At 58.6% G+C, this 51596-nt stretch carries 46 protein-coding genes; 24 read left to right on the forward strand and 22 right to left on the reverse strand.

Translation table 11 applies throughout. The features are described from left to right. Nucleotides 1-103: 103 nt before the first annotated feature. Entirely contained in the window at nucleotides 104-2527 is a 2424-nt protein-coding gene (locus AUC61_RS24430) for a glucose/quinate/shikimate family membrane-bound PQQ-dependent dehydrogenase (protein WP_243248813.1), read from the reverse strand. Between the two features lie 65 nt (nucleotides 2528-2592). Between AUC61_RS24430 and AUC61_RS24435 the strand changes: the two genes are divergently transcribed. After that, a complete protein-coding gene (locus AUC61_RS24435; RefSeq protein ID WP_243248815.1) occupies nucleotides 2593-2853 on the forward strand; it encodes a hypothetical protein in 261 nt (86 codons plus the stop codon). 86 nt (nucleotides 2854-2939) lie between these two features. Next, entirely contained in the window at nucleotides 2940-3953 is a 1014-nt protein-coding gene (locus AUC61_RS24440; RefSeq protein WP_122664239.1) for a GlxA family transcriptional regulator, read from the forward strand. A 122-nt stretch (nucleotides 3954-4075) separates the two neighbouring features. Here the strand turns inward: AUC61_RS24440 and AUC61_RS24445 are convergent, their stop codons facing one another. Continuing rightward, nucleotides 4076-5404, reverse strand: coding sequence for an NTP/NDP exchange transporter (locus AUC61_RS24445; protein ID WP_243248817.1), 1329 nt, complete (start codon nucleotides 5402-5404; stop codon nucleotides 4076-4078). 24 nt (nucleotides 5405-5428) lie between these two features. Continuing rightward, nucleotides 5429-6355 carry an aldo/keto reductase gene (locus tag AUC61_RS24450; protein WP_243248819.1) on the reverse strand — a complete coding sequence of 309 codons (927 nt, stop codon included), beginning with the start codon at nucleotides 6353-6355 and terminating at the stop codon, nucleotides 5429-5431. 267 nt (nucleotides 6356-6622) lie between these two features. Between AUC61_RS24450 and AUC61_RS24455 the strand changes: the two genes are divergently transcribed. Beyond that, nucleotides 6623-7459: a transporter substrate-binding domain-containing protein gene (locus AUC61_RS24455; RefSeq protein ID WP_243248821.1), complete on the forward strand. Its 837-nt coding sequence runs from the start codon at nucleotides 6623-6625 to the stop codon at nucleotides 7457-7459. A 240-nt stretch (nucleotides 7460-7699) separates the two neighbouring features. Here the strand turns inward: AUC61_RS24455 and AUC61_RS24460 are convergent, their stop codons facing one another. Then, nucleotides 7700-9094 (reverse strand): MmgE/PrpD family protein, encoded by a 1395-nt coding sequence (locus AUC61_RS24460; RefSeq protein ID WP_243248822.1) that lies wholly within the window; start codon nucleotides 9092-9094, stop codon nucleotides 7700-7702. Between the two features lie 201 nt (nucleotides 9095-9295). Between AUC61_RS24460 and AUC61_RS24465 the strand changes: the two genes are divergently transcribed. Genes AUC61_RS24465 through AUC61_RS24480 form a run of 4 tightly spaced genes read left to right on the forward strand, consistent with a single transcriptional unit; the run spans nucleotide 9296 to nucleotide 12335 of the window. Next, nucleotides 9296-9958 (forward strand): amino acid ABC transporter permease, encoded by a 663-nt coding sequence (locus AUC61_RS24465; protein WP_243248824.1) that lies wholly within the window; start codon nucleotides 9296-9298, stop codon nucleotides 9956-9958. A 1-nt stretch (nucleotide 9959) separates the two neighbouring features. Beyond that, nucleotides 9960-10622 (forward strand): amino acid ABC transporter permease, encoded by a 663-nt coding sequence (locus tag AUC61_RS24470; protein WP_243248826.1) that lies wholly within the window; start codon nucleotides 9960-9962, stop codon nucleotides 10620-10622. 16 nt (nucleotides 10623-10638) lie between these two features. After that, nucleotides 10639-11409 carry an amino acid ABC transporter ATP-binding protein gene (locus tag AUC61_RS24475; protein ID WP_122664245.1) on the forward strand — a complete coding sequence of 257 codons (771 nt, stop codon included), beginning with the start codon at nucleotides 10639-10641 and terminating at the stop codon, nucleotides 11407-11409. A 14-nt stretch (nucleotides 11410-11423) separates the two neighbouring features. Continuing rightward, complete coding sequence (locus tag AUC61_RS24480; RefSeq protein WP_243248827.1) at nucleotides 11424-12335, forward strand: aminotransferase class IV; 912 nt, start codon at nucleotides 11424-11426, stop codon at nucleotides 12333-12335. A gap of 151 nt (nucleotides 12336-12486) precedes the next feature. Here the strand turns inward: AUC61_RS24480 and AUC61_RS24485 are convergent, their stop codons facing one another. The 7 genes from AUC61_RS24485 to AUC61_RS24515 form a co-directional block, all read right to left on the reverse strand. After that, complete coding sequence (locus tag AUC61_RS24485) at nucleotides 12487-13308, reverse strand: class I SAM-dependent methyltransferase (protein WP_243248829.1); 822 nt, start codon at nucleotides 13306-13308, stop codon at nucleotides 12487-12489. 201 nt (nucleotides 13309-13509) lie between these two features. Continuing rightward, nucleotides 13510-15150 carry a dipeptide ABC transporter ATP-binding protein gene (locus AUC61_RS24490; RefSeq protein WP_243248831.1) on the reverse strand — a complete coding sequence of 547 codons (1641 nt, stop codon included), beginning with the start codon at nucleotides 15148-15150 and terminating at the stop codon, nucleotides 13510-13512. Next, a complete protein-coding gene (locus AUC61_RS24495) occupies nucleotides 15147-16064 on the reverse strand; it encodes an ABC transporter permease (protein ID WP_243248833.1) in 918 nt (305 codons plus the stop codon). The genes AUC61_RS24490 and AUC61_RS24495 overlap by 4 nt, the downstream gene beginning before the upstream one ends. A gap of 4 nt (nucleotides 16065-16068) precedes the next feature. Next, entirely contained in the window at nucleotides 16069-17019 is a 951-nt protein-coding gene (locus tag AUC61_RS24500; protein ID WP_243248834.1) for an ABC transporter permease, read from the reverse strand. After that, on the reverse strand, nucleotides 17016-18647 hold the full coding sequence (locus tag AUC61_RS24505; RefSeq protein WP_243248836.1) for an ABC transporter substrate-binding protein: 1632 nt from the start codon (nucleotides 18645-18647) through the stop codon (nucleotides 17016-17018). The genes AUC61_RS24500 and AUC61_RS24505 overlap by 4 nt, the downstream gene beginning before the upstream one ends. Nucleotides 18648-19112: 465 nt before the next feature. Then, a complete protein-coding gene (locus tag AUC61_RS24510; protein ID WP_243248895.1) occupies nucleotides 19113-20003 on the reverse strand; it encodes a helix-turn-helix transcriptional regulator in 891 nt (296 codons plus the stop codon). Nucleotides 20004-20128: 125 nt separating this feature from the next. Then, nucleotides 20129-20413, reverse strand: coding sequence for a hypothetical protein (locus AUC61_RS24515; protein ID WP_243248839.1), 285 nt, complete (start codon nucleotides 20411-20413; stop codon nucleotides 20129-20131). A 263-nt stretch (nucleotides 20414-20676) separates the two neighbouring features. On the opposite strand from AUC61_RS24515, the gene AUC61_RS24520 reads away from it, so the two are divergent. The 9 genes from AUC61_RS24520 to AUC61_RS24560 all read left to right on the forward strand — a co-directional run bounded on the left by AUC61_RS24520 (nucleotide 20677) and on the right by AUC61_RS24560 (nucleotide 28406). Further along, nucleotides 20677-22026: an MFS transporter gene (locus AUC61_RS24520; RefSeq protein WP_243248841.1), complete on the forward strand. Its 1350-nt coding sequence runs from the start codon at nucleotides 20677-20679 to the stop codon at nucleotides 22024-22026. 107 nt (nucleotides 22027-22133) lie between these two features. Beyond that, nucleotides 22134-22832 carry a fumarylacetoacetate hydrolase family protein gene (locus AUC61_RS24525; RefSeq protein WP_243248843.1) on the forward strand — a complete coding sequence of 233 codons (699 nt, stop codon included), beginning with the start codon at nucleotides 22134-22136 and terminating at the stop codon, nucleotides 22830-22832. A gap of 192 nt (nucleotides 22833-23024) precedes the next feature. Beyond that, nucleotides 23025-23789, forward strand: a complete 765-nt coding sequence (locus AUC61_RS24530; protein WP_243248844.1) for an SDR family oxidoreductase — start codon at nucleotides 23025-23027, stop codon at nucleotides 23787-23789. Nucleotides 23790-23820: 31 nt separating this feature from the next. Continuing rightward, entirely contained in the window at nucleotides 23821-24777 is a 957-nt protein-coding gene (locus tag AUC61_RS24535; RefSeq protein WP_243248846.1) for a 2-hydroxyacid dehydrogenase, read from the forward strand. 553 nt (nucleotides 24778-25330) lie between these two features. Continuing rightward, nucleotides 25331-25648 (forward strand): antibiotic biosynthesis monooxygenase family protein, encoded by a 318-nt coding sequence (locus tag AUC61_RS24540; protein ID WP_243248848.1) that lies wholly within the window; start codon nucleotides 25331-25333, stop codon nucleotides 25646-25648. Next, nucleotides 25638-25922, forward strand: a complete 285-nt coding sequence (locus tag AUC61_RS24545) for a LysR family transcriptional regulator (RefSeq protein ID WP_243248850.1) — start codon at nucleotides 25638-25640, stop codon at nucleotides 25920-25922. Before AUC61_RS24540 ends, AUC61_RS24545 begins: the two co-directional genes overlap by 11 nt. 112 nt (nucleotides 25923-26034) lie before the next feature. Further along, entirely contained in the window at nucleotides 26035-26928 is an 894-nt protein-coding gene (locus tag AUC61_RS24550; protein WP_243248852.1) for a LysR family transcriptional regulator, read from the forward strand. A gap of 169 nt (nucleotides 26929-27097) precedes the next feature. Next, nucleotides 27098-27877 (forward strand): carboxymuconolactone decarboxylase family protein, encoded by a 780-nt coding sequence (locus AUC61_RS24555; RefSeq protein WP_243248855.1) that lies wholly within the window; start codon nucleotides 27098-27100, stop codon nucleotides 27875-27877. 52 nt (nucleotides 27878-27929) lie between these two features. After that, complete coding sequence (locus AUC61_RS24560; protein WP_243248857.1) at nucleotides 27930-28406, forward strand: (R)-mandelonitrile lyase; 477 nt, start codon at nucleotides 27930-27932, stop codon at nucleotides 28404-28406. 282 nt (nucleotides 28407-28688) lie between these two features. Here the strand turns inward: AUC61_RS24560 and AUC61_RS24565 are convergent, their stop codons facing one another. The 4 genes from AUC61_RS24565 to paoA all read right to left on the reverse strand — a co-directional run bounded on the left by AUC61_RS24565 (nucleotide 28689) and on the right by paoA (nucleotide 33726). Then, nucleotides 28689-29681 carry an aldo/keto reductase gene (locus AUC61_RS24565; RefSeq protein ID WP_243248859.1) on the reverse strand — a complete coding sequence of 331 codons (993 nt, stop codon included), beginning with the start codon at nucleotides 29679-29681 and terminating at the stop codon, nucleotides 28689-28691. 252 nt (nucleotides 29682-29933) lie between these two features. Further along, nucleotides 29934-32132: an aldehyde oxidoreductase molybdenum-binding subunit PaoC gene (gene paoC, locus AUC61_RS24570; protein ID WP_243248862.1), complete on the reverse strand. Its 2199-nt coding sequence runs from the start codon at nucleotides 32130-32132 to the stop codon at nucleotides 29934-29936. Next, nucleotides 32129-33085, reverse strand: coding sequence for an FAD binding domain-containing protein (locus tag AUC61_RS24575; protein WP_243248863.1), 957 nt, complete (start codon nucleotides 33083-33085; stop codon nucleotides 32129-32131). Before AUC61_RS24575 ends, paoC begins: the two co-directional genes overlap by 4 nt. Continuing rightward, nucleotides 33082-33726 (reverse strand): aldehyde dehydrogenase iron-sulfur subunit PaoA, encoded by a 645-nt coding sequence (paoA, locus tag AUC61_RS24580; RefSeq protein WP_279291177.1) that lies wholly within the window; start codon nucleotides 33724-33726, stop codon nucleotides 33082-33084. The genes AUC61_RS24575 and paoA overlap by 4 nt, the downstream gene beginning before the upstream one ends. 462 nt (nucleotides 33727-34188) lie before the next feature. Between paoA and AUC61_RS24585 the strand changes: the two genes are divergently transcribed. Both AUC61_RS24585 and AUC61_RS24590 read left to right on the forward strand, forming a co-directional pair. Next, nucleotides 34189-35082: a LysR family transcriptional regulator gene (locus AUC61_RS24585; RefSeq protein ID WP_243248865.1), complete on the forward strand. Its 894-nt coding sequence runs from the start codon at nucleotides 34189-34191 to the stop codon at nucleotides 35080-35082. Nucleotides 35083-35181: 99 nt separating this feature from the next. After that, entirely contained in the window at nucleotides 35182-36207 is a 1026-nt protein-coding gene (locus AUC61_RS24590; protein ID WP_243248867.1) for an aldo/keto reductase, read from the forward strand. Nucleotides 36208-36634: 427 nt separating this feature from the next. Here AUC61_RS24590 and AUC61_RS24595 read toward each other — a convergent pair whose 3' ends face one another. Then, nucleotides 36635-37759, reverse strand: coding sequence for a DSD1 family PLP-dependent enzyme (locus AUC61_RS24595; RefSeq protein ID WP_243248869.1), 1125 nt, complete (start codon nucleotides 37757-37759; stop codon nucleotides 36635-36637). 96 nt (nucleotides 37760-37855) lie between these two features. Here AUC61_RS24595 and AUC61_RS24600 point away from each other — a divergent pair, with 96 nt between their 5' ends. Then, nucleotides 37856-38740 (forward strand): LysR family transcriptional regulator, encoded by an 885-nt coding sequence (locus AUC61_RS24600; protein WP_243248871.1) that lies wholly within the window; start codon nucleotides 37856-37858, stop codon nucleotides 38738-38740. Nucleotides 38741-38877: 137 nt separating this feature from the next. On the opposite strand, the gene AUC61_RS24605 is transcribed toward AUC61_RS24600, so the two are convergent. Beyond that, nucleotides 38878-40239 carry an MFS transporter gene (locus AUC61_RS24605; RefSeq protein ID WP_243248873.1) on the reverse strand — a complete coding sequence of 454 codons (1362 nt, stop codon included), beginning with the start codon at nucleotides 40237-40239 and terminating at the stop codon, nucleotides 38878-38880. A 127-nt stretch (nucleotides 40240-40366) separates the two neighbouring features. Here AUC61_RS24605 and AUC61_RS24610 point away from each other — a divergent pair, with 127 nt between their 5' ends. Together AUC61_RS24610 and AUC61_RS24615 are read left to right on the forward strand one after the other, a co-directional pair. Then, complete coding sequence (locus AUC61_RS24610; RefSeq protein ID WP_243248875.1) at nucleotides 40367-41260, forward strand: LysR family transcriptional regulator; 894 nt, start codon at nucleotides 40367-40369, stop codon at nucleotides 41258-41260. A 63-nt stretch (nucleotides 41261-41323) separates the two neighbouring features. Continuing rightward, entirely contained in the window at nucleotides 41324-41716 is a 393-nt protein-coding gene (locus AUC61_RS24615; RefSeq protein ID WP_243248877.1) for a hypothetical protein, read from the forward strand. Nucleotides 41717-41989: 273 nt separating this feature from the next. On the opposite strand, the gene AUC61_RS24620 is transcribed toward AUC61_RS24615, so the two are convergent. After that, nucleotides 41990-43564 (reverse strand): lactate dehydrogenase, encoded by a 1575-nt coding sequence (locus AUC61_RS24620; protein WP_243248879.1) that lies wholly within the window; start codon nucleotides 43562-43564, stop codon nucleotides 41990-41992. Between the two features lie 268 nt (nucleotides 43565-43832). Continuing rightward, nucleotides 43833-44939 (reverse strand): Gfo/Idh/MocA family protein, encoded by a 1107-nt coding sequence (locus tag AUC61_RS24625; protein ID WP_243248881.1) that lies wholly within the window; start codon nucleotides 44937-44939, stop codon nucleotides 43833-43835. A 405-nt stretch (nucleotides 44940-45344) separates the two neighbouring features. Here AUC61_RS24625 and AUC61_RS24630 point away from each other — a divergent pair, with 405 nt between their 5' ends. Together AUC61_RS24630 and AUC61_RS24635 are read left to right on the forward strand one after the other, a co-directional pair. Continuing rightward, nucleotides 45345-46895 carry a TerC family protein gene (locus AUC61_RS24630; RefSeq protein ID WP_243248883.1) on the forward strand — a complete coding sequence of 517 codons (1551 nt, stop codon included), beginning with the start codon at nucleotides 45345-45347 and terminating at the stop codon, nucleotides 46893-46895. A 167-nt stretch (nucleotides 46896-47062) separates the two neighbouring features. Further along, nucleotides 47063-47314, forward strand: a complete 252-nt coding sequence (locus AUC61_RS24635; protein ID WP_243248886.1) for a hypothetical protein — start codon at nucleotides 47063-47065, stop codon at nucleotides 47312-47314. Between the two features lie 201 nt (nucleotides 47315-47515). Here AUC61_RS24635 and AUC61_RS24640 read toward each other — a convergent pair whose 3' ends face one another. The 3 genes from AUC61_RS24640 to AUC61_RS24650 all read right to left on the reverse strand — a co-directional run bounded on the left by AUC61_RS24640 (nucleotide 47516) and on the right by AUC61_RS24650 (nucleotide 50415). Further along, nucleotides 47516-48664: a MalY/PatB family protein gene (locus AUC61_RS24640; protein ID WP_243248888.1), complete on the reverse strand. Its 1149-nt coding sequence runs from the start codon at nucleotides 48662-48664 to the stop codon at nucleotides 47516-47518. Between the two features lie 99 nt (nucleotides 48665-48763). Beyond that, nucleotides 48764-49597, reverse strand: coding sequence for an amino acid ABC transporter permease (locus tag AUC61_RS24645; protein WP_122664293.1), 834 nt, complete (start codon nucleotides 49595-49597; stop codon nucleotides 48764-48766). Next, nucleotides 49594-50415 (reverse strand): transporter substrate-binding domain-containing protein, encoded by an 822-nt coding sequence (locus AUC61_RS24650; RefSeq protein ID WP_243248891.1) that lies wholly within the window; start codon nucleotides 50413-50415, stop codon nucleotides 49594-49596. Before AUC61_RS24650 ends, AUC61_RS24645 begins: the two co-directional genes overlap by 4 nt. Nucleotides 50416-50615: 200 nt before the next feature. Here AUC61_RS24650 and AUC61_RS24655 point away from each other — a divergent pair, with 200 nt between their 5' ends. Then, complete coding sequence (locus tag AUC61_RS24655) at nucleotides 50616-51533, forward strand: homocysteine S-methyltransferase family protein (RefSeq protein ID WP_243248893.1); 918 nt, start codon at nucleotides 50616-50618, stop codon at nucleotides 51531-51533. Nucleotides 51534-51596 lie beyond the last annotated feature (63 nt).

Below are 51596 nucleotides of genomic sequence, written 5' to 3' on the forward strand. Positions count from 1 at the left end.
GGTCGCTTGCATGTTGTTTGATGAGCGTGGTTTTAGCCCGGAAAAAGACAATAAAAAACCCGCTGTCACCGTTGAGGTGGCAGCGGGTTTTTGCTTTTGGCGATTACTTGCTGTCAGGCAGCGCGTAAGCGATCACGTAGTCACCGCGATCCGGCGACTGACGGCCACCACCGGCGGTGATGACCACGTATTGCTTGCCGGTTTTCGGCGAAACAAAGGTCATCGGGCCGCCCTGGCTGCCGACGGGCAGACGGGCTTTCCAGGCTTCTTCACCGTTGGCGGAGTTGAAGGCGCGCAGGTAGTAATCCTGAGTCCCGGCGATGAAAATCAGGCCACCCTGGGTCGACAGTGTGCCACCGAGGGTCGGCATGCCGATCGGCAGCGGCAGGTGCATTTTGATCCCCAGTGGACCGGTGTCTTCCACGGTGCCGACCGGGACTTGCCAGGCGACTTTCTGGGTCTTCATGTCAATCGCGGTCAGGGTGCCGAAGGGCGGTGCCTGGCACGGAATGCCGGCAATCGACAGGAAGCGGTTTTTGTTCACGGCGTAAGGCGTGCCTTTGAGCGGCACTGCGCCCATGCCCGTGTTCAGCGCTTCGCCACCGGAAGACGCTTTGGCATCTTTCTGCTGCGGCACCATCTGGATCCACAGGCCCAGACGCATGTCGTTGACGAAGATGAAGCCGTGTACCGGGTCAGTCGAGAGGCTGCCCCAGTTCATGCCACCCAGCGAACCCGGGAAGCTCAGCGACTTGTCGGTGCCCGGCGCGGTGTACAGGCCTTCGTAGCGCATTTGCCTGAACGAGATACGGCACAGCATCTGATCAAAAGGCGTCGCGCCCCACATGTCCGATTCGGTCATGTGTTTGGTGCCGATCTGCGGCATACCGGTCGACAGCGGTTGAGTCAGCGAATAAGGCTCGTTGGGGATGTTGGCGGCTTTGACGGCGACATCTTCAACTTTGGTCAGCGGCTTGCCGGTAGCACGGTCGAGCACGAAGATCTGACCGGCCTTGGTGCCGATCACTACGGCCGGCACCTTGCTGCCATCGGCCTTGGTGAAGTCGATCAGGCTAGGCTGCATCGGCAGGTCGAAGTCCCACAGGTCGTTGTGGACGGTCTGATAGACCCACTTCTCTTCGCCTGTTGTTGCGTTCAGGGCCAGAATTGAAGCGCCGTATTTGTGGTCCAGCGCGGTACGTTCAACACCGTAGATGTCGGTGGACGAGCTGCCCATCGGCAAGAAGATGGTGTTCATGGCCGGGTCATAAGACATCGGCGCCCAGCTGTTTGGCGTACTGCGCACGTAAGTGGCGTCGGCCGCTGGAGCTTTCTTGTCTTCTGGATTACCCGGGTCGAATGCCCAGCGCATGGCGCCGGTGATCACGTCAAAACCACGGATCACGCCGCCAGGCATGTCAGCCTGAACGTTGTCAGCGACACGACCGCCCACGACTACCGTGGAACCGGCCATCAGCGGCGCGGACGACAGTTGATAGTAGGAGTCCGGAACATTGCCCAGGCCTGCTTTCAGATCAACCTGACCGTTGGTGCCGAAGCCCTGGCAGAACTCGCCAGTGTCGGCGTCCACGGCAATCAGGCGCGCATCGATGGTGTTGGTCAGCAAGCGACGCTGGCAGTTGGCGCCAGCCGGTACCGAAACAGCGGTGGCGGGCGTGCTGCCGTCAACCGGCTTAGCCAGCGCCGCTGTCGAATCGAAGTACGCCAGACCACGGCAACGCTGCCAGACTTTGCTCTGCGCGTTAATTTCGTTCTTCCACAGCTGTTTGCCGGTGTCGGCATCCAGTGCGATGACGTTGTTGTGCGGGGTGCAGATGAACACTTTGTCGCCGACTTGCAGCGGGGTCATCTGGTCTTCGGCACCGTTGCCGTCGCTGATCGCAACGTCGCCGGTCTGGTAAGTCCAGGCGGGCACCAGGCTGCCGACGTTGCTGCGGTTGATCTGGTCCAGTGCAGCGAAGCGGCTGCCGCCTTCGTCGTTACCGTAGTGCGCCCAGTCTTTCTGTGCTTTGGCCGGGTCAACTTTGGTCAGGCCCGGGCCGTCGCCAGTCGGGGAAACCGAAGCGTGGGGGATGAACATGCCCCAGGCGCCGCCGACGATAGCCAGTGCCAGCAGGCCACTCAGCGCATAGCCGCCGCGACCGCTTACCAGGCCGTTGGCCTTGCGCAGGGTTGGGTAGACCAGTGCAACCACCAGGCTCAATACGCCCAGTGCAAACAGACGGGAGATCTGCGGCCAGAAGTTCAGACCGGCATCAACCAGCGCCCAGATGATGGACAGCACCATGACGGCTGCGAACAGCCAGGCACCCGTCAGGCGCTGTTTGAAGAGCAGCACGGCGGAGACCAGCATGCCGAGGCCGGCGAGCAGGAAATACCAGCTACCGCCCAGCGTGGCGAGGTAGCCGCCCAGTCCTGTGAAAAGTAATCCAAATACCAGCACACCGAGAGCTGCGACCCAGATGGGCCAGCGGCTGACGGACGCCGTAGGTTGAGACTTAGTCATGGTGCATGTCCTGATAACGCATGAGCGTTGATGTGAAAGGTTAAGCGTAGTGGAGGAATCAGCCGATGCAGCTGCTTCCGGAACAGCGGTCGCGCAGAGGCTTTTCAGGCTCTGCGCTGGCGACACGGCTCAGTTCAAAGGAACTCCGCAAACAATTAACTAACTGGTTACTTTTGCAACCTTATCAAAAAAAGCCCGGGCTGCGGCAAATTGTCCTGCGGCAATCTGAGCAAAACACTGTTACGGATTCGGAAATAATCGGTCTGAAAACATCCTGCGCATGGACGGTTTTCAACGGTTTTGCGCAAGCACTACAGTCCCTGTGACACACAAGGTATTATCCGGCCTGAAAAAACTCCCGGCGTTGAGAGCCACTGGCACGGTGTTCGTGAGAGGGAGCAAAGAGGCGAACATGACTGAACGACGTCAATTCAGCGGAGGCATGAAGGGCAAGAACCTTCGCTATCTGGAAGATAATCGTGGCGTGCCCACCCGGCAGGCACGAGCAGGCTTCCTGTTGCTTGAACACTTCTCGCTGCCTGCCTTCACCCAGGCGCTGGACACGATTGTTACCGCCAATCTCTTGCGGCCCGGATTGTTCACCACGCGAACCTTCGGGTTGCATGACGGCGAAGTGGTCAGCGACCTGGGCTTGGTGATTCGCCCGGATGCGCAAATCACCTCTGCAGAGATCAGCGATCTGGACCTGCTGGTGGTGTGCGGCGGTTACCGGACCGAACTGAAAATCTACCCCGAGTTGAATCCTCTTCTCAAAGAAGCTGCGCAGCAGGGCAGTGCCCTGGCAGGTTTATGGAACGGGGCATGGTTTTTGGGGGTGGCGGGGCTTCTCGACAGTTACCGTTGCGCGATCCACCCGGAACATCGCCCGGCGCTGGCCGAGGTCTGCAAAATCACTCTGGTGACCAGCGAAGCGTTTGTCGTGGACCGGGACCGGCTCACCGCATCCAGCCCGACCGGTGCGTTCCATATGGCGCTGGAGTGGATCAAGACGCTGCACGACAAGGCTTTGGTGGAAGGGATCGAGGACATTCTTTCCTTCGAGGAGTCGCGTTATCGGCGCATCAAGGCGTCGCCACATTTATCCGTCAGCGCTCCGCTGCGCGAAGTGGTGAAACTCATGGACGCCAACCTCGAAGAACCGCTGGAGATGGAGCAACTGGTGGCGTACTCCGGCCGCTCCAGACGCCAGGTCGAGCGATTGTTTCGCGAGCAGTTGGGCACCACACCGCAGCGCTACTATCTGGAACTGCGCATCACCGAAGCCCGCCGCTTGTTGCAACACACCGAGATGTCACAGGTAGAAGTACTCGTCGCCTGCGGCTTCGTTTCGCCCAGCCACTTCAGCAAGTGCTACAGCTCATACTTCGGCTACCGCCCCTCGAAGGAAAAGCGTCTGGTTCGGTAGTCATTCGCGAAGGGGCCGGTCCAGACGATACACATTCACAGATGAAGCGAATTTCCCCTGTGGGAGCGGTGCTTGCCCGCGATATGGTGCGTCAGCAAACTGTGTTGCCTGACCTGATGCCATCACCCATCGGTATCCGGCAGCGTTTCGCGGCGGGTTTCCGTCGTTTCCCGATCTGTGCGCTGTCCCAGATACCAACCTGTCACGGCCCACAGTGCCGCGCAGAGGGCACCCACCAATGCGACCAGCACAGTGCCTTGCCCGAGCATGTCGAGCAGGCTTTTCGCCCAGCCGCTGACGGCATCGCCGCCTCGATAGACCACCGTGTCGATGAAGTTCTTGGCCTTGTATTTGGTCTCCGCATCCAGTGGCGCAAAGAGCATTTCCCGACCGGGGCGGATAAAAGCGTATTCGCCAATGCGCCGCACGATCATCAGGCTGGCGAGCATGGCAAACGTCGGGGCCAGAGCCAGACCGATAAAGCCGATACACACCAGTGCTGGCACACCCGCCAGCAGCACGCTGACACCAAAGCGCTGGGCGATGCGACCGGTGATGAACACTTGCGAAACCAGCGCACCTGCCTGCACCGCAAAATCAATCAGCCCGAACACGCGGACCTGCTCCTCACGCGTTGCGAACAACTCAGAAACCAGTCGCGCTTGTTCGAAATACAGAAAGGTACTCGCCGTGGCGAGCAGCACTACGAACAGGCACACGCCCAGCAGATACGGTGAACGCAGCACGCGCAGCATGCCACTGAAAGGGTTGCCCGCTACCGGCCGACGCGGGTTTTCAGCCGCAGGTGCGCCCGGTCGACCTGCGCCGCCATACTCGCGCCAGGCCATGAGGTAACGCTTGAGTGCCAACGCCAACAGCAACAACACCGCACTGACCAGCGCCAGACCACCCTGACCGAGCACGTCAATCGAGAAGGCGCTGATCAACGGGCCGAGCAAACCACCGACACTCGCGCCCGCTGCGATAAACGCAAATAGCCGCCGCGCCTGCCCGCCATCGAACGCATCGGCCATCAGACTCCAGGCAACTGAAACCACATACAGGTTGTAGACCGAGATCCACACGTAAAACGCGCGCGCCAACCACACGCTGTCGTCATGCAGGGCAAAGGTCAGGGCAAAAAACAGCAGGTTGATGGCGAAGAATCCATACACCCAGTCGACGAACTGAACGCGTGGCACCACCGAGTTAAGCCAGCCAAACAACGGGACCGCGATCAGCATCACCACGAACGTCGCGGTAAACAACCACTGGAGGTTCTCGACACCGGCCTGGATGCCCATGGCTTCGCGGATCGGGCGCAGCATGAAGTAGCCGCAGAACAGACAGAAGAACAGGGTAAAACCTGCCAGTGCCGGACGCAGTTCGCCCGGCTCGGCATTGATGGCGCGAGCAGCGCGGTGGATCAGTGGATGGTCAACAAAGGACACGGACGCGCTCCCGGTGGCAGGTGATCAGGCGAACAGTTCGGCGATCCGTTCGCGCAACCTGGCGTCTGGCAATCGGCCTTGGCCGGCCAGCAGGTTGTCGGCAGCATAACGCGGGTTACTGGTGGCCGGAATCACTGCCGTGATAGCGGGGTTGGCGAGCACGAACTTGAGCATCAGTTGCGCCCATGAACTGGCATCCAGCTCAGCAGCGGCCCAGTCGGGCACCGGCTTGCCTTTGACCTTGGCAAACAAACGTCCGGCTTCGAACGTGCGGTTGGCCAGAACCGCTACGCCATTGTCCGCGCACCAGGGCAGCAGACGCTTTTCTGCGTTGCGTGCGCCGATGGAATAGTTGACCTGAACAAAGTCGACTTTCTCTTTTTGCAGCGTGGCCAGCAGTTCATCGTGGGCTGACTCGACGTAATGGGTCACGCCGATGTAGCGAATCCGGCCTTGTTGTTTTAGCTCGCGCAACGTCTGCAACTGGGTCGTGGTGTCTTGCAGGTTGTGCACTTGAATCAGATCGATACGCTCGGTTTGCAGTTGTTTGAACGCCTGTTCGATTTGCCGCAAACCCGCTTCACGTCCTGTGGAGGAAACCTTGGTGGCCACAAACGCCTGGCCATGGGCTTTGGCACGGGTCAGCAATTCCCCGGTGACGGCCTGGGAGTCTCCGTAGCTGGGCGCGGTATCGATCAGTCTGGCGCCGCCGCTGAGTAGCGTCTTGAGCACCTCCAGCGCGGGATCCATCTCACTTGAGCTCACTGCAAAGTTGAAGGTGCGGGCGGTGCCCAGACCGATGACCGGCAAATCTTCACCTGACGAGGGAATCTTGCGGGTTAGCAGTGGTGTGGCGGCAAACGCGGGAAGCAGGGGAGACAGTGCCGCCATGGCTGCCAGTGCTGAGCTGGCCTGAATGAAATGACGACGGCTGAACGAGTGGATGGGCATGCGCAGACTCCTGTCATTCTTGAAGGTGTCACAGAGGTGTCATGGATAGAAACATATCCACCCCCGGTGCAGGGCGCGCTCGTCGGTGAGATGACAGTGGATGTTTTACAAATCGTTACTCTGGCTCGATTAGGTTGGCTGGCATGCCGGGGGGTATATATTCCAAAAGGAAATTAAAAACATACTATTAATTCTTTTGAATGAACTGCGCTAATTGCCATCATTCGCGCACCCACACGGGTCAACAACGTCAACAGGATCACCCCGATGAAGTCTCTAGGTTTCTACGCGCGAGTCATTGCCGCTGCGCTGCTGTCCACCGTTTCCATTGCTCAGGCCGCCGAGTCGGCCTCGACCTGGAAACAGATCCATGATTCAGGCGAGCTACGGATTGGTGTCGCTCAGGGTGAACCCTGGTTCTTCAAGGATCCTGCAACCGAGCAGTGGAATGGCATCGGCTACAACGTGGGCAAGGATCTGGCCAAGGAACTGGGCGTCAAACTGGTCACGGTCGAGACCACTTGGGGTAACTCTGTTGCGGCGCTGCAATCTGGCCAGATTGACCTGATGCTGGTGCTGGACCCCACTGAAGAGCGTCGCAAGGCTGTGGATTTTCCGGAGCAACCGTTCTTCTGGTACGCCCAGGGCGTATTGTTGCGTGACGGCCTGACCGCCAACACCTGGGAAGACCTGGACCGTGACGACGTGCGCATCGGCGTGACCCAGGGCAGCAGCCCGGATCTGATTCTCAGCAAGAAATTCAAGAAGGCTCATCTGGAGCGCTACACCAACATGGACGAAGGTGTTGCGGCGTTCTATGCGGGCCGTGTCGACGGTCTTTCGTACTTCCACCCGGCGCTGGCGCTACAGCAGGCGAAAGTGCGCAAAGGCACGCTGATTCTGCCCACTCCGATCGTCTCGGTCAGCACCAGTGGCGCTGTGCGTTATGAAGACGACAAAACCTTCCGGGATTTCGTCGGCAAGGAATTCGCCAAATTGTATGAAAGCGGCGTGACCCAGAAATACTACGAAGACGCCCTGCGCCTGCGCGGTGTAGACCCCAGCAAAGTACCGCCAGTGATCAAGGAGCAGTGGGCGAAGTAATGCAGGTGAGCTGATTAGGGCGAATTTAAGTCAGGCCCGGCAGCTCAATCCTCAAGATACGACCAACTTCCTGGATTGGAATGCAATTAAATGTGGGAGCTGGGCTTGCCCGCGATAAGCCCAAACGCGAACTGCCTGATATTTGCGGTGCCTTTATTGCGAGCAAGCTCAGCTCCCACATGGGGCCGGCACACACGGTTTCTGCTGTGAGAGCGTGGTGTCACTCGTCCAATCGAGGCACTACCTAAACAAGCCTTCCAGCAACCCCGCCACATCTTCGCATTCTTCAATTGCAAACAACCCTGCAAGCACGGGTTCGACCTGTTCAACAGGGCTACCCAACGGCGCGTACTGGCGGTATTTGTCGGCCACCTGTTCCCGGCTCAATGGCCTCTGGCGGCAGCCCAGCGGATAGTCCAGTCGGGCTCCAGTCAGTGTATCGTCACCCAGACGTACCTGCACTTGCCCGGCGGGGCGGCGGGTATCGGCCATCAATGCGTTCAACTCGGGGTCCACCTCGGCGACTACTCGATCAGACACGGCCCTTACCTGCGGATCGTTCAACGTGCTCGTCGTGTGCCAATCGTGTTTGGCGATACCCAGTGCAAGGCAGGCCAGCGTATGAGGCAGGCTGAACTGGGCGTCGACTTCGTTGACCGGGCGTCTGTCCATGAAATCGCGGGCCTGGGTGGTACCGGTCAGCACGCGGATTTCGTTGATCGCAGCCGCCTCGAACGCATGCGTCTGCTGCAATTGCTCGAAGGACTCCAGCGCCGTGTGGATCCAGCGACAGGCAGGGTAGTGCTTGAGGCTGGAGTTGGCTGCAAACCATTCGTTGCCCAGATCGGCGACCAGCAGGTGCGGATCAAACTGATCCGAGCCGAGCATCCGCCACAACCCCTGATCGCCATCCAGCACTGCTTGAGCACCCACCCACTGATGTTGCTGCAGGCGTACTGCGCGTACGCCAGCCTCGGCTGCTGGCGCCGTGAAGTCCTTGAATGACACCAAAGGACGCGACTCCCAGTTGTATTTACGCAGGCTCGGCAGAGGCGTCAGGGTACCCGCCAGACCCAGAGCGGTCTCCAGACCGGCTGCGTCCAGTTGCATCAATTTGCCGAATGCCACCGCAGCGCCCAGCGCCTGATGCTGACAAACGCCGTACACCTGACGAAAGCGCTCAATGCTCGGCTGCACGGCGCTGATCACGCGGGCATTGATTTCATAAGCGGCAATCAGCGCTTCCAGCAGTTCACGGCCTGAAGTCTTGCGCTGCCAGACGCCACTCAGTGCCGCCGCCACCAGACTCGCGCCGGGATGGCCCATGCCCCGGCCATCCACTTCCAGGCCATCGTCATGATCCAGTGCATTGATCGCCATGCCGTTGAACAGCGCGGCACCCACCGGTGCCAGACGCACTGAACTGCCCATCAACGCGCAGGGGCCAGGGGCGTACTCCTCAATGCAATGTCGCTGGAAAGTCGCCGCCAGCTCACTGCGCGTTGATGCCAGACCGCAGGCGAGGGCGTCGATCAGGTGCAGTTTGATCTGCTCGCGTAGCGCGGTGGGCACGCTGTCGAGCGTCAGGTCTGCGGCGAATTGCGCGAGGGAGCGAGTCAGTGAGTCGTTGCTCATACCGATGCCATGTGCAAAAACGTCAAAGGCTACTGCTTAAGCACCTCCCTGGCTGAATGATCGCTAGAACAAAAATGAATATGCAAATGCATATCGGGTATTTATGGCTATTTGTGTCCAGCCATTAACATGCGCGGCCTTCCCCTGGGGAAGAGGTGGCTGTGCGGGCTCGGAGGGGATCACCCCAGGAGAGAAACACGAGTGTATACCTGGAATTTTTCAGCGATATTGCCCTATAGCGGCTTGCTCTTCGAAGGGTTGCTGGGCACGTTGCGCATCGCCCTGGTATCCCTGTTTTTCGGCGTCCTGCTGGGGGCCTTGATGGCGGTGTTGCGGATGTCATCGCGGGCGCTGCTGCGTTATCCGGCGATGGCCTTTATCGGCTTCTACCGCAACACTCCGGCCATCGTGCACTTCTTCTGGTTTTTCTATGCGTTGCCAGTGCTGGCCCCGGTCAGCCTGTCGCCGTTTACGGCTGCCGTACTGGCGCTGTCGATCCAGTCCAGCGCCTTTTACGCCGAAGTGTTGCGCGGCGGCATTGCGTCCATGGAACGTGGCCAGTGGGAGGGCGCCAAGGCATTGGGTATGACTCAGGCCCGGGTGCTGCGCAGAATCATCCTGCCGCAAGCACTGCGCCGCATGCTCGCACCCTTTCTGGAGCGCAGTTTCGAACTGGTCAAAACCACCGCCCTGGCATCGTCGCTGGCGTATGCCGAACTCCTGTATCAGGCGATGCAGATCAATACGCAGACGTTCAGACCTCTGGAGGTCTACAGCGTGATCGCGGTGATGTACTTCACCGTGTTGTTTGCTGCCAGCCTGGCCAGCCAGCGTCTCGAACGACACCTGGCAAGGAGCGCTTGAGATGGATTACAACTGGGATTTCCAGATCGTCATCGACAACCTCCCTGTGCTGCTGCGTGGCCTGAAAGTCACCCTGCAATTATTTGTGATCGCCGCACTGGTGGGTGTGCCTGTCGGGCTTGTGTTGGGCGTCGCGCGTTTATCGCCGAAGCGGCGCATTACCTTGCCCGCCATTACCTTCATCGAGGTGTTCCGTAATACGCCGGTGTTGATCCAGTTGATCTGGATCTACTACGCCTTTCCAGTGCTGCTGGGCGTGCGCTTCACACCATTCTTTGCCGCAGCGCTGGCGTTGAGTCTGTATACCGCGGCCTACTGCGCCGAGATTTTTCGTGCGGGCCTGCAATCTGTGGTGCGCGGTCAGTGGGAGGGCGCCAAGGCCCTGGGCATGAGCCGTGCGCGGGCCTTGCGGCGGATTATCCTGCCGCAAGCCTGCCAGCGGATGCTGCCCGCGCTGACCAATCGTATGATCGAGCTGGTCAAAGTGACGTCGCTGGCCTCGACCCTCGCGGTGACCGAGGTGATGTATCAGGGGCGTTTGCTCAGCTCCAGCTACTATCGCCCGCTGGAAATTCTGACCGTGGTTGCGCTGCTGTATTTCTGCCTGATCTGGCCGTTCAGCTTCCTCGCTGCGCGCCTTGAGCGCCGTCTCGCGCTTCGCTGATTTGTTGAGAATTGTCATGACCGAACAACCGTTGTTCCGTATTCGTCAGTTGCATAAAAACTTCGATCAGCCGGTGCTCAAGGGCATCGACCTGGATGTGCGTCGCGGTGAACGCATCGCGATCATTGGTGGCAGCGGTTCAGGCAAGAGCACTTTGCTGCGCTGCCTGAACTTCATGGAAATGCCCACCCGCGGCGAGATCGAACTCAATGGCGTGCTGCTCGGCGAGGAGCGTGGCGGCGAACGAACCTATCAGGAGCGGCAGTTGCGCGAAGTGCGTGAGCGGGTTGGCATGGTCTTCCAGCAGTTCAACCTGTTCCCGCACATGAGCGTGCTTGAGAACGTCATGGAAGGCTTGATCTCGGTGAAAAAAATCTCCCAGGCCCAGGCGCGTGAACGTGCCTTGGCGCAACTGGAAAAAGTCGGTCTGGCCGATCGCCGCGATACGTATCCGGGGCGCTTGTCGGGCGGTCAGCAGCAGCGCGTGGCCATTGCCCGCGCCCTGGTCATGGAGCCTGAGGTCTTGCTGTTCGACGAGCCGACGTCTTCGCTGGACCCAGAGCTGGTCGGCGAAGTGCTGCGGGTCATTCGCCAACTGGCTGACGAAGGCCGCACCTTGTTGCTGGTGACCCACGAACTGGGCTTCGCCTATCACTTTGCCGAGCGGGTTCTGTTTCTCGAAAACGGCGTCATCCACGAGCAGGGCACGCCCGATCAAGTGCTGAAAAACCCGCAGCAACCCCGCACCCAGGAATTCCTCGCCCGCTTCGCCGAGCGTTCTTTTTAAGACCGGAGACTCCCATGCTTTCAACCACCAGCAGTCAGGCCTATGCAGCCGACCCGCGTAATGCCGACGTCAAGGTCTACCTCAACGGTGAGTTCGTTCACCGCGATGCCGCCAAGGTGTCGATATTTGACGCGGGTTTCGTCTGCGGTGACGGCGTTTGGGAAGGGTTGCGCCTGGTACAGGGCAGACTTGTTGCCTTGCAGGCGCATCTGGACCGGCTGTTCGAAGGGGCGCTGAGCATCGATCTGGACATCGGGCTGACGCGTGACGAGGTCGAAAAAGTGCTCTGGGATACCCTGGCAATCAACGGCATGACGGACGGCGCGCATTTGCGCCTGATGATTACCCGTGGGCGCAAAAGCACGCCTAATCAGGACCCGCGCTTCATCATCGGCAAGGCGACTGTGGTGTGTGTGGCTGAGTACAAGGTCGTTGATCTGGAAGCCAAGGCCCGGGGCATTTCGCTGTTCACCTCGACCTACCGGTGCAGCACGCCGGACGTGTTCGATTTGCGGCTTAACTCCCACAGCCGCCTGAATCTTATCCAGGCCTTGCTGCAAGCATTGCATGCCGGTGCGGATGAGGCGTTGATGCTCGACAGCCGTGGCTTTGTGGCCAGTTGCAACTCCACCAACTTCTTTATCGTGCGCAAAGGTGAGTTGTGGACGTCATCAGCGCATTGCTGCTTCAACGGTATTACCCGCCAGACGCTGGTCAGCCTGGCGCGTGAAAACGGTATCAAAGTTCACGAAGGCGAGTTCACGCTGGCTCAGGTTTACAGCGCTGATGAGGCGTTCGTCACCGGCACGCTCGCGGGGATTACCCCGGTGAAAGTGGTGGATGGCCGGCCGATTGGTTCGGGCGAACGCACGGTGAGTGAGCGGTTAAATGCGCTTTATCAGCAGCACATCAGCCAGCCTGTGTAGCTCTTGGATGGAAACGCTGACCTGTGGGAGCTGGGCTTGCCCGCGATAAGGCTGGACGCGATTCACGTTAGATCGCGTCCAGCCTTATCGTGGGCAAGCCCAGCTCCCACACAGACTGCACAGGTCTGCATTCCAGGTCATAAGCTGTGCCCTAATTACCCACCGGCTTCACAAACCGCAACGTGAACCGGTCTGACTCGCCAATCGCCGCGTATTTCGCCCGGTCCTGTTCACCCAGTTTGTACGAGGGCGGCAGGGTCCAGACGCCCGCTGAATAATCCTTGGTGTCCTTCGGGTTGGCGTTGACTTCGCTCTGCGCTTCCAACCTGAAGCCTGCGTCTTTGGCCAGTTTCACCACGTAATCGGTGGGCAGGTAGCCGCTGGCTTTGATGCTGCTGACATCGGCACCGGGCTTGGCACGATGATCCACCACGCCCAGCACACCGCCCGGTTTGAGCACCTTGAAAAACGCCGCGAACATCTGCGGCGCATCATCAGCCAGGACCCAGTTGTGGACGTTGCGGAAGGTCAGTACCCGGTCTGCTGAGTCGGGTTTGCCGAACACCGGTGCCTGCGGGTCGAACTCGATGGTTTCGGCTTTGCTGTAACGGGCCGGGTCAGCCTTGAATTTCTGCGTCAGGCCGTCGGCGGCTTTTTTGTAATAGTCGCCGGAAGAGGGGGCCTGAACCGCTGCGATGTAACGTCCGTGCCCCGCGAGCAAGGGCGCTAGAATTTCGCTGTACCAACCGCCACCAGGCGTAATTTCGATCACCGTCTGCTGAGCCTGCAAACCGAAGAACTTCAACGTTTCGTGTGGATGGCGATAACGGTCGCGAGCGCTGTTCTCTTTGGCTCGCCATGAGCCTTCAAGCACTTTCCGGTACTGCGCGTCGGTGATATCCGTTGTCGCAGCCTGGCTGAGGGCCGGTGCGAGAAGTAAGGCGAGTGTCGAAGCCAGAAAGGTGCGGGTCATGATCGTCCTTGTGGGATGTGTACCAACATCGAGCTGTAAACACAGTACCTGTAGGAGTGAGCTTGCTCGCGATTCGGTCTGTCAGTTGATGAATATATTGCCTGTGCTGACGCTATCGCGAGCAAGCTCACTCCTACAGAAGAGCATTCCAAATCACGTGGTTATATTTTGTTTGATAAGAGCTGCCGAACGGATTTCAATTCAATACTCCGCTGCCAGCTCCAGCCGTCGCCCCGGTATCGCATCAATCAGTTCACGGGTATACGCCGCTTCCGGCTTGTGGAAAATTTCGCTGGCAGCGCCTTGTTCGACGGTCTTCCCCTGACGCAACACCAACACCTGATGAGCCACGCTGGCAACCACGGCCAGATCATGGGACACCAGCACGTAGGCAATGCCCAGCTCGCTTTGCAACTCCACGAGCAGATCCAGAATCTGTGCCTGAACCGAGACATCCAGTGCCGAAACCGGCTCGTCGAGCAACAACAAGTCCGGTTGCAACGCCAGCGCTCGTGCAATGGCAACCCGCTGCTGTTGCCCACCGGAAAGCTCACGCGGCAAACGATCCAGATACGCTACCGGCAGGTGCACCCGCTCGATCAGCTTGCGCGCCGCCTGTTCCAGATCCCGGCCTTTGAGCAGGCCGAAAGACACCAGCGGTTCGATGATGCTCTCAAACAGTGTGAAGCGCGGGTCAAGGGCGGCGAAAGGGTTCTGCTGAACCAGTTGCATACGTCTGCGCAGCGGGCGGAAGTCACGCCAGCCCAGGTGAGTGATGTCCTGATCTTCGAACAACACGCGGCCCTGACTTGGTTTTTCCAGACCCAGTGCAATGCGCAACGCAGTGCTTTTACCCGAGCCGGACTCGCCGACGATGGCCAGCGTTTGCCCCGGATAAACCTTGAAATTCACATCCTCCAAGGCCTGAAAATCGGCATTTTCGCCTTTCACATAAGGCAGGCGGAACGACTTGCCGACGTTCTCCAGCGTGAGGATCGGTGCCTTGCCGTTCGTGGAGGGCCGCGGTACTGCGGGTGTCTTGCGCTGGCCAAAGGCGGGCGCAGCGGCAAGCAGTGCCTGAGTGTAGGAGTGGCTCGGATTGATCAGGATCTGCTGGGGCGGACCTTGTTCGACCAGCTCGCCGCTCTTCATCACCAGTACCCGATCCGCGCGATCGGCGGCGACACCCAGATCGTGGGTGATGATCAGCAGTGAAATGCCGCGATCTGCCACCAGCCGTTGCAGGTGATCGAGAATCTTGCGTTGGACGGTCACGTCCAGCGCACTGGTGGGCTCGTCGGCGATGATCAGCCGTGGATTGCCCGCCAGTGCAATGGCAATCAGCACCCGCTGACGCATGCCGCCGGACAGCTCGTGGGGGTATTGCCGGGCGCGCAGCAGCGGCTTGTCCAGACCCACCTGTTGCAGCAACTCCAGCACATCGGCGTCTACCGCCGGATAACGACGGCCGTGCGCCTGAATCAGCGCCTCGGCGATTTGCTTGCCGATGCGCAGCGTCGGGTTCAGCCCCACCATGGGGTCCTGTGGCACCAACCCGATCGTGCTGCCGCGAATCTGCCGTTTCTGCCGTTCGGTGGCGTGGGTCAGGTCGGTGCCGTCGACCCACAGTTGGCCGCCGGTGACCACCGCGTTGTCCGGCAGCAGCCCAAGGATGGCATTGGCCATGGTCGATTTGCCGGAGCCGGATTCACCGACAATGGCCAGGGTTTCGCCCTTGGCCACCTGAAACGAAACGCCGCGTACCGCCTGATTGACCTGCCCGCCAAAACGGTAGGCAACAGCCAGTTGGCGGACGTCGATCAGTGCATCCGTGATGCTCATCGTTGAGTCTCCTCAAGGGTGCGGGCGATATGGTTAAAGCTGAATACGACGGCGACCACGAACAGCCCCGGCAGCAGCGACACCCAGGGTGCGGTCATCAGAAAGTGGCGTCCATTGGCGATCAGCGTGCCCCATTCCGCAGCAGGCGGCTCCGCACCGAAACCGAGAAAACTCAAACCTGCAGTGGCGAGAATGGCCGCGCCGAAATCCAGCGTCGCCAGCACGGCCACCGGGCCCCAGGCGTTGGGCAGGATGTGCCGCAGCAACGTCCGGGTCCAACTGGCGCCGCCCAGACGCGCCGCTTCGACGTAGGGCAGGGTTTTGATACGCAGCACTTCGGCCCGCGTCGTCCGGGCAAAACCGGGAATGATCCCGACGCCCACGGCGATGGCCACCGGGATGGTGCCGAAACCGATGGCGGTGACGATGGCCAGCGCCAGCAACAAGCCGGGCAGAGCCAGCAGCACATCGATGAAACGCATGATCACGGCGTCAATCCGGCCGCCAGCGAAACCGGAGACGATACCCAGGCTCAAGCCTCCTGCCAGTGCGATGCCCACTGCTAGCAGAGCGGCCTGCACCGAAAGGCTTGAGCCGTGCACGACCCGGGTATACAAGTCGCGACCCAGTTCGTCCGTGCCGAACCAGTGCACGGCATTGGGTGCTGTGAGCTTGTCGGTCGGTGAGGTGGCGTAAGGCGCAAAGCTGGTGAGCAGGTTTGGCGCGACAGCGGCGAGCAAGGCAAAAGCGATGATAGCAACCGCCAGTAGAAAGCCCGGTCGGCGCAGCAGTGGCTGTGTCGCTTCCAGGGCCCGGCTGAGGCGGCTGCGGCGACGCCATAAGGCCGGCGGCGCTGGCTGCGATGTGGTGAAACTGCGAGCCAGACGTTCAAGGCGATTATCAAAAATAGTCATGGCGTCAGGAGACCTTTGGTGTGTGGGCGATTCGTGGGTCGAGGGCGGGGTAGAGCAGGTCAACGATCAGATTGATCAGGACAAAGGCCGCCGCCGAAACTGCGACGATTGCCAGCACCACGGGGATGTCCTGGCGCAGCACGGCTTCTTGCGCAAGCCGACCCACGCCGGAACGTGCAAATATCGTCTCGACCAGCACGGCTCCGGACACCGTATTGCCCACTTGCAGGCCGATCAGGGTCAGCAACGGCAAGGCTGCGTTCTTGAAAGCATGCCGGGCCTGAACCTGCGCGCGGCTGAGGCCTTTGGCGTAGGCGGTAATAATGTAGGGTTCTTTCCAGACACCCTGGAAACCTCGTTGCAGGACCTGCGCATACACTGCGGCACTGGGAATGGCCAGGGTGACGGCGGGCAGGATCAGGCTGGAAAAGCCCTGGTTGCCGGTGGCCGGAAACCAGCCCAGGGTGAAGGCGAACAACTGAATCAGCAGCAGGCCCATCCAGAACACTGGCACCGAAAAGCCCAAAGAGGGCAGTCGGGCCAGTGCGACCTTCAGCGGTTGCCAACGCACATAAGCGGTGAGGTAAGCCAGACCGATGCCGCCAATCAGTGAAAACACGATGGCCAGGCCAGCCAGCGCCAGGGTTTGCGGCAGGCGCTCGACGAGCAGCTCCGCGACCGGCCGGTTGAGCGTCAACGAGCTGCCGAAATCACCCTGAACCGCGCCCCACAGCAAGTGAAAGTACTGCTGGAAAATTCCGCCATCCAGACCGTAATAGGCTTGTGCCTTGGCGATTTCCTCAGGCGACAGCGCGTCGATTTCGACACCCGAGGCGCTGAGCATGATCGACAGCGTGTCACCCGGCAGTAAATACAGGATGAAGTACGTCACGCTGTACGCGCCCCACAACACCAGCAGCGCCTGAGCGATCCGGCCGATCACGTAACGGCTCATGGCGCGACGATCTCGATATCGTTGAGCAGGGCAAAGCCTTCGGCGGTCCAGTAGAAGTTGTGTACCTTCTTGGCCGTCGCGGCCTGCCAGACTCGCTCATAGATCGGGAACGCCGAGCCTTCTTCGATCAGCAGATCTTGTAGATCGCCATAGGCTTTTGCGCGTTGCTCGCTTTGTGTGGCGGTCAGGCCTGCGTCATACAGCTCAAGGGCTTTGGGCAGCGTTTCCGGTGCGTACAGGTTGGTGGCCAGGGTTGAACTGTTGGCGGTGCGCGGGTCGATGATCGTCTGCAGGATGATCGGGTCGGCACGAGTCATGTAGGTGGAGGTCAGGTCATAGTTGCCCGAGGCGTTGGCGGCCGCCCATTCGGCAGTGGTCAGCACGTTGAGCTTGAGTTCGATGCCGATCTTGCGCAGTTGGTCCTGAATCAGCACATCGCCTGCGGTTTCCGCTGGCGACAAGTTGTAGACCAGCTTGAGTCGTTTGCCGTCCTTGCTGCGATAGCCGTCCTGACCTTTTTGCCAGCCTGCATCATCCAGCAGCTTTTCCGCACCTTGCGGGTCATAGCCGAGCGTGTCGGCCTTGTTCTTGTAGTACGGCGTGGTGACGTCATAGATGCTGGTCACCACCGGGAACTGCGGATTGTATACGGTCGCGGCATAGGTCTTGCGGTCGATGCCTTTTTGCAGCGCAAGGCGCACATTGCGATCCGCGAGGATGCGCGTGCCACGGGTGTTGGGGTAGAAGTTCAGCGCCGGGCCAGGCAGCGACCGGCTCTGAATCGTAGCGCCCTTGGATTTGAACAGGTTCAGATCGACTTCAGAAAAGGGCGCGCGTGGCCAGAGAATGTCCACTTGGCCCTGCACGAACTGGCCATTGCGCACGCTTTCTTCCGGCACGTAGCTGACCTCGACGGTATTAAGGTGCGCCTCACCTTTGTTTTTCACATTGGCTGAAGGCCACGCATAACCCTTGCGCTTGACCAGCTTCAGGCCGCTTTCCGGGGTGTAGCGCTCCAGCACGAACGGGCCGGTGCCAATAATGGCGCCCAGCGAACGTTCCTTGACGCTGAGCTTGTAGGATTCCGGCGCCAGAATCGCAAGGTTGGTGGTGGAGGTGGCCTGGAGGAAACCGGCATTAGGCGTGGCCAACACCAGCTTCACGGTAAAGTCATCGACCACTTCGGCGTGGTCGTAGCCCTTCAGATAGGTCGCGCCAAAGGTCGTTGGCAGTTGCGCGGCAAAGGCCTTGTTGGCGTCATAGGCGGTTTTGACCGCCTGAGCGTCGAAGCGCGTGCCGTTGCTGAAGGTGACGTCTTTGCGCAAATGGAAAGTGTATTCCAGCGCGTTGTCGCTGACCTGCCAGCTTTCAGCCAGCCAGGGGATGATCTTGCCGGTCTGCGGATCCTGATCGGTCAGCGACTCGGCGACGTTGCGCAGCACCACGCGGTGTTCGAGCCAGTAGACCTGGAAGGGATCAAGGCTGACGAGTGTGGTGTTGTCGCGAAAGAAAGCAATTTTCAGGGTTTTGTTGGCTTCAAGGTCCTGAGCGGACGGTGAGCAGCCCAGCAGTGTGGCGGCGGTGGCGCAGGCGGCCAGCAAGCGAAGTAACGGGAAACGTTTACTCATCGCGCAATCCTCGACCCTTGACCCATGAGGCTGTGTATTGCGACGCCTGGGGCGCGGTTGGGTATTGCCGAGGAAGTCTCAGATGCATGGATGGAATCCTTTACACAGCGGGATTTGGGTGCATGGGAAGGCTGACCGAAACGCAGGGTCAGGCTGTCTTTCTAAGACCGTATTCTTATGGTTGGCTGCTGTAAAAGGCTTTTTGCTTCTAAGCTAATATGTATTTTATTGATTGGCTTGTATTTATATTATGTTCAAAAGTTATTTAGATGCGTCCGCTTCATCAGGCTTTGGCGATGTGCTGAGGCGATTCTCGCCCTCGCGAACAAGTTCGCTCCTGCCACGGCGGCACGGGGTGTACCACTGGTAGGAGCGAACTTGTTCGCGAGAGATTCTGAAGACCAGAAGAGATTTAGCGCGAGCCACATTACGCCGCCAACGTGCACGCTCACCGTTGGGAAGCGGTCACTCGACTCTGGGCAATCCCGGCTCAAGCTGTTGCCTTCTGAATTGCCCCGGCGGTAGGCCGTGTATCTGACGGAAGCGCCGTGAGAAGTAGGCTTCATCGGCAAAACCGCACAATCGCGCCACTTCGCCTACCGGTTTTGTGCCGTTGAGCAGGTGGTTGCGTGCCGCGTGCATGCGCCTTTCGAGTACCAGTTCGCTGAAGGTTTTGCCGATTTCCTTGCGCAGCCAGTGAGTCAGGTAGGTGGGCGAGAGGTAGGTGGCAGCGGCGACTTTTTTCAGGCTCAGGTCGGGGTCGGCCAAGTGTTTGCGCACGTACTCCGACATGCGCGTCAGTGCATCGCGGCGGCTCAGTTGGGCGGCATTGCCGTCGGCCAATTGCATCAATGGCTCGCCATACAGGGTGCAAACCGTGCTGATCAACTGCAACAGCAAGCCCTTGAGCATTTCCCGGGTGCCGAACTGGCGGTTGCGATCCAGCTCGCGCATGTGTTCGAGAAGGACGCAGATTTTGTCGAACTCATTCTGCTCAAGAATGAAGTCCAGGTGCTCCTGAAAGCGGAACGGTGAGAGTTCCGGCGCGAGCAGGATCGATACGTCTTCCAGGTCCAGCGGGTCGCATTCCAGGTGCGGCAGCAGGAAGGTCTGGGAGAAGTTGATCACCATGAAATTGCTGTCCGCAGGGTGCGGAATCATGTGCATACGGTGCGGCAGGATGAACGCGAGGGCGTTGCGCGGGAAAGGTCGTTCGACGTTGCCGATGTGCTGAATGGTGTCGCCGCCCAGGTTGATCTGGATCTGAAAGTACTCGTGCCGGTGCGGGCTGGTTTCCGCGCTTCGCGCCGTTTTATCGCGGATATAAAAATCAGCGCGCTCGCTGCGCTGCTGCATGCCGTATGTGGGGACACGATTAGCGGCGTTGCTGCTGGTGTGGCTGCTCGTGTGATGCGCTGCGTGCATGGACGACATCTCCTGCTGGTCTTTGCTGAACACCCGGGATTTTATGGCGAAATCCTCTAGTTGTTAGGTCTTTGTATGATGACCCAAGCATGCGCGGTTTGCGGCAATGCAGGCAACCGCTTTGCTTTGATGTCCAAAAAAACGCGGTGATGGCAAAAAGGTTTCGATGGCTCTGGATCAGCTGTTACAAGGCTGGTTTCGAGTTTTTTATGGGGCTTGTCAAGCGGCGAAATTTTTTGGACTTCTTTGATCTGCGCCGGTTTGATCTCAAAAAACGATCTAACCGGCGCATTGATTTTCCGTGGTTGTACGATAACTTGAAGACCGTTGTAGACCGACATCTATCAAAAATAATTAGAAGGTGCTCGTACCATGAAATTTGATCCTCGCTGCTTTGCCTCCCCGATTTGTGCGCGTCCTCGCGCCTGCGCCTCAAACTCCGACCCCTCTCACGGTTAACCCTGCTGCGCGCCCGATCGTGCTGATCACTCTGTACTGATCAAAAGCGCCTGAATCTGCTGGCAGTTAATTTCGCCCTGAGTCGAGGGTGATGGCTTCGCTTTGTCTGAAAACCGCTCAATCACAACAATAATGAGGCTACTTCATGTCAAGTACCCAAACCTCCCAGGCCGCAGTGGCCAGTGCCGACACGGCTCCTCAGGACGCCGTTACCTCCCAGCGGCTGCCAACGCGGCGACGCTGGTTCATGCTTTCCCTGTTGCTGATCGCGACCATCATCAACTACGTCGACCGGGTGAACATCTCCATCGCCGCGCCATTCATGGCCAAGGATCTGGGACTGGACAAGGTCGAGATGGGCCTGATCTTTTCCGCATTTGCCTGGACCTATGCATTGGCACTGGTACCGGCCGGGTTTGTCGCGGACCGATTCGGCTCGCGTATCACTTACGGGGTGTCGCTGATCAGTTGGTCGGCAGTCACCGTATGCCAGGGGCTGGCAGGGGGCTTTGCTTCGCTGTTCGGGCTGCGGCTTGCCGTGGGCGCGATGGAAGCTCCGGCATTTCCGGCCAACAGCCGTGCGGTAACGGTCTGGTTCCCGGCCCGGGAGCGGGGCCTGGCCAGCAGTATTTATGTATGTGGTCAGTACCTGGGCACGGCGCTGTTTACCGGCGTGCTGTTGTGGCTGGCGACGACTTATGACTGGCGCCATGTGTTTTACAGCACCGGTATTGTCGGCATCGTCTTTGGCGTGATCTGGTTGTTTGTCTATCGCGATCCGTTGAACTGCAAGAAAGTCAGCAAGGAAGAACTCAAGTACATCGAAGACGGCGGCGGGCTGGTCAAAAGCAGCAAGGAGCGCACCCGATTCAACTGGCGGCAGATTGCCGAGCTGTTTCGCTATCGGCAAATATGGGCGATTTGCATTGGCAAGTTCGCTAGCACTTCAGCGCTGTATTTCTTCCTGACCTGGTTCCCGACGTACCTGATCGAAGAACGCCATCTGACCATGATCAAAGTGGGCATCTTCGCCGTGCTGCCGTTCATTGGCGCCACTGTAGGGATTTTGCTCGCGGGCATCGTTTCCGACCTGTTGATTCGCCGTGGCTACTCCATGTCGTTCGCGCGCAAGTTGCCGCTGGTGGTGGGCTCGATGCTGGGCATGTCGATCGTGCTGGTCAATTTCACTGATTCCAACGTGCTGTGCATCGCTGTGCTGACCACCGCATTTTTTGCGCAGGGCATTGCTTCGGCGTCCTGGGCAGCGGTTTCGGAAGTGGCGCCAAAAGAGCTGATCGGCCTGACCGGCGGCGTTACCAGCCTTGCGGCGAATATTGGCGGGATCGTCACGCCGATCGTGATTGGCGGCATCGTTCACGCCACCGGCTCCTTCGCGATGGCCTTCTGGTTCATCGGCGGCGTAGCGCTGATAGGCACCTTGTCGTACTCGCTGCTGCTGGGCCGCCTGTATCGCATCGAATTGCAGACCCGCTAAGAGAAATACCCCTGATTAATCCAGAACGAAGCCGCTTTCGTCCAACTTTGCAGCGGTTCAGCGTCGTAGGCTGAACGCTCTGGATAGGACGTTGCACGAGGACAACAATGAATAACTACGTATTTACGCCTGCCACTCTGACCACCTTGCCCGTCGAAGGCAGCACGGCCCGGTTCCCGGTCGGTCGCGTGTTTTGCCTGGGGCGCAATTACCCGTGGGGTGATGCAACCGGCCAGCAGCGTGAAGCCCCGGTGTTCTTCATGAAGCCCGCCAGTTCGGTAATCGATGCCCTTGGCGAAATCGCCTTTCCGCCACTGACGGAGGAGTTCTGCCATGAAATTGAACTGGTGGTGGCGATCGGCGAGGGCGGTTCGAACATTTCCGAAGACAACGCGCTGGAGCACGTCTGGGGCTACGCGGCCGGGCTGGACCTGACCCGCCGTGACCTGCAGAAAGTCGCCAAGGTCGCCGGAATGCCTTGGGATGGCGCCAAGGCATTTGATGGGTCGGCACCCATTACCACGATCATGCCGGTGAGTCAGATTGGCCATCCGGGCGAAGGTGCCGTGTGGCTCGCAGTGAATGGCGAAGAGCGTCAGCGCTCAACACTGGAAAACCAGATCTGGTCGGTGCGTGAGGTGATCAGTCGCTTGTCCCAATCCATCACGCTCAGGTCAGGCGACCTGATCATGACCGGCACGCCGCCGGGTGTGGATGCGCTCCAGCCGGGCGATGTGATCAGTGCCGGTATTGATGGGGTAGGCCAGCTTGAAGTGCGGGTCGGCCCGCGGCGAGCCGCGATTTAGGCCCACGCCAAAGATTCAGAATTGAAATGCATGTGTTTTCTGTGGGAGCGGTGCTTGCCCGCGATCAGAACACCGCAGATACCAAGTGAACCGTGTACAGCCTTATCGCAGGCAAGCACCGCTCCCACAGGGGGCTGTGTTTGCAGCGCGACAGCGTGAACCCACACAGAATTCGAAACAAGGAGAACAACAATGTCCAATAACACTTCCTCCAGAATCGCCCTGGTCACCGGTGCCGGCAGTGGTGTCGGTCAGGCCGTTGCCCGGACTCTGCTCGCCGAAGGTTACAAGGTCGTGGTGGTGGGGCGTCGTCTCGAACCGCTGCAAGCCCTGGTCGACGAAGCTCATGCACAAGGTCGCGAAGCGCTGGCGGTGTCGGTTGATGTGCGTGATCCGGCCAGCATTGATGCAATGTTCGCCACGGTCGAAGAGGTCTATGGTCGTCTGGACGTGATCTTCAACAATGCCGGGATCAACGCCCCAGCTGTGCCGATGGATGAGCTGCCGGTTGAGAAATGGCTGGATGTGATCAACACCAACCTGACCGGTGTGTTTCTGTGCTCGCGAGGGGCGTTTGCCCTGATGCGTCGGCAGCAGCCGCAAGGTGGACGAATCATTAACAACGGTTCGATTTCCGCGCATACGCCGCGGCCGTTCACGGCGCCGTATACCGCCAGCAAACACGCTGTATTGGGGCTTACCAAGTCCCTCGCGCTGGATGGTCGTGAGTTCAATATCGCCTGCAGCCAGATCGATATCGGCAACGCGCTGACCGAGCTGTCGGTGCGCATGACCAAAGGCGTGCGCCAGGCCAATGGCGAAATCGCCGTGGAGCCCATGGTCGACGTCAAGCACATCGCCGACGCCGTGGCGTACATGGCCAGCCTGCCGTTGTCTGCCAACGTACTGAACATGACCGTCATGGCCACCAACATGCCCTTCGTCGGTCGCGGCTGAAACCCGTCTTGTCATCTTTTCAGAGGTTCTCATGAAGCCAGAAGTCCTGTTGCTCAGCCCCATCCTGATTCCCCATATTCGTGCGCAGCTTGATGAGCTCTTCACGGTCTGGCCCTACCATTTGCAGACCGACAAAGCGGCGTATCTGAAGGAGCACGGCGCTAATATTCGCGGGGTGATTACCGGTGGGCACACCGGGATTACCCACGCGGTGATGGAGCAGTTGCCCAAGCTGGAAGTGATCGCCGTCAATGGCGTTGGCACTGACGCGGTGGACCTGGCCTATGCCCGGGATCGCGGGATTCATGTCACCGCCACGATTGGCGCGCTGACTGAAGACGTTGCCGACCTGGCCATCGGCCTGTTGATCTCAGCCTGTCGTGGTTTGTGCACCGGCGACCGCTATGTGCGCGCCGGTGAGTGGGCGAAAAGTGCGACGCCATTGGTACCGTTGCCGCTGGCGCGGCAGGTCAGTGGCATGCGCATCGGTATTGTCGGCATGGGTCGGGTAGGGCGCGCTGTCGCCGTGCGTGCTGCGGCGTTTGGCTGTCCGATCAGTTACACCGACCTGCAACCCATGAGCGATGTCAGCCATACGTTTGTCGCGGACCTCACCGAGTTGGCCCGTGACAGTGATGCGCTGATTCTCGCGGCCGCCGCCGACAAGGCTGAAGGGATCATCAATGCGCAGGTTCTGCAGGCACTGGGCAGTGACGGTTATCTGATCAATGTGGCACGCGGCAAACTGGTCAATGAACCTGACTTGATCGCTGCACTGGAAGCCGGACAAATCGCCGGTGCCGGGCTGGATGTGTTTGTCGATGAACCGAACGTGCCCGAGACATTGTTTGCCCGGGAACAGGTGGTGCTGCAACCGCACCGGGCCAGCGCCACGGTGCAGACTCGCACGCGCATGGCCGAAATGGTGGTCTCCAGTCTGGTCGACACCTTCGCCGGAAAGAAACCGCAGCGCTGTGTGACGGGCTGAGGCTAGCAGCGATCCTGCTTTCCTGTAGGAGCCGAGCTTGCTCGCGATAAGGCTGGACGCAATTCACTTTAGATCGCATGAACCTCATGGCGAGCAAGCTCGGCTCCCACAACCAGATTTTCGCGAAGAGAGCGGTGCCAGCCCGGCCGACGCCTGAAAAGGAGGACCATGAATCATTGCAGAATGTATCCCGTCCGCTAAAAACGGTCATTTGCTGACAACGACTCAGGTGCCTGATACAGGCACCACACCACCGTATCTCCAAGGCCCTCACTTTTTGTGATCCGGCCTCACCTGTTTTTTACGCGGGCTTTGCTACAGCTCTTACTCCCCAAGGGCTGTAGCTTTTTTTATATCGTCTGACCCATACCGTTTTATCTTCCTCATAACTGATTCCCCGCTGGCAAAACCTGACTGGAAATGTCCTCTCCTGCAACGATGGCTCATGCATTGATGAATCAGGCTCATGAGGCTAATTAGATTTAGCCCTATAGTCGCGACTCAGCCTGCTGGTTAAGTTCCAACCGCAGACATCAGCGGGCAGGCAGAAATCATGACCATAGCAGCCGTCAATACCCTGGAAATCCGTATCAACCCAGAGGCTGACCCACAACTTGAACCGCAACTGCGAAGCTGTACAGCGCGTATTGAAAACATGCCGGGTTGCCTCGGCTATTCGCTGATACGCAGTACGGGCGAGGACGGCTTGTGGATCCTCAGTGGTTACTGGTCAAGCAGCGAAGCCATGACGGCGCATTTTTCAAGTGAGCCAATGACGGAGATTGTCAGCGCGTTAATTGAGTCCTGCGCACACCTGACCTTTAGCCGCCTCGCGCCGGTATTGGCCGAGGCACAGAGCGATGGAGTTTGACGAGAGCCTGTTCCGCAATATCGACCTCAACAGCCTGTTCACACTGTTGCTGATCTATCGCGAGCAGGGCGTCAGCAAAACAGCCGAGCTGCTGCATGTGAAGCAGCCTGCGGTGAGTAATACCCTGGCCAAATTACGCTGCCACTTTCATGACCCGCTGTTTGTTCGTCATGCCCATGGTGTGAAGCCGACAGCCAAGGCCACCGAAATTATTCAGCATCTGGAAGCAGGCTTTCAGGATATTCAAAACGCGCTACTGATCGCTGCCAGGTGACCTGTTTTTCGAACCTTGGGCGCGCCCGGCAGGGTGTAACGATTGCAGATGCTTTAATTGAACGGACATGCCGGTTTGGGCATTCCAGACGCATCAGAAGACGGATACAAGCATGCAGCAGGAAAACTTCAACGATCTTTTTGCCTTTGCCGCAGTGGCGACTGATCGCAGTTTTACCAAGGCTGCCGCCAAACTGGGCGTCAGTCCATCGGCCCTGAGCCACACCATTCGCAACCTCGAAGCGCGGCTCGGTTTGCGTTTATTGACCCGGACCACGCGCAGTGTTTCGCCCACTGAGGTCGGGGAGCGGCTCCTGCGCACCGTCAAACCGCGCTTCGATGAAATCACGTCCGAACTGGCCGTATTGAGCGATCAACGTGAAGCGCCAGCGGGCACTATTCGTATTACCGCCAGCGAACACGTGGCGATATCCATTATTGGCCCGGCGTTGCAGAAACTGTTGCCGCAGTACCCGGACATCAATGTCGAGATCAATGTCGATTCGGGCCTGACCAATATCGTCGCCGAGCGTTTTGACATTGGCGTCCGGCTGGGCGAAAGAGTCGCCAAGGACATGATCGCGGTGCGAATCAGTCCGGATTTACGCTGGGTAGTCGTGGCTTCACCTGCCTATTTCGCCAGAAATCCGCGGCCCGAAGTCCCGCAGGATCTGACCAGCCATAACTGCATCAATATTCGCTTTCCGACCCATGGCGAGCTGTTTGTCTGGGATTTTGAGAAGGACGGTCGCGAGGTCAAGGTCCGGGTCGAGGGGCAACTGACCTTCAACAGCATCGTCATGCGTATGGACGCGGTACTCGCCGGGCTGGGCGTTGCCTATTTACCGGAGGACCGGGTGGCTTCATACATTGAAGACGGACAACTGATCGCGGTGCTGGATGACTGGTGTCAGCCGTGTCCGGGCTATCACCTTTATTACCCGAATCGCCGTCATGCCTCTCTGGCGTTTTCTCTGGTGGTCGATGCCTTGCGTTACCAACCCTGAAGGCATTGGTGAATTCCCCTCATGGCTGCATGCGGGTGCGCCCCATAGTCGTTGCCAGTGCAGTGGTTTAACGTCTCGGACGTCGTTGAATCGTCAGGCGTGATCCTGACCTTGAGTACCTTCATTTACATCGGCATCTCATTCAAAGTCATCATTAAAAGGCCCATGCATGAAGCTATTAGCAACCGCGTTCGCCACTCTGTTCTTTGCCACTGCTTCTGATGGCAGTGAGTCAAAAGCCAGGCCCGACCCCAAGCCTTCCCCCGATGTGCTTGAAGTCACCCCTCAGCTTTATCAATACACCACTGACCTGTTATTCGGTGAAGTCTGGAAGCGCGAGGCGTTATCCCCGCGTGACCGCAGCCTGATTACCCTGTCGGCGCTGGTTGCCGGGGGGCAGACCGCGCAGATGACCGGGCACGTGAAACTCGGGCTGGATAACGGCCTCAAGGCCAGTGAGATCAGCGCGCTGATCACTCATCTGGCGTTCTACTCCGGTTGGCCAAATGCGATGTCGGCGGTGGGCGTGGCGAAGCAGGTCTTTGACGAGCGCGGCATTCCCGCAGACCAGATCGTGCCGCCTGCCACCGAACCGCTCACGCTTGATCCGGCCATTGAAGCCAGACGCAAGGCAGCTGTTGCTGCGGCGACGGCGGACGTGGCCCCGGAGTTGGGACGTTTCACTGACGACGTGTTGTTTGCTGATCTGTGGCGCCAGACCAGCCTGACAGCGCGTGATCGCAGCCTCGTCACTGTCGCGGCATTGATCACCCAGGGGCAGGCAGCCCAATTGCCGTTTCATCTCAATCGCGCCATGGATAACGGACTGACCCGTGGGCAGGCGTCTGAAGTGGTGACGCATCTGGCGTTCTATGCCGGTTGGCCGAAGGCGATGTCGGCTGTGCCGGTCTTGAAGGACGTGTTCGCGTCTCGCGCTACCCAAGGTTGATCAATGTGAGGGCATGTCCAGACATGCCCGGCCATATCCCGTGAGGTTCATCATGAAGAAACTGGCAGCAACTGCGTTATCACTGTCCCTGTTTGCTTTTGAATCCCATGCCGAAAGCATGTTGCCGGTGACGGTTACGCCCAATGGCTCGCAACCCTCGGTGAAGGGGCCAGCGGATTACTTTACCGGGACGGTGCGGGTCGATGCGCCCTTCAAAGGTACTGAGCCTGCACGTGTCAGTGGTGCCACCGTCACTTTCGAACCCGGTGCCCGTTCTGCCTGGCACACCCATCCACTGGGGCAGACGTTAATCGTCACCGCAGGGTCCGGGCTGGTGCAGGAGTCTGGCAAGGCCGTACAGACCATCAAGGCTGGCGACACGGTGTGGATTCCGCCAGGCGTCAAGCATTGGCACGGGGCAACGGCTACGACGGGCATGACTCACATTGCCATTGCCGAGGCACAGGACGGCAAGGTGGTGAACTGGCTGGAGCAAGTCAGTGATCAGGAGTATGCCGCTTCACGCTGATTCGGGGGCAACGCCATCGGCGTCACGACAGTTACCAAGGCCACCTCGGTTCTACTCCGTTGAGGGGTGGCCTTTTTTATTTTCAGGTGCCACACCGCTGTCGCGCAGCAAACATTTGACCTGTAGGAGTGAACTTGTTCGCGAGGCGGTCTTCCTGTGCCTGCAGGCGTATCGCTTCGCCAACAAGTTAGCTCCTACAAGGTCTGTGTTCCATATCCATTAATGAAGTGATGTTTGATGACAGCCGCAATCCTTCAGGACCGGCCGGGCGTTTTGATCGGTTCAACGCCCGGTCATGTCCAGCGCCGCTTGCGGCAGGCGCGCACCTTGGGGCTGGATCTTTGCTGCGGCGTCTTCGATGGCGGCCAGGTCCGCCGGGCTTAATTCGAGGGTCACGGCGCCGAGGTTTTCTTCCAGGCGATGCAGCTTGGTGGTCCCCGGAATCGGCACAATCCACGGCTTGCGAGTCAGCAGCCAGGCCAGTGCGATTTGCGCAGGTGTCACGCTTTTCTCATCCGCCACACTGCGCAGCAGATCAACCAGACCCTGATTGGCTTTACGCATTTCTGCCGTGAAGCGCGGGACATGGTTGCGGAAGTCGCTGCTGTCGAATTGCGTGGTTTCATCAATCTGGCCGGTCAAAAAACCTGCGCCCAAAGGACTGAACGGCACAAAGCCGATGTTCAGTTCTTCCAGCGTCGGCAGCAATTCCAGCTCGGGCTCACGCCACCATAACGAGTACTCGCTTTGCACAGCGGTGACCGGATGCACGGCATGGGCGCGGCGGACGGTTTGCACGCTGGCTTCGGACAAACCGTAGTGCCTGACCTTGCCCGCAGCGATCAAGTCGGTGATTGCCCCGACGACGTCTTCGATGGGTACAGCCGGGTCCACCCGGTGTTGGTAGAACAAATCGATGGTGTCGACCTTCAAGCGCTTGAGTGACGCTTCAGCCACGGCTTTGATGTGTGCAGGGCGGCTGTTCAGTCCGCTGCCACGCACGCCAGTCTGCGGGTCGATATCGAAGCCGAATTTGGTTGCGATCACCACCTGGCCTTTGAACGGTGCAAGCGCCTCGCCAAGCAGCTCTTCATTGACCCAGGGGCCATAGGCTTCGGCAGTGTCGAAAAAATTCACACCGCGCTCGATGGCGGCGTGCATCAGGGTGATCATTTGCTGCTTGTCGGCTTCAGGGCCGTAAGCGGAGCTCATGCCCATGCAACCCAGACCCATCGCCGAAACGTCGAGTGCATTACCCAGTGTTCTCATTTTCATTCTGTTCTCCATAGCGATGCCTTTGAATACAGGCTACAGAGCAGGGCAGTGTTAGAGAATGCGGGTTAATCCAAGTACGGTTGTGAGGTGGGTTCAGTAATGCGGAATGGCAGTTTTAATCAAACAAACGCGATTGTCTGACTTAAAACCCGATTCCCTGTAAGAGCTGCCGCAGGCTGCGATGACGGCGTGCAAGGACGGATGCCTTCGCAGCCTTCGGCAGCTCCTACAGAGAAAGGGGCATCCTTTCGCTTAAATCATTTCCGGCAACGACTTCAGGACTTTATCCAGGGTGATGGGATATTCCCGCACCCGTGCGCCCGTCGCGTTGTAGATCGCGTTGGCGATCGCCGCGCTGACCCCGCACAGTCCGAGTTCGCCCACGCCTTTGGCTTTCATCGGGGAAGACACCGGATCGGTTTCGTCGAGGAAAATCACTTCCTGCTCGGGAATGTCGGCGTGTACCGGCACTTCATAGCCCGCCAGGTCGTGGTTGACGAAAAAGCCCAGTCGTTTGTCCACGGCCAACTCTTCCATCAGCGCTGCACCAACGCCCATGGTCATCGCCCCGATGACCTGGCTGCGTGCCGATGTCGGGTTGAGGATACGACCTGCCGCGCAGACCGCCAGCATGCGTCTGACGCGGGTTTCACCGGTGGCCATGTTCACCGCGACTTCGACGAAGTGTGCACCGAAGGTCGATTGCTGATACTTCTTGGCCAGCTCGGCAAACTCGATGGAGTCCTCTGCGACCAGGTCGCCATTACGAGCGGCCTGACCCAGCGGCACGCTGCGCCCGGCGAATTGCACCTGACCGTCGCTGAACACTGCATCGTCAGCGTTGTAGCCCAGACGTCTGGTCACCGCTTCGCGCAGCTTCACGCACGCGGCATAAACCCCTGCGGTCGAACAGTTGGCGCCGAACTGGCCACCGGATCCGGCAGACACCGGGAAGTCCGAATCGCCCAGTTTGACCACCACATCATCCAGGGTCACGCCCATCATTTCCGCCGCCGTCTGGGCAATGATGGTATAGCTGCCCGTACCGATATCGGTCATGTCGGTTTCCACCATGACCTTGCCATTACTGCTCAAACGAACCCTGGCTCCGGATTTGAGCAGCAGGTTGTTGCGATAAGCGCAGCCCACGCCCATACCGATCAGCCAGTTGCCCTCGCGTTGCATGCCCGGGCGTGGATGGCGCTTGTTCCAGCCGAAACGTTCGGCACCGGTCTGCAGACACTGGACCAGGCTGCGTTGCGAAAACGGTCGTTGCGGGTTGCCGGGGTCGACCTGTGTGTCGTTGATGATCCGGAACTGGATGGGGTCCAGGCCGAGCTTCTCTGCCATCTCGTCCATGGCGATTTCCAGGGCCATTAACCCTGGCGTTTCACCCGGTGCGCGCATGGCGTTGCCTTCCGGCAAATCCAGCGTGGCCAGGCGCATGGCGGTCATTCGGTTGTCACCGGCGTACAGAAACTGGGTCGGCTGCACGGCGTTCTCCACGCCACCGCCAGCGAGATCACCGGACCAGCCTTCATGGGCAATGGCGGTGATTTTGCCGTCTTGGCTGGCACCGATGCGGATGCGCTGGACAGTGGCCGGTCGATGCGTGGTGTTATTGATGATCTGCGGGCGTGCCAAAGCTACTTTTACCGGGCGGCCACATTGCTTCGATCCGAGTGCTGCAAGAATGGCGTCAGACCTGATAAACAGTTTGCCGCCGAAACCTCCGCCGATATAGGGCGACACCAGACGCACATTTTCTTTGGCCAGCCCTAGGGTGGTGGCAACGTCGCCGACACTCCAGGCGATCATCTGATTGGACGTCCAGAGGATCAGCTTTTCACCTTCCCAGGTCGCCATGGAACTGTGCGGCTCCATGGCCGCATGAGACTGGTCCGGCGTGGTGTAAGTCGCATCGAACTGCACGGGCGCTGAACTGAAGGCTCCGGCAAAGTCACCGCGTGCGGTATCCGGCGCTTCGCCCTCCGGTTTTACGGCGGCATTCAAGTCATGACCCAAATCGTATTGGCCGTTGCTGCGCAGGTATTCGACTTGCACCAATTGCGCAGCGGCACGCGCTTCCTCGAAAGACTCGGCTACCACCAGCGCGATGGCCTGATGGTAATGCTGGATTTCAGGCCCGCCGAGCAGCTTTGCCGTGTTGTATTTACCTTTGCCCAGTTTTCCCGCGCTGGCGGCCGTGACGATCCCCAGTACGCCGGGCGCTGCGTTTGCAGCCTCCAGGTTCATGGAGCCGATGCGCCCCTTGGCGATCGCTGAAGTCACGACGTAGCCGTAGGCCTGATTCGGTACCGTGTCGTGATGCTCGTAGGCGTAGGGTGCCTGCCCGGTGGTTTTCAGCTTGCCGTCGATGCGTGGTGTGGCCTTGCCGACGACTTTAAGCTGGTCGATGGGGTTGGTGGTGGCCGGGGTATCGAATCTCATGAGGCGGCCCTCGCTTGCGCCATGACCGAAGCCAGCGTGCGCTCGGCGAGCGTCACTTTGAATTCGTTCTCATGGGTTGGCGTCGCGCCATGCAGCAGCTTTGCGGTGACCGCTTTTGCACCCTCAGGCATCAGCGCGTCTGCTTCTTCAACCCTCCATGGCTTGTGCGCGACGCCGCCCAATGCGACCCGGCCTTTGCCATTGCTTTGAATCACGGCAGCCACCGAGATCAGCGCAAACGCATAAGAAGCCCGGTCGCGGACTTTCTGGTAGAGGTGGGTGCCGCCAATGGGCGCAGGCAGCGTGACAGCAGTGATCAGCTCGTTGGCCGCAAGAGACGTTTCGATGTTGGGGGTCGTGCCTGGCAGGCGATGGAAGTCGGCAATCGGGATGACCCGGGTGGTGCCGTCAGGGCGAACGGTTTCCACTTGAGCATCCAGGACGCGCATCGCAATCGCCATATCGCTCGGGTGCGTGGCGATACAGGCGCTGCTGACACCGATAATCCCCAGTTGCCGAGTGACGCCGCCAATGGCTGCACAGCCACTGCCCGGATGGCGCTTGTTACAGGCCTGATTAGTGTCGTAGAAGTAGGGGCAGCGGGTGCGCTGCAGTAAATTCCCGGCAGTGGTCGCGGCGTTGCGCAGTTGCCCGGAAGCACCCGCCAGCAGCGCGCGTGACAACACTCCGTAATCTTTGCGTACTCGTGGGTCTGCGGCCAGGTCGGTGTTGCGCACCAGCGCTCCGATGCGCAGCCCGCCTTCAGGCGTCGCTTCAATGCGATCCAGCGCAAGATCATTCACGTCGATCAGGTGCAGCGGGGTTTCGATTTCCAGCTTCATCAGATCCAGCAGGTTAGTGCCACCCGCAATGAATTTGGAGCCTTCGGTCTGTGCGGAGTGTGCTGCCGCTTCAGCCGGGGATTGGGCGCGTACATAGGTGAAGGGTCTCATGCAGTCACCTCCGCGACTTCGCTGATGGCAGCGATGATGTTGGAGTAGGCACCACAGCGGCAGATATTGCCGCTCATGCGTTCCTGGAATTCACTGGCGATCAGTTGCGGTCGATCTGTCAGGCTCTGACTGACATGGCTCGGAATGCCCTGACGGATTTCGTCGAGCACTGCGACGGCCGAGCAGATCTGCCCCGGCGTGCAATAGCCGCACTGGAAACCGTCATGTTTGATAAACGCGGCTTGCATTGCATGCAGTTTGTCCGGGGTCCCCAGACCTTCGACCGTAGTGACTTTCGAACCTTGCTGCATCACTGCCAGGGTCAGGCATGAGTTAATCCGTTTGCCATTGACGATCACGGTGCAGGCGCCGCATTGACCGTGGTCGCAGCCTTTCTTGGTGCCCGTCAGGTGCAAGTGCTCGCGCAAGGTATCGAGCAAGGTCGTGCGGGTGTCCAGCTCCAGTTGCCGAGGTACGCCGTTCACCTCAAGGGCAACCGCTGCCCGCACCGGGCGCGCCATCTGGTTTGCCGCGGAGGCGAGTGCGGAAATGAACGGGGGGAGCGCTACGGTACTGGCGGTCACTGCACCCACGATCAGGAATTTGCGTCTGGTTATTTTCATCAGGTCACGGTCGTCCATTGTTTTGTTCCCGTTTTGATGGGGAAGGGCTGCGAATTCAGCGTTAGCCATGGCAGCGGCACCTGTTTCGGTGCCTTCAGTAAAAGTGGCTTGCGTCGGGCGTCTCTGCGTCCGTTGTTGCAGCCCGATCGGGGCTGGCCGGTTTCAGCGGGATCCAGATTACGACTCGCGACTGTTGCCAAAAGTTTGAGCCAATCGCTCACTTGCTGTTATGAATTGCTTTCATGAATCCAGGCCGGATCAGAGTCTGGAGGTGACGGTAGTGCCCTGACGGTCCACGGACTATGCACGCAGAGCGCAATACACACCTGAGCCCGGCTCATCAATGTACGTCGGGCCTTTAAAACCGGGTGTTTCGTGCTGTTACCAAGGGGCGTGTTTCGATACATTTTGAAAACAAACAGCGTGGAGTATTAAGCGCCGAGTGGTTTAATCGCCCCACTTTATGAAGAGGGCTCATGAATGGCGCGGGATGGTTACAACGATTTACTGGCGTTCATCGCCGTGGCGCGGGAAAGAAGCTTTACGCGAGCCGCCGCTCAGCTTGGGGTTTCGCAATCGGCGTTGAGCCATACCATCCGCTCATTGGAAACCCGTCTGGGCGTGAGGTTATTGACGCGCACCACTCGCAGTGTGTCGCCGACCGAGGCTGGCGAGAGGCTGTTCGAAAGCCTTGCGCCGCGTTTCGAAGAGATCGACGCGGATCTGGATGAGGTCATTGGCCTGAGTGACAAGCCGCGAGGCACCATTCGTATCACGGCAACCGATCACACCGCGAGCACGGTGCTCTGGCCAAGGCTGAAAAAAATCCTCCCGGAGTACCCCGATCTCAAAATCGAAATCGTGACTGACTATGGCCTGACCGACATCGTCGCTCAGCGTTATGACATCGGCGTGCGCTTGGGCGATCAGGTTGCCAAGGACATGATTGCCGTGCGCATCGCGCCGGACATGCGCATGGCTATCGTCGGCGCGCCGTCCTACCTTGAGCACCGCGCGGCACCGCTAAAACCCGAAGACCTGCATCAACATAACTGCATCAACCTGAGGCTGCCGACCCATGGCGGTTGTTATGCCTGGGAGTTGGCCAACGGCAAAAACGAGCTGCAGATTCGAGTGGACGGGCAGCTTACATTCAACGGGGTTTACCAGATTCTTCAGGCCGCACTTGATGGCGGCGGGCTAGCCTACATTCCGCAGGAACTGGCGCAGCCGCATGTCGATGCAGGTCGCCTGAACTGGGTACTGGAGGAATGGTTCCCGACTTTTCCGGGCCTTCACCTGTTCTACGCAAGCCGCCGTCAATCATCACGCGCATTGGCGCTGGTGGTGGATGCACTGCGGTTGAATACATGAGCCTGGTTCATAAGTGCATCTTGATTTCTGGTCTTACTCAATAATTCGCAGGTCCTTAGGATGGGTTGAACGTTTATTCAGCCATTTCGAGAGGACTTTATGGACCACCGTTATCTGGGTCGCAGCGCTCTGAAAGTATCGCCCTTGTGCCTGGGCGCCATGATGTTTGGCGGCGAAACGGATGAGCCCACCTCACGGCGAATCATTGATAAGGCCTTCGAGCAAGGCGTGAATTTCCTCGATACCGCCGACGCCTATCATGCCGGTCGATCCGAAGAGGTCGTCGGTCGAGCCATCGCGGCGCAACGCGATAACTGGGTGCTTGCCACCAAGTTCGGTTACCCGACTCCCGATCATCAGGGGCCGAACCAGCAGGGGCAGTCGCGCAAGTGGATCATGCAAGCGGTAGAGGCGAGTCTGAAGCGACTGGGCACGGACTACATCGACGTCCTGTACTTCCACCGTGCGCTGACGGATGCGCCGATGGAAGAGGGGATTCGCGCAGTCGGCGATCTGATTCGGCAGGGCAAGATCCGTTACTACGGGGTCTCCAACTTTCATGGGTGGCGCATTGCGGAAGTGGTGCGCATCGCCGATCAATTGGGCATTGAACGTCCGGTGGCGAGTGAGCCGTTGTATAACATCGTTGATCGCAGCGCTGAGGTTGAGCAACTAGCGGCGGCTGAGCAATACGGTCTGGGTGTCGTGTCTTACAGCCCGCTGGCTCGCGGTGTGTTGAGTGGCAAGTACGGGGTGGATGCAGCAGTGCCCGCGGACTCCCGCGCCGGGCGTGGCGACAAGCGTCTGCAGCAGACCGAATGGCGCCCTGAGTCACTGAAAATCGCCCGGACGATTTCCGAACATGCGGCTGAGCGCGGCACGACGTCCATTGCATTCGCGCTTGCCTGGGTATTGAAGAACAGGCTGGTCAGCGCTGCGATTGCCGGGCCACGTACCGAGGCGCAGTGGGACGCGTACCTGGATGCGCTGAGCCTCGAATTGGGGCCTGACGATGAGAAGTTGGTGGATAGCCTGGTAGTGCCGGGGCATACGTCGACTCACGGGTATACCGATCCGGGGTATCCGGTGCAGGGACGTAAGACTAAAGCCGACCTGATTGTTTGAACTTGCCGGGCTGCTGTAGGAGCTGCCGAAGGCTGCGAAGCGGTCTGTCAGAAGACGGATTCGTTGGCAGTGATAACGTCTCGCGAACAAGTTCGCTCCTACCCAGACTGTGTGAAAACTACTGCAGGCTGGGCAACTTCGTCGCTACGCGCGCAATACTGCGTTAAAAACAGGCGAAAAATGCTCATTTAGAACACAAGAGTCGGACGCGACCCCGGCCGTTTTTCGCCTGTTTTGATTCGCTTTGCTCACCCTCCGGGCCAGCCTGCGGCTGTTACTCGCTCCGCTCGTTGCGCCTTGTCTTGCCGTCGCTCGCTACGTTTTCACAGAGTCTGTACCGGTCCGGGGTGTTACCGCAGTATTCGCTTTGCTTTTGATCTAAGGCGATAGCGAATTCCGGCCGACGTGGTTTAACGCTGAACACCTATCACCACCCATACAACCGCCCCCAAACCTGCACCTGACCCTCGGCATCAACCGCCTGATACTCCGGGAACTGCGCGCCTGTCGCGCACGCGTGGTTGGGAAGGATGCGCAGGCGGCTGCCGATCGGATAGCGTTCGGTAATGTCGGCTACCGAGTTGCTGATTACCCCGTGCTCCTGATTGGCACCTTCGAATACGGCCCCCTCAATCCATTCACCGGCTTCGGTGCAAACCTGTCCATAACCGAAGTCACGTTTCTGCTTCAGGGTTCCGCGATCCCGGCTCATCGCCATCCAGCCTGCATCGGTAATGATCCAGCCTTTTTCCACCTGATGGCCAATCACAGTAGTGAATACGCTCAGGGCCAGTTCATCAGGCTGACAAACGCCGACGTTGAGCATCACCAGATCAAAAAATACATAAACCCCCGCGCGTACTTCCGTCACACCTTCAAGGCTGGCGGCTGACAGTGCTGTGGGCGTCGAGCCGACGCTCACTTCAGCGCAGGGCAATCCTTCAGCACGTATTCTTTCTGCTCCCCGCACACAGGCCAGACGCTCCTGTTCAGCCATGGCCTGCAATGCTTGCGGGTCATCGAGTTCGTAGCTTGACCCGGCATGGGTCATGACGCCGCGTAATTGCATGCCGCCCTCGTGCAGGTTTTGCGCGACTTGCAGCAGGGTCGGGTCGTCGACTTTCAAGCCGGAGCGATGACCGTCGCTGTCGATTTCGATCCAGACCTCGAAGCAATGGCCATGCGCTTTGCCAAAGCTGACGATTGCGTGGGCGCCAACCAGGCTGTCGGTCACGATACTCAGGCGACAACCTTTGATCCGCAGGTCCAGCGCTTGCTGCAGTTTCCCCGGCGCCATTGCCACCCCGTAAAGAATGTCGTCGATGCCATGGGCAAAACAATGGGCAGCTTCTTTCAAGGTCGAAACGGTGATGCCATGGGCGCCAGCCGAACGCTGGGCGTCGATGACCGCCAGGCATTTGCTGGTTTTGACATGGGGGCGCAGTCGAACGCCAAACGTGTCCATGCGCTGCTGCATACGCTGGATGTTGCGATGCATGCGCGGTAAGTCGATAACGGCGGCGGGAGTGTCCAGGGTTTGAAAGGTCGGCATGGTCTTGGCTCTTGATGGCGGTGCATGCTGGTAATCTACTTCGCTGACGTAAGTCTGTGATTAAATGCCATTGCATTTATCATTAAGTTGAATTGAATGATTGCCATCGAAGATTTGCGTCTGGCGGTGACCCTTGCCCGTTCTGAATCCCTCAGTGCTGCGGCCCGAAGCCTGAATGTCTCTCCACCTGCGTTGTCCATGCGCTTGCGCAAGCTGGAAGGGCTACTGGGTATCAGCCTCGCAAACCGTACTGCACGGCAGCTGAGCCTGACAGCCGAAGGTGAGCGCTTTGCACGGCAAAGCGCACTGCTACTGGAACAGTTGGAAGCGCTGCCTGAAGACTTCAAACAGTCCGATGATCAACTGCGGGGCACGCTGAGGCTGGCAGCACCGTTTGGTTATGGTCGGTTGCGTATCGCGCCATTGTTAGCCCGTTTCGCCAAATTACATCCGCAGCTGAAGGTCCACCTGGATTTGCGCGAAACGCCCTGGCCGGATCGTTACGACTGCGACGCGGTAATTCATATCGGTGGCTTCAGTGACAGTTCGTGGGTAGCACGTACTCTCGCGGCCAACCAGCGCTGGCTGTGCGCGAGCCCGGCCTACCTCGAGCAGCATGGAACGCCCGAATCACCCGAAGATTTATTACGCCATCGCTGTATCTGTATTCGCGAAAACGAAGAAGACGTCACCCTGTGGCAACTGCGCAAACAGTCAGTGCGGCGCACACTGCGTATCGAGCCAGCGATGCTCAGCAATGACGGCAGCGTCGCAAGGCGTTGGGCGGAGCAGGACCTGGGGCTGGTTTTGCGCTCTCAATGGGATGTCAACGACGCATTGGCGAGCGGGGCGCTGGTGCGGGTCTTGCCAGAGTGGGAATTCGACAGCGCGCCCATCAGCCTGCTGGTCCGCTCCCGGAAAAACCGTACAGCGCGTTTGCAGGCGTTGGTGGCGTTTCTTGAAGAGTCGTTGAGTGATTAATCTGGAGTGACTTATGTGGGAGCCGGGCTTGCCCGCGATAAGGTCGGATGCGGTTCACTTTAGATCGCGTCACGCCTTATCGCGGGCAAGCCCGGCTCCCACATGAAACTGCATTCCAATCAGAAGGTTTTGGGATTTCAAACCGCATCTTTCTCTGCAATCACCACCCGTTCAAACCGACCCGCCAGCAAGCCGTAGGACAGAATGCCCAGCACGCCATGTGCCGCGACAAACCACAGGGCAATATTGAACGAGCCGGTCACCGCAACGATGTAGCCAATCACCAGCGGGGTGATGATCCCGGCGATGTTGCCGATGCCGTTGAACACGCCTCCGCTGAGGCCGACCATGTTTTTCGGTGCGGTATCGGACAGCACTGCCCAGCCGACCGCTGCCAGACCTTTGCCGAAGAACGCGATGGCCATGACGGTGATGACCATCCAGTTGGCGTCGAGGAAGTTGGCCGAGACCAGGATCGTCGACATGGCCATGCCGATGATAAACGGGGTCTTGCGTGCGATTGACGGATGTACGCCGCGACGAATCAGCAAGTCCGAGAGCATGCCGCCCAGAACACCACCGGAGAAACCGCAGATGGCGGGAAGTGCTGCCACCCAGCCGGCTTCCATGATGGTCATGCCGCGTCCCTTGATCAGGTAGATCGGGAACCAGGTGATGAAGAAGTAGGTGAGAGCGGTAATGCAGTACTGACCCAGATAGATCGACCACAAGGTACGGCTGGTGAACAGCTGCTTGATTTCGCTGAGTTTGGCCTTGGGTTTCTTCGTCGTGCGGGTTAACTCCAGGTCCACCAGTGCGCCGCCCTCGCGCATGTATTCCAGCTCCCGAGGGCTGAGGTTCTTGTCGCTGTGCGGTTCGCGGTAGACAGCAAACCACACCACGCTCAGCAGCAGACCCAGGCCACCCATCCACAGGAATACGTGTTCCCAACCCCAGGCATGGGTCAGCCAGGCCATCAACGGGGTGAACAGCACGACTGCCATGTATTGAGCCGAGTTGAACAATGCCGATGCCGTGCCGCGTTCACTAGTCGGGAACCAGCAGGAAACAATACGGTTATTGGCCGGGAAGGCGGGCGATTCAACCAGACCTAGCATAAAGCGCATGGCGAACAGGCTGATGGCTGCTGAAGCTCCCATCAGGCCAAACCAGCCGACTGTACCTTGCAACATGGTAAATACCGACCACAACACCAGGCTGCATCCATAGACGCGACGAGCACCGAAGCGGTCGAGCAACCAGCCGCCTGGAACCTGGCCCAAGGCATAAGCCCACGCAAATGCGGAAAAGATCACGCCGAGCATCATCGGATCCAGTCCCAGGTCCTTGACTACCCCGGTGCCCGCGATCGACATAGTGGCGCGGTCGGCGTAGTTGATCACGGTAACAATGAAGATCAGGGCAAGAATCAGAAAGCGGTGGCGACCAACCCGGGCTTGCGCCTCGACCTGATCCAGGGGGATGGATTTCGAAAGCATAGGGCGTCTCCTGTAGGGACGTTTTATTTTTGTTAAAAGATATGACGGAATCTTTCCCTGATAGTAGGAGTGTTGGTGGATATACGTCTAACATAGATGCTGGATAGGTTGATGCGGATTTTGAATCGTGGAATTACATCAGTTGCGATGTTTTGTGGCCGCCGCAGAGGAGCTGCACTTCGGGCGGGCCGCCACCCGGCTGCATATGACGCAACCACCGCTGAGCCGTCAGATTCAGCTACTCGAGCGTTCGTTGGGCATCGTGTTGCTTGAACGCAACAACCGCGGTGTCAAGCTGACGGCCGCAGGACGAGGGTTTCTGCGTGATGCGCGGCACATCCTCGCGTTCTCCGAGCAGGCGGGAAATTCCGCCCGGCGTCTGGCCTCTGGTGAGGTGGGCAGGCTGACACTGGGTTTCACCGGCGTCAGTGCCTACAGCCTGGTGCCGCAGTTGTTGGCCAAGGCTGCAATTGAGATGCCCGAAGTCGAGTTTGTCCTTAAAGAGATGGTCTCCGATGCCCAGCTGGACGCGTTGTCAGCGAACCTGATCGACATCGGCCTGGTGCGCCAGGTCAGAGAGCGTGAGGTATTCGCCGCGCAACTGGTGTATCGGGAGCCGTTACTGGTGGTCTTGCCTGCCGACCATCCGATGACAGCGCAGGCGTCCATTGCTGTGGCTGACCTGCATCTTCAGCCGTTTGTGATGTATGCCCCGGATGAAGGGCGTTACTTTTACGATTGCATCGTCGGGTTGTTTGCCATGAGCGGCGTGACTCCGCATTACACCTACCACCTGGGCCAGACCCACACCATTGTCAGCATGGTTCAGGCAGGACTGGGGTTGTCGATTGTTCCGGCTTCCGCGCAGCAGTTGCACAGTGGCGCAGTAGCCTTTCGGCCTTTGCGCGACGCGAGTCTGAATGCTGATCTGCACATGATCTCCCGCAACGATAACGAAAATCCGGTGCTGCCCGCGTTCAGAGACTTGCTCAGCAAGGAGTTTGAAAATAATCGTCCCTGAAAAAACCGCCAGTCGATCCGGTCACGATGGCAAAGTCAGGCCAAGCCTCGTTATGCTTCAGCCATGACTACCTCTCTGCCAATACGTCAACCCTGCCCACCGGGCGCCTGCAATTGCGGGCGTGAACGGTTGCAGGAACAGGAAGTTCGGATTCTGGCGTTGACCCGGCAGGAGGAGAAGCGTTTGCTGGAACGCCTGGAAAATCTGCAAAGCCTGGCGGATCTGCAAAAAATGCAGCGCCTGCTTTATGAGCAGTTAGGTATTCGCGTGGAGGTGGTACCGGGGTTTAACGAAGTGCGGACGATGCGCGGTATCGTGATCGATATCGATGAACTGCCAGGTTTATGCCGCAAGACCCGGCAATCGATCCCGGCGGCGATTCGCCGGGGCCTGGAAAAAAATCCCGAAATTGCCTATCGGTTGCTGGATGCTCACGATCTGTTTCGTGATGCCTGACTTTCCGAACATGACGCGATTGCCGTTCTGCATCACGTTGTCGCGCAGAAAAACTGGGGCCTGTAGGAGTGAGCTTGCTCGCGATAGCGGTACACCGGTTGAGAAATTATCGTCTGATTCGACGTTATCGCGAGCAAGCTCACTCCTACAGTAAGAGCATTTCCAAATCAGATAGTTGATTTTGATAACAACTGACGAGTCCTGCGAGGCAACGCAATGTCTGGAATACAACGCTCACTCCTGTAGGAGTGAGCCTTGCTCGCGGCCTTGTTATCAGTCGGCTACCGACGAAGGATTGGTTTGCAGCAGTACTTTGGCATGGACGGCCATCAGATCGTCTTCAAGCGTTGACAGGCCTGTTGTCATCCGTGAGTTGCGGTCGTTGCGCAGCGCGTCTTCGATCATACCCAGCAGATTACGAGACTTGGAAACTTCTCTCGGCGTAGTCGTCGTATCGACCAGTTTGCCTTCTTCATACTTCAATCGGGTCGTGGACTGGCTGACGTTCTGGGTAGAGCTGGCCTCAACCAGTTTGCCTTTATCGTAGCCAATACGCGTGGTACTGCTCGCTTTGTCTTCGATCTGGTAGAAATAATAATTCTGCGACTTCGAGTCTCGGTTCAGCGTCAGCGCCGTGCCTGGATAAAGACTCTTGTGGTACGAGGCGCTAAGGCTGGACGTCTGGCTCTGCTCCACAGACCTGTCCGCGCTTGAGGTGCCTTTGGTCTGCGTCGTTTGCGAAGCCTGGTAGGAGAACTTGTCGACCTCGGCGGGGCGTATCGGATTGGGGTACAGACTGGTCTGCGTCAAAGAGGCGCTGAAATCGGCAAGCCCGGTCAGCATTGAGCGATCAATGCTGTTCAGGTTGGAGCTGGCGGTGCCGCTCAGGCTTTTAGTCGTGCTCTGCAGTGACGAGAACGCATCTTTGAACAGCGCCATCAGGTCCTCGTCACCTTCGCCACGGCTTTGCGCTGCATCAAATTGTTCCAGGTAGCTTTGCACTGCCTTTGCTTGCTGTTGCGCGTTGCCAAGGATGGCACTGTTGTTTTTGACGCTCAGTTGAACATTGCCGGTTGGCCCGCTCATGTCGACTGATTTGGCTTGCTCGTCAGCCTTGAAGCTGAGTGTCTGGTATTGATCCTCGCCGACTTTCAGGCGTGCGCTGAGGTCGATCGAGGAAAACATATCTGGGTCAAGTTGAGCGAGGTCGCCCAGGTTCAGGCGTGGCTTACCTGCGGTCATGCCATCAATCGCGCCCTGAAATGACCCGGCCAGAGAGGTCAGCGCTTCAAGTTCAGCGTCATTGAGCCCACCGCCGGTGACGTCTGCGCTGACTGCGACACCTTCATCCTGACTGCTCAGGTTTAGTGTGATGGTCGCGCCACTGGTAGTTTTCAGGGTCAGCGTGATGGTGTTATCTGCGCTGCCGTGTAGTTGCGCCTGAGCGGATTTAACCGCGCTGGCATCTTTCACATCGCCCGCGGCGGATTTGACCAGCGACTGCGAGATCGAACTTGCGCCGCCTTTTGCCAATTGCTCCAGCAAGGCCGCGCCCAATCCCTGAAAACGCCCGGCAGTCGCGGAAGTCGACATATTGCCCGTCATCGCTACAGTCACGGCGTCGCGCACATCCTGTTCCAGGGTGTACACCGGCGCAGTGTTGGACAGGCCTCCGCGGATGGAGTAAACGGCCGCGTCGGCAACCTTGGAATCGACACCGAGCATGACCACGGACGCCGGAGAATTGGCGAGTGTCGGAGCAGTATTTTCGGTGGTCACCGGTACTGTCGTGGTAGTCAGGCTGGGCGTGAGCGGCGTGTTGGCAGTAACTAACGAGATAGAGGTCATAGCGCTTCCATGCTGGCGTAGTTGGTTTTGTATCTACTTTGTAGCGGCCGTTAACATGAAAACTTTAGAAAGTACCCCACGGGAAAGTCTCCAGCGGGGAAGACAGTATTCAGCCCTGGCGCTTATCAGGTAGGAGGCAACTTGTTGGCGAGGGTTTGACGCGGTGAATGCGGCCAGACGCCTCGCGAACAAGTTCGCTCCTACCGGTTAGCGCTGTGTGGCGGTGCAGTGATTGCTGCAGACGAAGATTCTGTGTCTGTTCGGGCCGCTACTCATTTGGCTCATCGGTATTGATGTACTTGGGCACTTTGGCCAGTGGCAAACGGCGAGCCTGTTCAATGCTGATACCTGGGCGATTCGGCAAGGGTTCGAGTTTCTGCGTCTGACCGGTTTCAAGGCTGCGTTCGATCGCCGCCAGCACTCGTACATCGCGCCAGCCTTCATCGCCGTCAGGCTCTGGTTCGCGGTCCTGGAGGATGCAGTCAGAGAAGTATTGGGTTTCACCGCCAAACTGATCAACGACCGGATGCTCATGCTCTTGTGTCTCGTCGCCAATGATGGCGCGGTAACTGATCGCAACGCCTTCACCAAAACCAAAGCATGGCGATGCTTCGAACTCGCCCTTGGTACCGATTAACTGATAACGCTCTGTGGCGGGCAGGCTGTAACTGACGGTGAATTGCGCCAGTCGTTCTTCAGGAAAACGCAGCGTGACGCTGACGGTATCCGGCGTGTTGATCTCTCGCCCCGGTGTGTGGACCGCTACAGCATTCACTTCCAGGGGTTCTGCATCGAAGAGGTTACGCACAGCATTGATCGGGTAAGGCCCCATATCTGCTGCGGGACCGGCCCAGTAGCCGCTTTGCATACGGTGATTTTTCGGGTCTGTGGTCTGCGCAAAGGTGGCTGTAAACAACCTCGGATCGCCGATTTCACCGGCGCGAACCCGGTTGATCATCTCCACGGTGCCCGGCTCGAAATGCAGTCGGTACGCAATCATCAGCTTGGAACCCGATCGCTTGGCGGCTTCGGTGATTGCGATGCAATCCTCTTCGCTGGTTGCCATGGGCTTCTCGAGCAGCACATGGATCCCGGCTTCCAGTGCCGGTACGGCGAACTCTCGATGACGAAAGTTAGGCGTGGCCAGGTAAATAGCGTCGATTTCACCCGATTTGAGCAAGGTGTCGAATTCGTCGTAGTGATAGCTTTTCAGGTCGTAAAGCTCAGCCAGTTTGTCGGCTTTGATCGGGTCGCCAGTGACCAGTGCAGTCATCACCGAGTTATCAGTCTGATCGACGCCGGGCATGAACGCCCCTTGAGAAATCCAGCCTCCGGCAACCACTGCGTAACGGATTTTGCCCTGTGCATCTGGCATGAGATAAGCCTCCAGAATCGCCCGGCGGAATGCCCGGCACGTATAGAAAGGGCACGCACAGACCCAGTAAGTTCAAACAGATTGCCCGTTGGATCAGATCGCGGAGGGCGGCGACGGCAAACTGATGTCAAGCTTTGTAATACTTTTCGTGAGTAGGAAAGTGACTTTTCCGTTGTAGGATCACAGCCCGTAATAAATCTCAGGATTGTATGAACACCGTACAGGAACCTCCCGGTTGCTTTGCCTTTAACTTGAGCTTCGATCCCGCTTCCTCCTCAGGATCAGCTCGTCTGAATACCCCCTTCGATAATCCGTCTAGTGTGTCCTTTGCGGCCGACGTGTTTTTACGTCCGGCAGGCTCACCAACGTCCGTCAAATCCCGTCTGCGAGAGATTCAATAGTTCTATGGAATGGATAGCTGATCCCACGGCCTGGCTTGGCCTGCTCACTCTGATCGTTCTGGAACTGGTGTTGGGCATCGATAACCTGGTGTTCATCGCGATTCTCGCTGACAAGTTGCCTCCCGAGCAGCGTGACAAGGCGCGGGTCATCGGCCTGTCGCTGGCGTTGATCATGCGCCTTGGCTTGCTGGCCAGTATTTCCTGGATGGTGACCCTGACCGCGCCGCTGTTCGAGCTGTTCGACCACAGCTTCTCTGGGCGAGACCTGATCATGCTGTTTGGTGGTGTGTTCCTGCTGTTCAAGGCCACGATGGAATTGCACGAGCGACTCGAAGGTCATGTTGCCGAGCGCACCAGCAACAGCACCTACGCCAGATTCTGGCCCATCGTTGCGCAAATCGTGGTGCTGGACGCCGTGTTCTCCCTGGACGCGGTGATTACCGCCGTGGGTATGGTCGAGCACCTGGCCGTGATGATGATTGCCGTGATTTTCTCCATCGGCCTGATGATCATCGCCAGCAAACCGCTGACCAAATTCGTCAACTCGCACCCGACCGTGATCATGCTGTGTCTGGGCTTCCTGATGATGATCGGCTTCAGCCTGACCGCCGAAGGCCTGGGCTTCCATATCCCTAAAGGCTATCTGTATGCGGCGATTGGCTTCTCGATCCTGATCGAGCTGTTCAATCAGGTCGCTCGCAAGCGTCGCAAGAAGTCGTTGCACGGTGCGCGGCCTATGCGTGAACGCACGGCTCATGCGGTACTGCGCCTGTTGGGTGGTCGCAAGCTGGATGCTGATGAGGTGGGCGAGGAAATCGCTGACCTGCTTGAAGGTGAACAGACCGAGGCGGTGTTCCACCGTCGTGAGCGGGTGATGATCAGCGGCGTACTGCAACTGGCCGAGCGGCCGATTCGTTCGGCCATGACGCCAAGGGCCGAGGTGGATCTGATCGACGTGTCGGACGACCCGGAAACGGTGCGTACCAAGCTGATGCATTCGTCCTATTCGCGCCTGCCGCTGATTCGTGAAGGCCGTGTGGATGAGCCATTGGGCTTCGTGCACAAGAAGGAGTTGCTCAAGGAGTTGCTGTCCGGCAATGAGCCGAATCTGGAGTTCATGGCGCGTAAAGCGATCAACTTACTGGAAAGCTTCACGATCCTGAACGCCTTGGAGCAGATGCGCAAAGAGTCAACGCACATCGCCTTCGTGATCAACGAATTCGGTGACTTTATCGGCCTGTTGACCATGACCGACATTCTGGAGTCCATCGCCGGTGAGTTGCCGGACGCCAGTGAAATAGAAGGTCCGGACGTTGTGGCCGATGAAGGCGGTTTCATTGTTTCCGGAGGCCTTAACCTGAGCCAGGTGCGCGAGCGGGTCGGTTTTCAGGCCCATGCAACCGAGGACTATCAGACCCTCGCCGGTCTGGTAATGAGCCTGCTGGATCGCTTGCCGAGGATTGGCGACAAACTCGACTGGGAAGGCTGGGACATGACCGTTGTGGGTGTTGAAGAGCGACGTGTTACCCGGGTTCTGTTACGCAAGCCGGAGTGACTATCAGGCGGTAAATGTCCCGCTATTGCTGGGCAAGCGCGAGCTAGACGCCTCGCGCTCCAGCATCAGCGGGGCTGATAATCAGTATCTGTAAGGGTGGTTTTTCATAACGCGGCAGTGACTTTAGATTGGCCCCATCACTTCGAAACAACTATTGGAGCCACATCATGAAACGCACTATCGCTTTGAGCTTTGCCCTTTCAATTCTGACCGCAACCAGCGCTTTCGCCAGCACATCGCCCATTCAGGCAGTCGCTGCGACCACTCAGGTTGCTGACCGCGCCACTACTTCATCCCCGGAAGTCCGTGTTGCCGGTGCTGGTAACAAAACCTTCGACCGCGTTGAAGTCAATCTGGACAAGAAGGTAGTGGTTGCAGAAAACCGCAAAGAATTCGGCTCGCAGTATCAGCGTTATTGATCGCGAGATCTGAACAGGAACAGCCCGGCTAGCCGGGCTTTTTTGTGCCTGGCAGAAGGGCTTGTAACGGCCCGAAATTTGAGGTGTTGGTACCTGTGGGAGCGGTGCTTGCCCGCGATAAGGCTGGACATGGTTCGCTCTAGATTGCGTCCAGCCTTATCGCGGGCAAGCACCGCTCCCACAGGTTACAGCGCCGACGCCTCAGCGATCTCGCAAACTGCGCTCCATCCGCGCCAGGCCTTCTTCCAGCAGTGCTCGTGGGCAGCCAAAGTTCAACCGCACGAACTGCTGGCAATCGTCACCAAATTCCGCTCCGGCACTCAGGCCTACTTTGGCGTGATCGAGGAAGAATTTCTGTGGGTCATCCAGGCCCAGCGCCGAACAGTCCAGCCAGGCAAGGTAGGTGCTTTGCGGCAGGTGCATGACGACGCCGGGCAGGCGGGATTTCACCGCTTGCGCGAGATAGTCACGGTTGGCTTGCAAGTAGGCATTGACCTGGCTTAACCAGTCCGCGCACTCGCTGTACGCCGCACGAGTGGCTTCCAGGCCCAGCACGTTGACGCTGTCGACCAGCCCCAGACGACCAGCGTTGAAGCGTTTACGCAGAGACTCGTCCTGAATCACGGCATAAGCAGTCTTCAGTCCGGCAATGTTGTAGGCCTTGCTGGCCGACATAAGGGTGATGGTGCGCTGGGCGATCTGTGGGCTGAGGGATGCAATAGGGACATGTCGACGGCCATCGAAAAGGATATCAGCGTGTATATCGTCAGAAATGATCAGAACGTCGTGCTGTACGCACGCTTCACCGATCAGGTGCAATTCTTCGCCGCTGAATACTTTGCCGAGCGGGTTGTGCGGATTGCTCAGCAACAAGGCACCGGCGTTTACCAGTTTGTTATTCAGCGCGGCAATATCCGTGTGGTACTCGCCATGGGCGTCGGCTTTGAACGGCAATTCGATGCGCGGCTGCTGCCAGTGATTCGGTGCGTGAGACAGCGGTGAGTAATTTGGCGTTTGGAGGACGACGCCCGAGTCGGCCGGTACCAGTGCGTTGAGCGCCATGTTGAAGCCGGGTTCGACACCGGGTAGAAACACCAGCTCTTGAGGCTGAACGCGCCAGCTGTAACGCTCCCAGAGGTAGTCAACTACTGTCTGGCGCAGGTTGTCCTGGGCCACGCCGTAGCCGAGCAGCGGATGCGCGAGTCGTTTCTGCAGCGCCTGAATGATCGGCTCGGCCACGGGGAAGTCCATGTCCGCGACCCACATGGGCAGCACGTCGGCGGGGTACAGACTCCACTTCTTGCTGTCGGTGCCGTGGCGTTCGAATACGGTGTCCAGGTTGATCGTCATTTCAGTCTCTGTCGGCGGGAAGCAAGGGCGACAGGTTAGCTGCGCCCATCGCATCGGTCCACCGCCAGTGACGAGAGCACCCGGATAGCTGAGGTCAGGTCAGCGCTGGTTCTTGTAGGCCTTGCCGTAGTGCCGCTCCAGGCGTGCCTGAATCAACTCCAGCCCAATGGACAGCAGCCAGTAGATCAGCGCTGCAGTGGTCAGCATTTCGATATAGCGGTAGGACGACCGGCCATAAGACTGGGCAAGGAACATCACTTCCCAGACACCCATGACCGATATCAGAGAGGAGTCCTTGAGCATCGAAATGAACTGGCTGGTGGTCGGTGGAATGATGGTGCGCATCGCTTGCGGCAGGGTGATTTGCCAGAACACCACGGTCGGGCGCATGCCCAGCGCCGCAGCGGCTTCGCGTTGCCCGGGAGAAACACCGATGATGCCTGCGCGAAAGATCTCGCTCAGGTACGCGCCGTAGTTCAGCGACAGGGCAATGATGCCCGCACTGATTGCACCCGGTACCACGCCCAGTTGCGGCAGACCGAGGTAGATCAACAGAATCTGAATCAGCAGCGGCGTGCCACGGAAGAACGACGCGTAAAAACTGGCGATACCAAACGCGACTGCACTGTTGGACAAGCGCGCCAGCGCCGTGGCAAAGCCCAGTATCAGCGACAGCCATATCGAGCAGAAGCACAGGAAAAGGGTCAGCGCCGCGCCTTGCAGGAAGCCATTGGGCGCCAGATGCAGCCCGACCAGATATTCCCATTTCGCGGCAATGATCGAGAACTTCAGGTCGAAGCTCATGAAAAACGCGATGCACAGACCCAGCATCACCATCCAGGTGAGATACAAGCGCGTTTTAAAGCCGAACATTCGCAGCAGGCGCGAAGATCCGGCGTTCAGGTCAGGCGGGGCAGGTTGATGCTGGCTCATTGGGTAATGTCGGAGCCGATCCATTTCTGGGAGATCTTGCCCAGCGTGCCATCGGCCTTGAGCTCGGCGATGACTTTGGTCAGCTTGGCATCCCATTCAGCATCGCCTTTTTCGGTCGCGATGACGTTAGGTTCGGCGTAAAGCGTGTCGCCAGCGATCTTGAAGCGTGGGTCCTGATTAATGCGCTCACGCGCAGTGATCAGGTTGGTGACCATGGCGTCGAGACGCACACCTGCGCCCAGTGCCAGGTCCTGGAAAGCCACGGTTTCGTTGTCGTACGGCGCAGCCTGAACAGCGTCGAACGGGTAACTGATGGGCTTGTCTTCTGCGCCTTCAATCACCAGATCCTTGTTCAGGTAAGCCTCGTAGGTCGAAGCGCTGATGACGCCGACTTTTTTACCGGAAAGGTCTTTGGCGGACTTGATCGCGTCACTCTTGGCGTTGACCACAATGACCGCTGGCGACTGATAGTACTCAACCGGGAAGTTGAACACCTGAGCACGGGCCTGGCTGGGTGTCATCGAGCAGATGCACACGTCATAACGGCTACCCCAATGGCCTGCGGCGATAACATCCCAGGATGGTGTCGCCAATTGCAGTTTCACGCCCAGCTTGTCGGCGACGGCTTTTGCCACATCGACGTCAAAGCCATCCAGCTGGTTTTGCTCATTGAGGAAAGAAAACGGTGGGTAGTTCTCCATCATCACACCGACCATTTCACCTTTTTTATTGATTTTATCCAGCGTCGCACCCGCCATCGCGGTGGAGCAGACGGACAGCAGGGCAAGACTCAAAGGCAAAACAGCACGTAAATTCATCACATCACCGAATAGATCGAATACAAATAATTGGTATATATTTAAACGCGATATTAAAAATGTCCTTAATTATTAATTGATCTATATGCCTGTTCTTTGGTTATAAGCACGGTTTTAGCGTTCATATACCGTCCCTGTTTTCCATTCATTTACCCGTTACGTGCATGCTCGTGACGGGCGTCCAGTTTTCAGGAGTTCCCATGTCTGCGATCCACAAAACAATTCCTCTGCGCTTGCTCGACGGCGGCATGGGGCGGGAGCTCATGCGTATCGGCGCGCCATTTCGTCAGCCTGAATGGTCGGCATTGGCGCTGATTGAAGCACCGGAATTTGTCCTGAAGGCGCATCAGGCCTTCATCAATGCCGGGGCGCGGATAATCACCACCAACAGCTATGCGCTGGTGCCGTTCCACTTGGGTGAAGAACGCTTTATAGCCGCTGCCCCGGCGCTCTCGGAATTGGCGGGCGAGCTTGCGCGCAAGGCTGCAGTAGAGGCTTCGCAGCCCGTTCAGGTCGCGGGTTCGTTGCCGCCGGCTCTGGGGTCTTATCGCCCGGACCTGTTCGACCATGATCAGTCGGTCGCAATACATCGCATCCTGATTGAGGGGCTGAAGGCCAGTGTCGACGTGTGGCTGGCTGAAACCCAGAGCTCGATTGCGGAAGTGCGCGCGGTACGTGAAGCGCTGGGCCAGGATGAGAAGCCGTTGTGGCTGTCGTTTACCCTGGAAGATGGTGAAGACCATGGCCCTCGTTTGCGCTCCGGCGAAACGGTTGCTGAAGCGGCGGCGGTCGCCATTGAACTGGGTGCCCGTGCGGTGCTGTTCAACTGCAGTCAACCGGAAGTCATGGCCGCCGCACTGGCGGCTGCGCGTGAGGTGATTGAGGCAGCCTCAGCGCAGATCGAGTTGGGCGTGTATGCCAACGCGTTTCCGGTGATGGAAGTGGAAGAAGAGGGCGCGAACGACACCCTGCACGACATCCGCGAAGACCTGGGGCCTGACGCCTATGCCCAGTGGGCGAATACCTGGGTAGAGCAGGGCGCTTCGGTGATCGGTGGCTGCTGCGGGATTGGGCCAGAGCATATCGCGGCGCTGCGTGGTCATTTCAAGCTGGCGTAGACCTCGGCAATCAAGTCTTGAACTGTAGGAGCGCACGAGCACCGCGAGGCCGCGATGGCGGTG

This window comes from Pseudomonas maioricensis (assembly GCF_022790535.1).
Taxonomy (GTDB): domain Bacteria; phylum Pseudomonadota; class Gammaproteobacteria; order Pseudomonadales; family Pseudomonadaceae; genus Aquipseudomonas; species Aquipseudomonas maioricensis.

Coding starts and splice junctions, on each gene's coding strand:
- AUC61_RS24430 (WP_243248813.1), bottom strand. CDS start 2,527: ATGACTAAGTCTCAACCTACGGCGTCCGTCAGCCGCTGGCCCATCTGG.
- AUC61_RS24435 (WP_243248815.1), top strand. CDS start 2,593: ATGCAGCTGCTTCCGGAACAGCGGTCGCGCAGAGGCTTTTCAGGCTCT.
- AUC61_RS24440 (WP_122664239.1), top strand. CDS start 2,940: ATGACTGAACGACGTCAATTCAGCGGAGGCATGAAGGGCAAGAACCTT.
- AUC61_RS24450 (WP_243248819.1), bottom strand. CDS start 6,355: ATGCCCATCCACTCGTTCAGCCGTCGTCATTTCATTCAGGCCAGCTCA.
- AUC61_RS24455 (WP_243248821.1), top strand. CDS start 6,623: ATGAAGTCTCTAGGTTTCTACGCGCGAGTCATTGCCGCTGCGCTGCTG.
- AUC61_RS24460 (WP_243248822.1), bottom strand. CDS start 9,094: ATGAGCAACGACTCACTGACTCGCTCCCTCGCGCAATTCGCCGCAGAC.
- AUC61_RS24470 (WP_243248826.1), top strand. CDS start 9,960: ATGGATTACAACTGGGATTTCCAGATCGTCATCGACAACCTCCCTGTG.
- AUC61_RS24475 (WP_122664245.1), top strand. CDS start 10,639: ATGACCGAACAACCGTTGTTCCGTATTCGTCAGTTGCATAAAAACTTC.
- AUC61_RS24480 (WP_243248827.1), top strand. CDS start 11,424: ATGCTTTCAACCACCAGCAGTCAGGCCTATGCAGCCGACCCGCGTAAT.
- AUC61_RS24485 (WP_243248829.1), bottom strand. CDS start 13,308: ATGACCCGCACCTTTCTGGCTTCGACACTCGCCTTACTTCTCGCACCG.
- AUC61_RS24490 (WP_243248831.1), bottom strand. CDS start 15,150: ATGAGCATCACGGATGCACTGATCGACGTCCGCCAACTGGCTGTTGCC.
- AUC61_RS24495 (WP_243248833.1), bottom strand. CDS start 16,064: ATGACTATTTTTGATAATCGCCTTGAACGTCTGGCTCGCAGTTTCACC.
- AUC61_RS24500 (WP_243248834.1), bottom strand. CDS start 17,019: ATGAGCCGTTACGTGATCGGCCGGATCGCTCAGGCGCTGCTGGTGTTG.
- AUC61_RS24505 (WP_243248836.1), bottom strand. CDS start 18,647: ATGAGTAAACGTTTCCCGTTACTTCGCTTGCTGGCCGCCTGCGCCACC.
- AUC61_RS24510 (WP_243248895.1), bottom strand. CDS start 20,003: ATGCAGCAGCGCAGCGAGCGCGCTGATTTTTATATCCGCGATAAAACG.
- AUC61_RS24515 (WP_243248839.1), bottom strand. CDS start 20,413: ATGTCGGTCTACAACGGTCTTCAAGTTATCGTACAACCACGGAAAATC.
- AUC61_RS24520 (WP_243248841.1), top strand. CDS start 20,677: ATGTCAAGTACCCAAACCTCCCAGGCCGCAGTGGCCAGTGCCGACACG.
- AUC61_RS24525 (WP_243248843.1), top strand. CDS start 22,134: ATGAATAACTACGTATTTACGCCTGCCACTCTGACCACCTTGCCCGTC.
- AUC61_RS24530 (WP_243248844.1), top strand. CDS start 23,025: ATGTCCAATAACACTTCCTCCAGAATCGCCCTGGTCACCGGTGCCGGC.
- AUC61_RS24535 (WP_243248846.1), top strand. CDS start 23,821: ATGAAGCCAGAAGTCCTGTTGCTCAGCCCCATCCTGATTCCCCATATT.
- AUC61_RS24540 (WP_243248848.1), top strand. CDS start 25,331: ATGACCATAGCAGCCGTCAATACCCTGGAAATCCGTATCAACCCAGAG.
- AUC61_RS24545 (WP_243248850.1), top strand. CDS start 25,638: ATGGAGTTTGACGAGAGCCTGTTCCGCAATATCGACCTCAACAGCCTG.
- AUC61_RS24550 (WP_243248852.1), top strand. CDS start 26,035: ATGCAGCAGGAAAACTTCAACGATCTTTTTGCCTTTGCCGCAGTGGCG.
- AUC61_RS24555 (WP_243248855.1), top strand. CDS start 27,098: ATGAAGCTATTAGCAACCGCGTTCGCCACTCTGTTCTTTGCCACTGCT.
- AUC61_RS24560 (WP_243248857.1), top strand. CDS start 27,930: ATGAAGAAACTGGCAGCAACTGCGTTATCACTGTCCCTGTTTGCTTTT.
- AUC61_RS24565 (WP_243248859.1), bottom strand. CDS start 29,681: ATGAAAATGAGAACACTGGGTAATGCACTCGACGTTTCGGCGATGGGT.
- paoC (WP_243248862.1), bottom strand. CDS start 32,132: ATGAGATTCGATACCCCGGCCACCACCAACCCCATCGACCAGCTTAAA.
- AUC61_RS24575 (WP_243248863.1), bottom strand. CDS start 33,085: ATGAGACCCTTCACCTATGTACGCGCCCAATCCCCGGCTGAAGCGGCA.
- paoA (WP_279291177.1), bottom strand. CDS start 33,726: ATGGACGACCGTGACCTGATGAAAATAACCAGACGCAAATTCCTGATC.
- AUC61_RS24585 (WP_243248865.1), top strand. CDS start 34,189: ATGGCGCGGGATGGTTACAACGATTTACTGGCGTTCATCGCCGTGGCG.
- AUC61_RS24590 (WP_243248867.1), top strand. CDS start 35,182: ATGGACCACCGTTATCTGGGTCGCAGCGCTCTGAAAGTATCGCCCTTG.
- AUC61_RS24595 (WP_243248869.1), bottom strand. CDS start 37,759: ATGCCGACCTTTCAAACCCTGGACACTCCCGCCGCCGTTATCGACTTA.
- AUC61_RS24600 (WP_243248871.1), top strand. CDS start 37,856: ATGATTGCCATCGAAGATTTGCGTCTGGCGGTGACCCTTGCCCGTTCT.
- AUC61_RS24605 (WP_243248873.1), bottom strand. CDS start 40,239: ATGCTTTCGAAATCCATCCCCCTGGATCAGGTCGAGGCGCAAGCCCGG.
- AUC61_RS24615 (WP_243248877.1), top strand. CDS start 41,324: ATGACTACCTCTCTGCCAATACGTCAACCCTGCCCACCGGGCGCCTGC.
- AUC61_RS24620 (WP_243248879.1), bottom strand. CDS start 43,564: ATGACCTCTATCTCGTTAGTTACTGCCAACACGCCGCTCACGCCCAGC.
- AUC61_RS24625 (WP_243248881.1), bottom strand. CDS start 44,939: ATGCCAGATGCACAGGGCAAAATCCGTTACGCAGTGGTTGCCGGAGGC.
- AUC61_RS24630 (WP_243248883.1), top strand. CDS start 45,345: ATGGAATGGATAGCTGATCCCACGGCCTGGCTTGGCCTGCTCACTCTG.
- AUC61_RS24635 (WP_243248886.1), top strand. CDS start 47,063: ATGAAACGCACTATCGCTTTGAGCTTTGCCCTTTCAATTCTGACCGCA.
- AUC61_RS24640 (WP_243248888.1), bottom strand. CDS start 48,664: ATGACGATCAACCTGGACACCGTATTCGAACGCCACGGCACCGACAGC.
- AUC61_RS24645 (WP_122664293.1), bottom strand. CDS start 49,597: ATGAGCCAGCATCAACCTGCCCCGCCTGACCTGAACGCCGGATCTTCG.
- AUC61_RS24650 (WP_243248891.1), bottom strand. CDS start 50,415: ATGAATTTACGTGCTGTTTTGCCTTTGAGTCTTGCCCTGCTGTCCGTC.
- AUC61_RS24655 (WP_243248893.1), top strand. CDS start 50,616: ATGTCTGCGATCCACAAAACAATTCCTCTGCGCTTGCTCGACGGCGGC.